45 protein-coding genes and 5 pseudogenes (1 of these 50 running past the window's edge) are annotated in these 42,267 nt (G+C 70.3%); 22 read left to right on the forward strand and 28 right to left on the reverse strand.

Annotated features, from left to right (window positions below; translation table 11 throughout):
• A protein-coding gene (locus tag ACFV9J_RS13085; protein ID WP_385353478.1) for a VOC family protein crosses the window boundary here: on the reverse strand, positions 1-381 show its beginning. The gene continues 411 nt to the left of window position 1, outside the view; only the first 381 of its 792 coding nucleotides appear in the window; it begins with the start codon at positions 379-381; its stop codon lies beyond the left edge, outside the window.
• A 101-nt stretch (positions 382-482) separates the two neighbouring features.
• Entirely contained in the window at positions 483-935 is a 453-nt protein-coding gene (locus ACFV9J_RS13090; RefSeq protein ID WP_385353480.1) for a MarR family winged helix-turn-helix transcriptional regulator, read from the reverse strand.
• 73 nt (positions 936-1,008) lie between these two features.
• Here ACFV9J_RS13090 and ACFV9J_RS13095 point away from each other — a divergent pair, with 73 nt between their 5' ends.
• Positions 1,009-2,124: a Gfo/Idh/MocA family protein gene (locus ACFV9J_RS13095; RefSeq protein ID WP_385353482.1), complete on the forward strand. Its 1,116-nt coding sequence runs from the start codon at positions 1,009-1,011 to the stop codon at positions 2,122-2,124.
• A 162-nt stretch (positions 2,125-2,286) separates the two neighbouring features.
• On the opposite strand, the gene ACFV9J_RS13100 is transcribed toward ACFV9J_RS13095, so the two are convergent.
• Positions 2,287-3,216, reverse strand: a complete 930-nt coding sequence (locus ACFV9J_RS13100) for a LysR family transcriptional regulator (protein ID WP_385353484.1) — start codon at positions 3,214-3,216, stop codon at positions 2,287-2,289.
• A 113-nt stretch (positions 3,217-3,329) separates the two neighbouring features.
• Between ACFV9J_RS13100 and ACFV9J_RS13105 the strand changes: the two genes are divergently transcribed.
• Entirely contained in the window at positions 3,330-3,857 is a 528-nt protein-coding gene (locus ACFV9J_RS13105; RefSeq protein WP_385353581.1) for a sugar O-acetyltransferase, read from the forward strand.
• A gap of 78 nt (positions 3,858-3,935) precedes the next feature.
• Here ACFV9J_RS13105 and ACFV9J_RS13110 read toward each other — a convergent pair whose 3' ends face one another.
• Entirely contained in the window at positions 3,936-4,265 is a 330-nt protein-coding gene (locus tag ACFV9J_RS13110; protein ID WP_385353486.1) for a putative quinol monooxygenase, read from the reverse strand.
• On the reverse strand, positions 4,262-4,702 hold the full coding sequence (locus ACFV9J_RS13115) for an alcohol dehydrogenase catalytic domain-containing protein (protein ID WP_385353488.1): 441 nt from the start codon (positions 4,700-4,702) through the stop codon (positions 4,262-4,264). Before ACFV9J_RS13115 ends, ACFV9J_RS13110 begins: the two co-directional genes overlap by 4 nt.
• A gap of 155 nt (positions 4,703-4,857) precedes the next feature.
• On the opposite strand from ACFV9J_RS13115, the gene ACFV9J_RS13120 reads away from it, so the two are divergent.
• Positions 4,858-5,181 carry a sigma 54-interacting transcriptional regulator gene (locus tag ACFV9J_RS13120; RefSeq protein WP_385353583.1) on the forward strand — a complete coding sequence of 108 codons (324 nt, stop codon included), beginning with the start codon at positions 4,858-4,860 and terminating at the stop codon, positions 5,179-5,181.
• The gene (locus tag ACFV9J_RS13125) at positions 5,178-5,945 is read left to right on the forward strand and encodes a dienelactone hydrolase family protein (RefSeq protein ID WP_385353490.1); all 768 of its coding nucleotides are present in this window, start codon (positions 5,178-5,180) and stop codon (positions 5,943-5,945) included. Before ACFV9J_RS13120 ends, ACFV9J_RS13125 begins: the two co-directional genes overlap by 4 nt.
• Before the next feature lie 242 nt (positions 5,946-6,187).
• On the opposite strand, the gene ACFV9J_RS13130 is transcribed toward ACFV9J_RS13125, so the two are convergent.
• Positions 6,188-6,760, reverse strand: a complete 573-nt coding sequence (locus ACFV9J_RS13130; RefSeq protein ID WP_385353492.1) for a TetR/AcrR family transcriptional regulator C-terminal domain-containing protein — start codon at positions 6,758-6,760, stop codon at positions 6,188-6,190.
• Positions 6,761-6,830: 70 nt separating this feature from the next.
• On the opposite strand from ACFV9J_RS13130, the gene ACFV9J_RS13135 reads away from it, so the two are divergent.
• A complete protein-coding gene (locus tag ACFV9J_RS13135; protein ID WP_385353494.1) occupies positions 6,831-8,078 on the forward strand; it encodes an FAD-dependent monooxygenase in 1,248 nt (415 codons plus the stop codon).
• 176 nt (positions 8,079-8,254) lie between these two features.
• Here ACFV9J_RS13135 and ACFV9J_RS13140 read toward each other — a convergent pair whose 3' ends face one another.
• Complete coding sequence (locus ACFV9J_RS13140) at positions 8,255-8,920, reverse strand: TetR/AcrR family transcriptional regulator (protein WP_385353496.1); 666 nt, start codon at positions 8,918-8,920, stop codon at positions 8,255-8,257.
• A gap of 64 nt (positions 8,921-8,984) precedes the next feature.
• On the opposite strand from ACFV9J_RS13140, the gene ACFV9J_RS13145 reads away from it, so the two are divergent.
• Positions 8,985-10,499, forward strand: a complete 1,515-nt coding sequence (locus tag ACFV9J_RS13145; protein ID WP_385353498.1) for a monooxygenase — start codon at positions 8,985-8,987, stop codon at positions 10,497-10,499.
• Positions 10,500-10,592: 93 nt separating this feature from the next.
• On the opposite strand, the gene ACFV9J_RS13150 is transcribed toward ACFV9J_RS13145, so the two are convergent.
• Positions 10,593-11,390, reverse strand: a complete 798-nt coding sequence (locus ACFV9J_RS13150) for a carboxylesterase family protein (protein ID WP_385353500.1) — start codon at positions 11,388-11,390, stop codon at positions 10,593-10,595.
• Between ACFV9J_RS13150 and ACFV9J_RS13155 the strand changes: the two genes are divergently transcribed.
• A complete protein-coding gene (locus tag ACFV9J_RS13155) occupies positions 11,389-12,213 on the forward strand; it encodes an MBL fold metallo-hydrolase (RefSeq protein WP_385353502.1) in 825 nt (274 codons plus the stop codon). The two genes, ACFV9J_RS13150 and ACFV9J_RS13155, sit on opposite strands and share 2 nt — an antisense overlap.
• Positions 12,214-12,377: 164 nt before the next feature.
• The gene (locus tag ACFV9J_RS13160) at positions 12,378-13,463 is read left to right on the forward strand and encodes a hypothetical protein (RefSeq protein ID WP_385353504.1); all 1,086 of its coding nucleotides are present in this window, start codon (positions 12,378-12,380) and stop codon (positions 13,461-13,463) included.
• Positions 13,464-13,567: 104 nt separating this feature from the next.
• Here ACFV9J_RS13160 and ACFV9J_RS13165 read toward each other — a convergent pair.
• Positions 13,568-14,145, reverse strand: a pseudogene (locus tag ACFV9J_RS13165) (dihydrofolate reductase family protein).
• Between the two features lie 397 nt (positions 14,146-14,542).
• Here ACFV9J_RS13165 and ACFV9J_RS13170 point away from each other — a divergent pair.
• On the forward strand, positions 14,543-15,268 hold the full coding sequence (locus tag ACFV9J_RS13170) for a glycoside hydrolase family 11 protein (RefSeq protein WP_385353506.1): 726 nt from the start codon (positions 14,543-14,545) through the stop codon (positions 15,266-15,268).
• A 155-nt stretch (positions 15,269-15,423) separates the two neighbouring features.
• Here ACFV9J_RS13170 and ACFV9J_RS13175 read toward each other — a convergent pair whose 3' ends face one another.
• Both ACFV9J_RS13175 and ACFV9J_RS13180 read right to left on the reverse strand, forming a co-directional pair.
• The gene (locus ACFV9J_RS13175) at positions 15,424-16,440 is read right to left on the reverse strand and encodes a serine hydrolase (RefSeq protein WP_385353508.1); all 1,017 of its coding nucleotides are present in this window, start codon (positions 16,438-16,440) and stop codon (positions 15,424-15,426) included.
• 490 nt (positions 16,441-16,930) lie between these two features.
• Complete coding sequence (locus tag ACFV9J_RS13180) at positions 16,931-17,593, reverse strand: TetR family transcriptional regulator (RefSeq protein WP_385353510.1); 663 nt, start codon at positions 17,591-17,593, stop codon at positions 16,931-16,933.
• Between the two features lie 122 nt (positions 17,594-17,715).
• Here ACFV9J_RS13180 and ACFV9J_RS13185 point away from each other — a divergent pair, with 122 nt between their 5' ends.
• Positions 17,716-18,708 (forward strand): aldo/keto reductase, encoded by a 993-nt coding sequence (locus ACFV9J_RS13185; protein ID WP_385353512.1) that lies wholly within the window; start codon positions 17,716-17,718, stop codon positions 18,706-18,708.
• A 268-nt stretch (positions 18,709-18,976) separates the two neighbouring features.
• On the opposite strand, the gene ACFV9J_RS13190 is transcribed toward ACFV9J_RS13185, so the two are convergent.
• Complete coding sequence (locus ACFV9J_RS13190; RefSeq protein WP_385353514.1) at positions 18,977-19,651, reverse strand: TetR family transcriptional regulator; 675 nt, start codon at positions 19,649-19,651, stop codon at positions 18,977-18,979.
• A gap of 361 nt (positions 19,652-20,012) precedes the next feature.
• Between ACFV9J_RS13190 and ACFV9J_RS13195 the strand changes: the two genes are divergently transcribed.
• Positions 20,013-20,948, forward strand: a complete 936-nt coding sequence (locus tag ACFV9J_RS13195) for an oxidoreductase (protein WP_385353516.1) — start codon at positions 20,013-20,015, stop codon at positions 20,946-20,948.
• 173 nt (positions 20,949-21,121) lie between these two features.
• Here ACFV9J_RS13195 and ACFV9J_RS13200 read toward each other — a convergent pair whose 3' ends face one another.
• Positions 21,122-21,550: a cupin domain-containing protein gene (locus tag ACFV9J_RS13200; protein ID WP_385353518.1), complete on the reverse strand. Its 429-nt coding sequence runs from the start codon at positions 21,548-21,550 to the stop codon at positions 21,122-21,124.
• Positions 21,551-21,632: 82 nt separating this feature from the next.
• Positions 21,633-22,469, reverse strand: a complete 837-nt coding sequence (locus tag ACFV9J_RS13205) for a helix-turn-helix domain-containing protein (RefSeq protein WP_385353520.1) — start codon at positions 22,467-22,469, stop codon at positions 21,633-21,635.
• 217 nt (positions 22,470-22,686) lie between these two features.
• Here ACFV9J_RS13205 and ACFV9J_RS13210 point away from each other — a divergent pair, with 217 nt between their 5' ends.
• On the forward strand, positions 22,687-23,787 hold the full coding sequence (locus tag ACFV9J_RS13210; protein WP_385353522.1) for a protein kinase family protein: 1,101 nt from the start codon (positions 22,687-22,689) through the stop codon (positions 23,785-23,787).
• Between the two features lie 7 nt (positions 23,788-23,794).
• Here the strand turns inward: ACFV9J_RS13210 and ACFV9J_RS13215 are convergent, their stop codons facing one another.
• From ACFV9J_RS13215 to ACFV9J_RS13245, 7 genes are all read right to left on the reverse strand, one after another.
• Positions 23,795-24,238 carry an SMI1/KNR4 family protein gene (locus ACFV9J_RS13215; RefSeq protein WP_385353524.1) on the reverse strand — a complete coding sequence of 148 codons (444 nt, stop codon included), beginning with the start codon at positions 24,236-24,238 and terminating at the stop codon, positions 23,795-23,797.
• Between the two features lie 136 nt (positions 24,239-24,374).
• The gene (locus tag ACFV9J_RS13220) at positions 24,375-24,668 is read right to left on the reverse strand and encodes a hypothetical protein (RefSeq protein WP_385353526.1); all 294 of its coding nucleotides are present in this window, start codon (positions 24,666-24,668) and stop codon (positions 24,375-24,377) included.
• A 43-nt stretch (positions 24,669-24,711) separates the two neighbouring features.
• Positions 24,712-25,710 (reverse strand): aldo/keto reductase family protein, encoded by a 999-nt coding sequence (locus ACFV9J_RS13225; RefSeq protein ID WP_385353528.1) that lies wholly within the window; start codon positions 25,708-25,710, stop codon positions 24,712-24,714.
• A gap of 29 nt (positions 25,711-25,739) precedes the next feature.
• Positions 25,740-26,018: a hypothetical protein gene (locus tag ACFV9J_RS13230; RefSeq protein ID WP_385353530.1), complete on the reverse strand. Its 279-nt coding sequence runs from the start codon at positions 26,016-26,018 to the stop codon at positions 25,740-25,742.
• Positions 26,019-26,312: 294 nt separating this feature from the next.
• On the reverse strand, positions 26,313-26,984 hold the full coding sequence (locus ACFV9J_RS13235; protein WP_385353532.1) for an MFS transporter: 672 nt from the start codon (positions 26,982-26,984) through the stop codon (positions 26,313-26,315).
• Positions 26,985-27,339: 355 nt separating this feature from the next.
• On the reverse strand, positions 27,340-28,086 hold the full coding sequence (locus tag ACFV9J_RS13240) for an SDR family oxidoreductase (RefSeq protein WP_385353534.1): 747 nt from the start codon (positions 28,084-28,086) through the stop codon (positions 27,340-27,342).
• An 82-nt stretch (positions 28,087-28,168) separates the two neighbouring features.
• A complete protein-coding gene (locus tag ACFV9J_RS13245) occupies positions 28,169-29,107 on the reverse strand; it encodes an SDR family oxidoreductase (protein ID WP_385353537.1) in 939 nt (312 codons plus the stop codon).
• A 396-nt stretch (positions 29,108-29,503) separates the two neighbouring features.
• Here ACFV9J_RS13245 and ACFV9J_RS13250 point away from each other — a divergent pair, with 396 nt between their 5' ends.
• From ACFV9J_RS13250 to ACFV9J_RS13290, 9 genes and pseudogenes are all read left to right on the forward strand, one after another.
• Positions 29,504-30,343 carry a helix-turn-helix transcriptional regulator gene (locus tag ACFV9J_RS13250; RefSeq protein ID WP_385353540.1) on the forward strand — a complete coding sequence of 280 codons (840 nt, stop codon included), beginning with the start codon at positions 29,504-29,506 and terminating at the stop codon, positions 30,341-30,343.
• Positions 30,344-30,649: 306 nt separating this feature from the next.
• On the forward strand, positions 30,650-31,387 hold the full coding sequence (locus tag ACFV9J_RS13255) for a FadR/GntR family transcriptional regulator (RefSeq protein ID WP_385353542.1): 738 nt from the start codon (positions 30,650-30,652) through the stop codon (positions 31,385-31,387).
• Positions 31,388-31,581: 194 nt separating this feature from the next.
• Positions 31,582-32,367: an SDR family NAD(P)-dependent oxidoreductase gene (locus ACFV9J_RS13260; RefSeq protein WP_385353544.1), complete on the forward strand. Its 786-nt coding sequence runs from the start codon at positions 31,582-31,584 to the stop codon at positions 32,365-32,367.
• Positions 32,368-32,444: 77 nt separating this feature from the next.
• Positions 32,445-32,630: pseudogene (locus tag ACFV9J_RS13265) on the forward strand (D-galactonate dehydratase); the annotation flags it as partial.
• Between the two features lie 11 nt (positions 32,631-32,641).
• Positions 32,642-32,713 (forward strand): annotated as a pseudogene (locus tag ACFV9J_RS13270) (hypothetical protein); the annotation flags it as partial.
• A gap of 226 nt (positions 32,714-32,939) precedes the next feature.
• The gene (locus ACFV9J_RS13275) at positions 32,940-33,587 is read left to right on the forward strand and encodes an enolase C-terminal domain-like protein (protein ID WP_385353546.1); all 648 of its coding nucleotides are present in this window, start codon (positions 32,940-32,942) and stop codon (positions 33,585-33,587) included.
• 48 nt (positions 33,588-33,635) lie between these two features.
• Positions 33,636-34,302, forward strand: a pseudogene (locus tag ACFV9J_RS13280) (bifunctional 4-hydroxy-2-oxoglutarate aldolase/2-dehydro-3-deoxy-phosphogluconate aldolase).
• Positions 34,299-35,441, forward strand: a complete 1,143-nt coding sequence (locus tag ACFV9J_RS13285; RefSeq protein ID WP_385353585.1) for a sugar kinase — start codon at positions 34,299-34,301, stop codon at positions 35,439-35,441. The pseudogene ACFV9J_RS13280 and the gene ACFV9J_RS13285 overlap by 4 nt, the downstream one beginning before the upstream one ends.
• Positions 35,335-36,198: an SMP-30/gluconolactonase/LRE family protein gene (locus ACFV9J_RS13290; protein ID WP_385353587.1), complete on the forward strand. Its 864-nt coding sequence runs from the start codon at positions 35,335-35,337 to the stop codon at positions 36,196-36,198. The genes ACFV9J_RS13285 and ACFV9J_RS13290 overlap by 107 nt, the downstream gene beginning before the upstream one ends.
• Before the next feature lie 77 nt (positions 36,199-36,275).
• On the opposite strand, the gene ACFV9J_RS13295 is transcribed toward ACFV9J_RS13290, so the two are convergent.
• The 5 genes and pseudogenes from ACFV9J_RS13295 to ACFV9J_RS13315 form a co-directional block, all read right to left on the reverse strand.
• Positions 36,276-37,547, reverse strand: a complete 1,272-nt coding sequence (locus ACFV9J_RS13295) for a hypothetical protein (protein ID WP_385353548.1) — start codon at positions 37,545-37,547, stop codon at positions 36,276-36,278.
• A gap of 26 nt (positions 37,548-37,573) precedes the next feature.
• The gene (locus ACFV9J_RS13300; RefSeq protein WP_385353550.1) at positions 37,574-37,723 is read right to left on the reverse strand and encodes a hypothetical protein; all 150 of its coding nucleotides are present in this window, start codon (positions 37,721-37,723) and stop codon (positions 37,574-37,576) included.
• Positions 37,720-37,995, reverse strand: coding sequence for a zinc-binding dehydrogenase (locus ACFV9J_RS13305; RefSeq protein WP_385353589.1), 276 nt, complete (start codon positions 37,993-37,995; stop codon positions 37,720-37,722). Before ACFV9J_RS13305 ends, ACFV9J_RS13300 begins: the two co-directional genes overlap by 4 nt.
• Before the next feature lie 195 nt (positions 37,996-38,190).
• Positions 38,191-38,586 (reverse strand): annotated as a pseudogene (locus tag ACFV9J_RS13310) (alcohol dehydrogenase catalytic domain-containing protein); the annotation flags it as partial.
• Between the two features lie 39 nt (positions 38,587-38,625).
• Entirely contained in the window at positions 38,626-39,681 is a 1,056-nt protein-coding gene (locus tag ACFV9J_RS13315) for an MFS transporter (RefSeq protein WP_385353552.1), read from the reverse strand.
• Between the two features lie 279 nt (positions 39,682-39,960).
• Here ACFV9J_RS13315 and ACFV9J_RS13320 point away from each other — a divergent pair, with 279 nt between their 5' ends.
• On the forward strand, positions 39,961-40,191 hold the full coding sequence (locus ACFV9J_RS13320) for a hypothetical protein (protein WP_385353591.1): 231 nt from the start codon (positions 39,961-39,963) through the stop codon (positions 40,189-40,191).
• Positions 40,192-40,457: 266 nt separating this feature from the next.
• Here the strand turns inward: ACFV9J_RS13320 and ACFV9J_RS13325 are convergent, their stop codons facing one another.
• Positions 40,458-41,072 carry a TetR/AcrR family transcriptional regulator gene (locus ACFV9J_RS13325; protein WP_385353554.1) on the reverse strand — a complete coding sequence of 205 codons (615 nt, stop codon included), beginning with the start codon at positions 41,070-41,072 and terminating at the stop codon, positions 40,458-40,460.
• Positions 41,072-41,920, reverse strand: a complete 849-nt coding sequence (locus ACFV9J_RS13330) for an oxidoreductase (RefSeq protein ID WP_385353556.1) — start codon at positions 41,918-41,920, stop codon at positions 41,072-41,074. The genes ACFV9J_RS13325 and ACFV9J_RS13330 overlap by 1 nt, the downstream gene beginning before the upstream one ends.
• Positions 41,921-42,267: the final 347 nt, after the last annotated feature.

Consider the following 42,267-nt stretch of genomic DNA (forward strand, 5'->3'; position numbering starts at 1 on the left):
GCCCTTGGTCCGGCCAGGCTGCCACACGGCGAACTGACCGCCGGACGGGTCGCTGTACTGCGCCATCCGGCCCCAGTCGTCCAGGTCCGTCGGCGCCACCCGCACCGTGCCGCCGGCGCGCTGCACCGCCTGAGTGGTGGCGTCCGCGTCGGTGACGGAGTAGTAGATCATCCAGGCGGAGCGCGCGCCTTCTTCGGTGAGCTTGCCGAGACCGGCGACGATCTTGCCGTCCTTGCGGAACATGCCGCCTTCCGCGTCTTCCCCCATGGCCTCGTACGTCCACCCGAACACGCCGCCGTAGAAGGCCGCCGTCCCGGCGACGTCCGGGGACCCGAGGTCGAGCCAGCAGGGGGAGCCGGGGACGAAGTCATTGGTGATCACGGACGTTCCCTTTCGCAGTTCCTGTGTGTTCCAGCGTGACACTCCGTGGTGACTCCCGCCCGTCGCACCGGCACACCGTGCGGTGGCGGGGGCCGGGACGGCTACAGCCGGTCAAGGACAGCGGTCAGCGTTTCTACCTCCTGCGCGGAGAGCTTGTCGGTGAAGTGGCGGCGTACTGCGGCGTCCAGGCCGGGGTACACGGCCGTAATGGCCTGATGCCCCGCGTCCGTGAGGGTGACGATCACGCCGTTGGCGCGCCGGCGGGTGACGAGGTCGCGCTTGCTCATGCGGGTGAGCTGGTGGGAGACGCGGGTGCGGTCCCAGCCGAGCGACGCGGCGAGTTCGCTCTGGCGCAAGGCGCCTCCCGCCTTGTTGAGGTCGGCGAGGATGGTCAGGTCCGGCTCGGAGAGGCCCGCCGCCTCCGCGGCGTCGGCAATCACGCGGGTTCGGACGACCTCGTGGGCGCGCTTGAAGGCGGACCACAGGCCGATGGGATCCAGTGCTGCCTCGCTCGTGCCCTCCTGCGGATCGGGAGCCCGGCCGCGTGTTGACATGTCAACTCACCCTTTCTAGTGTTGAGATGTCAACGCTAGCAGTCCGCTGGAAAGCTGGAAAAGGTGACGCATCATGAACACACCCAGGTCATTGCTTGCCGACCTGGCCCGCTCCGGCAGGCCCATCGGCGTGGGAGTCATAGGACTCGGGGCGCACGGGAGCTGGGCCGAGCGCTCTCACCTCCCCGCCTTGCGTGCCGTCCCGGGATTCGAGCTGCGGGCCCTGAGCGCGAGTTCGAAGCGATCGGCGGAGCGCTCCGGACACAAGCACGGTGTGCGCCGTGCCTTCGGTACGGCCGCCGAACTGGCGGCCTGCGACGAGGTGGACCTCGTGGTCGTGGCGGTGAAAGTGTCGCACCACCGGCAGCTCGTGCGGACGGCGCTGAACGCCGGCAAGAGCGTGCTGTGCGAGTGGCCGCTGGGCAACGGGCTCGCCGAGGCGGAGGACATGGCGCGGTTGGCGCGTGCTGCCGCCGTGCCGACCGTCGTCGGTCTCCAGGCACGGTCCCACCCGGCGTTCGCCTACACCCGGCATCTCGTGGCCGACGGCTACGTGGGCGAGGTGCTGTCCACGACGGTGGTCGGCTCCGGTGGCGCTTGGGGCGCCACCGTCGGCCCCGCCGACCACCATGTGCTCGACGCCGCGAACGGCGCGACGCTGCTGACCGTTCCCTTCGGTCACGCCCTCGACGGAGTCGCGTCGGTCCTCGGAGAGCCCGAGGAACTGCGGATCCAGGCGGTGTCCCGGCGTACGTCGGCCGTGGACACCGAGACCGGACGGCCCGTGCCGATGACCGCCGCAGACCAGGTGGTGGCCTCGGGGCGGCTGCCGGGCGGAGCGGTCGCGACCTTCCACTACCGCGGAGGAACGTCCCGGGGAACCAATTTCCGCTGGGAGATCAACGGCACCGAGGGCGACCTCGTCCTCACCGCCCCGGTCGGCCACCCGCAGCTCAGCCCGCTCACCCTGGAGGGCGGCCGCGGAACGTCCACCGCCCTCGCACCCCTGACGGTGCCGGAAGCACACGCCCGTGTCCCGCGACTGGACCCCCGGGCCGACGCACCGGCCTACGCGGTCGCCCACGCCTACCAACGGTTCCTGGACGACCTGCGGGAGGGCACCGCACACGTACCCGACTTCGCGCACGGCGTCGTCCGCCACCGCAGCATTGAGCAGTACTTGCTCTGAATGCCGGTCCTCCGGGACGCCCGTTCGGTGGTCGCCGCGATCGCCTTCGGTGCGGGGGAGACCATCGAGGCCGCGCCGATGTCGTCGTACCCGGTGACGGCGACCGCGGAGACCCCGTGGGCTTGGCGATGTCCGCGCCGTGCACCTCTGGGAGATGCACGGTCAGCGCACTGTCCAGTCCGGCGTCCACGCGTCGTGCGGGGTGCGCGGGGCTGTGGTGCGCAGGTGGTCACGCAGCGCGGCCAGCACGGGGTGCCGGTCCCCGGTGCGGAACAGCAGCAGGTGCGGGTAGAGCGGCGTCGGGTCGTGCAACGGGATGCGCCGCAGGTCGTGGTTTCGGGGCCACAGGTACCGGTCTCCCCGCCCGACGAGGGTGGCCAGTGAGGCCGAGTCGGCCAGCGCGTCCATCAGGGCCTCGTCACCGAAGTTGGGGCCGAGCGCGTCGATGCTCAGGCCGAAGGCCTCGGACAGTGCCTGGTAGAACGCGGCCCACTCCGTGCCCTGCCTGATCCCGGGGATCCAGATGCGGTGGCCGGCCAGGTCCACCGGGCTGATCCGGGGCGCCTCGGCCAGCGGGTGGCCGGGGCCGACGAGCAGTTCCAGGGGTTCGTCCAGGAGTCGTTCGGCGCTGATCCCGGTCGGGACCCGATCTGCCGGCAAGGCGCGGAAGGACGCGTCGACCACCCCTTCGAGCACCGCCCGGGCGGCCTGTGCGGCGTTCTCCTTGTCCAGCGTGACCGCGTCCAGATCCGTCTCGGGGCGGGAGCGGTAGAACCGGTAGACGGCCTGTGCCGGGGAGATGCGCCGATTGAGGACATCGACGCGCAACGGGCGGCTTCCGGGGTCGACGGCCCGCTCGGCCTGCTCGACGGCGGACAGGACCTTCTTGGCGTGCGGCAGGAAGACCTGCCCGTCCAGGCTCAGCCGGGAGCCTCGGGAACTTCGCACCACAAGCGTGGCCGCGACATGCCTCTCCAGGGCCGCGATCCGCTTGGAGACCGCCTGCTGGCTGATCCCCAGCTCGTCGGCGGCGGCCTGGAACTGGCCGGCCCCGGCGACGACCACGAACGTCCGCAGCGCTTCCACATCCACGTCATCAGCCTACTTCCACAACTGTGGGTTGTGCCCGATGTGGTGAGGGTTGTTTGATCGAAGGATCCGAGCGGTGGTGGGATCGGTGCATGTCCACCCGCACAGAGCAGATCATGTATGTCCATACGCCCGAGTTCGCCCGTCATGCGGAGCGGATCGTGGAGGTGACCGATGCGACGTCTCGACTGAACGTGCTTCCGTTCAGCGACAGTGAACGTCGTTCGGAACTACTTTCCGTTGTGTTCGGTGGTCCGCTGCCGGAATCGGTGACGATCTACCCGCCGTTCTTCACCGAGTACGGGCTGAACACGACGTTCGGGGAGAACGTCTTCGTCAACCAGGGATGCACCTTCATGGACAAGGGAGGCATCCGCATCGGGAACGGAGTCATGATCGCCCCGAAGGCCAGCCTCATCACCGGAGGCCATCCGCTGCCCCTGGCCGAGCGCCGCGCACACCTCTCCTTCGCCCCGATCGTCGTCGAGGACGACGTCTGGATCGGCACGGCCGCCGTGATCACGCAGGGGGTGACCATCGGTGCGGGCGCGGTAGTGGCTGCCGGTGCGGTGGTCACCCGCGATGTCCCTGCGGGCAGCGTCGTCGCGGGAGTGCCCGCCCGCGTGATCAAGCAGATCGGCTGACCTCGGCCGGGTGCTGGACCGGCCGCGGAGGCGGCAGCAGTACGACCGGCTGCCGCCCCCCTGTCCCGCCCGTCGGCGTCAGCCCGCGTCGACCGCCATCTCGCCGAGCAGCGACCAGTCGTCCTGGGGCACGTTGGCATTGACGATCCTGGGGGTCGTCGCGAGGTGGGGCGGCAGGGTCTGCCGGGCCGCCTTGAAGTGCGCCGAGCCCACGTGGGCCGCACCGGCCTCGTCGTCCCGGAAGGCTTCCACGAGGACGTACTCGGTCGGGTCGTCGAGGCTGCGGGACCAGTCGAACCACAGGCAACCCGGCTCGGCCCGCGTCGCGCGGGTGAACTCCGCCACCACCTGCGGCCATTGCTCGGCATGCTCGGGGAGGACACGGAACTTCGCGGTGATGAAGATCAAGGCCTTGCTTCCTTCGTTGTTCGTGCTCGGGGCTCCGTCACCCGGATGCGGCTGCTGTCCAGGTCGTCCAGGGCGTCCTGGAAACGGTCGAGAGAGTACTTGGCGGTGTGCAGGCGCATGTGACCCCGCGCCGCGAGGACCATCAGCTCGCACAGGTCGTTGTAGGAACCGACGAGGTTGCCGATGAAGTTGTTCTCGCAGTGCACATCGTCACCGGCCCGGCACGCCCGGCACAGCCCGCAGGTGATCAGCGGGCGCACGATGACCTTGTCGCCCTCGGACACGTTGGTGACGGCGCTGCCGACCGCATGGACCCACCCGGCGTTCTCGTGACCGATCGTGTAGGGCAGCTCCACCCCCGACTTCCCGGCCAACTGCCCCTCCAGGATGTGGATGTCGGTACGGCACACCCTGGCGCCGCCGATCCTGACGATCACGTCGTACGGGCCGGTGACCTAGGGAGCCGGGACCTCGGCCAGCTCGGGGTTCTCGCCGTAGCCCACCGCCTGGACCGCTTGCACGAGACATTCTCCTTCGCTGGAGCGGAGAGCCGGAAGAGCTCACCCGCGGGAAACTCCTCCGGCCGCGCGGCCTGGCCGGGACGGTCCCGGCCTGGAACTCGGTCTCCCACACGGTCACGCGCTGCGCACGGGAGCGCACCCCGCTCCTGCTCCACGGCGAGACCGGCACCGGCAAGACCACCCTGGTCCGTGCCGCGCACGCGCTGACGGGGGCGTCCTGGGCGCCCATCGTCGTGGACGCCGCCGCCCCCGGTTGCGATGCCGGTGGCATCCAGATCCTCTGCGAACGCGTCCGCGATGCCCGCGCAAACGGCCGGCCCGGCGAGGTCGAGTTCTGCCGGCGGCAGAACACCGGCCGAACCGGGCTCGACGATCACTACAGTCCGGTCCCATGACGACGATCACGACGCGTACGGTCGAGTATCCGGCCGACGGTTTGACGATGATCGGGCACCTCGCGCTCCCGCCCGGTGCCGACCGCCGGCCCGCGGTGCTGCTCGGACCGGAGGGCATGGGGCTCAGCGACGTCGAGCGCGGCCGGGCCGATGCTCTCGCCGAGCTGGGATACGCGGCGCTCGCCTTCGACCTGCACGGCGGGCGCTACTTGGGCGACCCGGAGGAGATGCTGGCCCGTTGCCTGCCGCTGCTCGCCGATCCCGACCGGATGCGGGGCATCGGCCGTGCGGCGCTGGACGTGTTGCGCACCGAACCGCGGACCGACCCCGACCGGATCGCCGCCGTCGGCTATGGCACCGGGGGCGCCATCGGGCTGGAACTCGGGCGTGACGGCGTCGACCTGCGGGCGCTCGGGACAGTCAACGCACTGACCACGGGCCGACCGGGGGAGGCGGAGCGCATCCGCTGCCCGGTGTGGGCCGGCGTCGGGTCGGAAGACCCGATCATGCCGCCCGCGCAACGGAACGCGTTCACCGCCGAGATGCAGGCGGCGGGAGTCGACTGGCGCCTCACGGTCTACGGCGGCGCCCTGCACGCCTTCCACCACCCGCCCGTCGACCACCCCACGGTCCCCGGCGTCGGCCACAACCCACAGCACGCGCAGCGCGCCTGGCGCGACGTCGTCGACCTGCTCGCCGAATGCATGCCCGTGTCAGAGGGCCTGGGGCACGACCGGGGTAAGTCTGCCGGCGTCGGCCACTGACCGGCCCCTCCCCTCGACGGCCGCCCCGATTCCCGCTACGCGGCGTAGAAGACCCGTGGTGAACTTGCTGGTCGTACACACTTCCTGTCCTGCGGGTCGTGCGTGCCCGGCGCCCGGTACACGCACCACCGCGGCGGCCGGCCGCCCGTACTTCCGCGTCATGCCCGGGAAGTCGTCGGCACCCTGCTCACCGCGAGGGCCTGCGCAGTACGCAGCTGATGTACGGGGCGAGGTGGGCACGCCTACCTCGCGTCCACATGCCGGACCAGTCCGTCCGTGATGAGGGCCAGCCCCGCCTCGAACGCCGAGTCGTGATCGATCTCCGGCACATCGGCCGGGAGGTCCGCCGTGTCACCTGCGCCGGTCTCCGCCTGCTCCTCCAGGACGCAGCCGACGGTGAAGCGGCCGGCCGCGAGCATCGCCATCTGCGCATGGCGCTCGGGCACACCGGACGCGACGAGGAAGTCCATCTTGCGGCGGACCCGGTCGAGGTCGGCGGTGGGTCTGCTGCCGGCGTGGAGGCGTGCACCGTCACGGCGGGCGAGCAGAGTGCGTCTGAAACTGCGCGTGTTCCGCAGGAACCAGCCGTGCCAGTCCTCGTCCGGCTCCGGCAGCGGTTCCGCCGCGTGCGGGGCCATGGCGGCCTGCGCCATGGCCGTCAGGAGATCCCTCTTCGTGCGGAAGTACCAGTACAGCGACGGCTGCTCGACCCCCAGGCGCTTCGCCAGCCGCCGGGTGCTGACGCCGTCCAGTCCTACCTCGTCGAGCAGGTCGAGCGCCTCGGTGATCACCGTCTCCCGGTTCATCTTGGTCACGTTGACAACCTATCGCTGATAGATGACGCTGGAGAAGAATCATTCACCGATAGATTCTGGAGTGAGAGCAATGGCACAGCGGTCAGGGACGACCTCCCTGCGGGTTCTCGTGGCCGGCGGCGGGATCGCCGGACACGCCCTGGCGTACTGGCTGGTCAGAGGGGGGCACCGGGTGACCGTGAGGGAGCGGTACCCGGACCTGCGGGCCACCGGTGCCCAGATCGATCTCCGGGGCCAGGGCATCGAGGCCGTCCGGCGCATGGGACTGCTCGACACCGTCCGCGGCAAGCTCGTCGACGAGGCGGGCGTCGCCTTCCTCGACGCCCGCGGCAGGCCGAGGGCGACCCTCATGGCCAACACCTCCGGCCGGGGCCGGCAGAGCCTGACGTCCGAGTACGAGATCATGCGCGGCGACCTGGTGCGCATCCTCCACGAGGCGACCGGAGACGACGTGGAGTACCTCTACGGCACGAGCGTGGACGGCTTCGACCAGGACGAGCACGAGGTGGTCGCCCACTGCTCCGACGGAACGTCCGAGACCTACGACCTCCTGGTCGCCGCCGACGGCCAGGGCTCACGCCTGCGCCGGGCGATCCTCCCGGACGGCACCGACCCGTACTGGCGGGTCGGCATCCACATGGCCTACTGGTTCGTCCCGCGGATCGCCTCCGACAGCAACATCCGCGACACCTGCATGGTCCCCGGCGGCCGCCAGATCATGCGCCGCAGCCACAACCCGACCGATACGCAGGTGTACTTCGTCCTGCGTGAGGACTCCGCGCAGGCATCGGCGATCCACCGCGAACCCGTCGAGAAGCAGCGGGAATTCTGGGCGAGCAGGTTCCGTGACGCCGGATGGCAGACCGAGCGCTTCATCGACGGCATGAGGACGAGCCCGTTCTTCTACTCCCAGGAGATCGTCCAGGTGCGCACCGACACCTGGTCCAGCGGCCGCGTGGTCCTAGCCGGAGACGCCGCGCACTGCGCATCCCCCTACAGCGGCATGGGAACCTCCGGCGGCCTGGTCGGTGCCCACGTCCTGGCCGGCGAGATCAACCGGCGCCCGGACGATCTCCCGACCGCGCTGGCGCACTACGACACCACGCTGCGCCCCTTCACCGACGAGATCCAGGGCGAGGTCAACCCGCGCCTCCTGAAGCTCGCCATGCCCATGACCCAGCGGGCGATCGACGCCTTCCTCGCCGTCACCGGCATGGCCACCAGGCTGCGCGTGCCCGACCTGGCCACCCGCTTCTCGAAGGAGGACCGGGGCGGTGCCTGGCGGCTCCCGCACTACCCGGAACTCCGGGCCGCCTGACCGCGGCGCATCCCCACGGCGGCACAGGGGCCCGGTTCGTATGCGCCCGGGTGGCGACCCTGGCGGCATGCGCCTTGGCGGCCCCCGAACGCTTGAAGATCACGGCCCGCGGCCACCGGCTCGCGGTGACCAAGGTCGTCGACGACATCGCCGAGGGCTCCCGAGAGGCGCCGGGATCACTGCCGGACGGCGCGCAGTCCGTCCAGGAGAAGCCGCAGTCCGAACTCGAAGTGTGCCGTGAAGTCCGTACTGGTGAGCACCGGCAGGGTTGCCGCGAGGTGGGGATAGGCCCCTGCCGCCACCGCCTCGCGCAGGGTCGCCTCGTCGAGGGGCCCACCGTCCCCCGGCGCGAGGGCGGCCTGTTCCTCCAGCGTGTGGCCGACGGTGAAGTTGGCCACGGAGTACAGCGCCCGTGCAGCATCGCCGTCGCCGAAGCCCGCCTCGCGCAGCACGCCGACGAGGCCGTCAGCGAAGCGCAGGGTGTTCGGACCGGTCGCGTGCGTGCCGGCGAAGACCCGTGCGCCGTCGCGATGGGCGAGCAGAGCCGTGCGCAGTGAGCGGGCGAGGCGCGCCGTTCTCTCGCTCCAGTCGCCGTCCCCCGTCGGCCCGGCGGCGTCGGCGACGCCGCCGACCATGTGCTCGGCGATCGCGGTGAGCAGGTCCTGCTTGGCCGCGAAGTAGCGGTACAGCGCACCGGCCTGGACGTCCATCGCGTGGGCGAGCCGGCGCATGGTCAGCGCGTCGAGGCCGGACTCGTTCAGCAGGTCGAGGGCGGTTTGGACGGTGCGGGCCCGGTCGAGTCGGGCGGGCCGACCTCTGGTCCGGCTTGACGGGAGGCTCATCGACATCACTATAGTGAACACCATTCACGTGAACGCTGTTCATTAAATGAGGAGGCCATCTCCGATGAGCACCGATGTGATCGTCGTGGGCGCGGGCCCGACCGGGCTGATGCTCGCCTGCGAGCTGGCACTGGCGGGCGTACGGACCCGGATCCTGGAGCGCCGCACCGAACCGCAGCGCGATTCGCGGGCACTGAGCCTGCACCCGCGCAGCGTGGAACTGATGGACCAGCGAGGGCTGCTCGACCGGTTCCTCCCGCTCGGCCGGGCCGTGCCGGGCTGGCACTTCGCGGGCCTGCGCACCCAACTGGACTTCAGTGCCCTCGACTCCCGGCACGGCTACACCCTCTTCCTGGCCCAGGCGCGCACCGAGGCGATCCTCGAGCAGCGTGCGCACGAGCTGGGGGTGGAGATCAGCCGGGGCCACGAGGTCCTCGGCGTGCGCCAGGACGGCGACGGGGTCGAGGTGGAGGTACGCGCGCCCGGCGGCGGCACCGAGACCGCGCACAGCCTCTACATGGTCGGGTGCGACGGCGGGCGCAGCATCGTGCGGCAGGCCGCGGGGATCGGCTTCCCCGGCACCGACGAGACCCTGACCGGCGTACTCGGGGACTTCAAGGTCGTCGACCCACAGCCCGGCGCCCTCGATGCCGCACGCGCCGGTGGCGTGATCGTCGCGCCGTTGGAGGGAGGGGTCACTCGGTTCGTCTACCTGGATCCGGAGCGGATACGGGTGCCGGCCCGGGAGCCGGTGTCCCTGCAGGAGTTCCGTACGTCGCTCACCCGGATCACCGGTTCCGACTTCGGTGTCGCCGAGCCCGTCTGGCTGTCGCGCTTCGGCAACGCCACGAGGCTCGCGGAGAGCTACCGCTCGGGGCGCATCCTGCTGGCGGGCGACGCCGCCCACATCCACTTCCCCGCAGCGGGGCAGGGGCTCAACACCGGGCTCCAGGACGCCATGAACCTGGGGTGGAAGCTGGCTGCCGTGGTGGGCGGCTGGGCCCCGCCCGGGCTGTTGGACGGTTACGACGGCGAGCGCCGCCCAGTCGGCCGGTCGGTGACCGAGAACACCGAGGTCCAGACCCTGCTGGCGGAGCTGACGCTGGTCGCGCAGTACCGGCGCCCGGCCGCGGCCCTGCGCAAGCTCCTCGACCAGTTGCTGGGCATGGCGGAGGTCAACCGCCGGCTCGCCGACCAGGTCTCCGCGCTCGGCACCAGCTACCCGCCGCCGGACCCGGGCGCCGATCCGCTGGTGGGGCGGCGCATGCCCGACGTCGGGCTGACCGCTGCCGGTTCGGATGCCACCCGCGTGTACGAATTTCTCTGCGGGGGCCGCTTCGTCCTGCTCTCCCTGGCCGGGGACCCGGCCCTTCGGGAGTCCGTCGACGCGGGCTGGGGCCCGCGGGTCACGGCCGTCGCCGTCGACAAGTACGACGACCACCCGGACCTCGACGGCGTGACCGAGGTTCTCGTCCGCCCCGACGGCCACGTTGCCTGGGCCACCCGGACCACCGACGGCGGCGCACGCCGCGACGAGCGCGCCCGGGCGCTGACCGCATGGGCGGGCACGCCCTCCTGAAGGACCTGCCGGCATGCGAGCGGGCACCATGCCCGGGCACCGGCCGAACTACCGGTCACCCCCCATCAGTGGCAACCCCGACAACCCGCGCAATCACCTGCGCATCCGCGACGACAGCTCGTTGCGGGCGGGCAGCGGCCGGAGCACGAGGCACTCCTCCAACATCCCGGCCGCACGCCGGAAGCCGTCCAGAACCAGGCCGCGTGCGCCGACTGCCACGGGACTGGCGTGCGCGTCGGCCGGGGGCACGCATGACGGGTGGATGCCGTCCGGTCCCGAGGCGAGGGACTGCGCGTTCGGGGAGGCGGCGGCGTTGCGTTGTACCCAGCGCAGGGCTGCCTGCTGGTCGAGGAAGCCGTAGTTGCCGGACTCGCCGCGCGCCTCCAGGGCGGGATGGGCGAGATACCCGAGGGCACTGAGGCGGTAGTTGACCGCCACCACGATCACATCACCCCGGGCGGCCAGTTGCCGGGCGCCGTGCCGCGCACGGCGCCCTTGTCGGGTCCGTACCACCGAGCCGCCCCCGTGGTCCGTGGCCGCGCGGCGGTGCCCGCCGCGGCCACGGTCGCTGCAGTGAGGCCGCGGGACGGCAGCCCCTTCGACGCAGACAGCGAGCGCGCCGAGAGAGCCGCCGTGGCGACGGGACCAACTCGCCCCGGAGATGGTGTTGCAACGAGGTCGTCGCTGGACCGAGCAGCCGGTCGCTCGGGTGCAGTCACCGGCCTCGTCGTTGGGGGCCGCCATCGCACACCCCATCCGGTTCTGTTGATGTGCGTCAGACCCTCTGGCAGGGTGACGCTGCAAACCGGGCAGGGAGTTTGATCTTGAGCAGAACCAACGACCCGGTGCCGGTCGAAACGCGGCCGCAGTCTTCAAACGGGAGGGGCCCATGCTGAAGCAGGTCGCCGAGGGTGTACTGATCCACCAGAGTGAGTTGCTCGAGAACAACACCGTTGTCGTGCATGGCAGGGACGGCGTGCTACTCGTAGACGTCGGGATCACCGGCGCCGAAATGACCTGCCTGGCGAACGACCTTCGTGAACTGGGCCGGCCCGTGGTGGCAGGCTTCTCGACGCATCCTGATTGGGATCACGTGCTCTGGCATGCCGAACTCGGCGAAGCGCCCCGTTACGGCACGGCCCGCTGCGCGGCGTTCATGCAGGACGTGTTGTCGAACGCGGACTGGAAGGCCGGCGTGGTCGAGGGGCTGCCGCCGGAAATCGCCGAGGACACACCATTGGCCTTGTACGGGCTCATCACTGGTCTACCTGCCGAATCCGTGCAACTCCCCTGGGACGGCCCCAAGGTGCGGATCATTGAGCATGTGGCGCATGCCCCGGGCCATGCGGCGCTGTTGATCGAAGAACGCCGAGTTCTCATCGCCGGCGACATGCTCTCCGATGTCTTCGTTCCCATGCTCGACGACACCGACAACCCCATTGAGGACTACCTCGTCGGGCTGGGAGTGCTCGAGGGCGTGGCGGACGACGTCGATGTTCTCATCCCCGGACACGGATCCGTCGCCAGGGACGTGGAGATACGCGCAAGGATCGAACTGGATCGAGCGTACGTGAAGGGCCTACGTGACGCCCGGGTTTCCAGCGACCCGCGGGTCGTATCGCCCAAGCCCGGCTGGGAGTGGGCAAGCGGGATTCACGAAGGGCAGGCCCGACGCCTCGCCCGAGGAAGCGAGCGCGAGGGGACGCCACAATAGAGATCCGCTTCCGCCACAGGACGACCCAGCCAGTGAACCTGTCGCCGTGGCCGTGGCCGTGGCCGTGGCTGCGGCTGCGGCTGCGGCTGTGGCTGAACACCGAGGCCACCGGAGCGGGTTGAGGCGGCCGGGGATTGTCAGTGGTTGGTGACAGGATCACAGGCATGGTTTTCGTACGCACTACTCCGCCGCGGCCCGTGGACGTGACCGCGGTCTTTCCCGAGCTGGCGCCGTTGGCCCGCCCTGCGATTCGGCTGCACCCTCGTCCCGGGTCGCCTTCGGTCCGGGAGAGCTCGGTCGGGGGGCCGTTGCTGTGGCCGGCGGAAGAGCCATGGCCACACTGCGAAGCCTCGCATCTGCACGTGGACAGCGGGTTCCGCGAGTCTCCAGCCGACGTGCGGCTCATGAGACGCATGCAGGCCCGGCAGCACCGCGATCACAACGGCCGTGGCGGGACGACGCCCGAGGAGGCGGTGATCAAGGAGCGGAACGCCGCAAGGCTCGCGGAGCGATTCGCCGCCGGCCCGCCACCCGCGGACTGCCCGGTCCCCATGCTGCCGGTGGCCCAGCTCTATCTGCGCGACATACCCCTGCTGCAGCCGCCCGGACAGGCCGATCTGCTCCAGGTTCTGTGGTGCCCCTACGACCACGAGCCACATCACAAGCCGTCGACCGCACTGTTCTGGCGGTCCGCCGCCGAGGTCGTCGACATCCTCGCGACACCGCCGGAACCGTACGAGGTGAACGTTGACGGCTATCTGCCGGAACCGTGCGTGCTGGCACCGGAAGCGATCACCGAGTACCCCAACAGCCTCGATCTGAGCCCGCAGATGCTGCTGATGGTGGAGGACTGGAGCAGATGGCAGGCAGCCGGCGCCGACGTGGACAGCTCCTACGCGGACTTTCCGCGCGACTTCTATGACCCCCATCTGGCAGACGCGCCCGGATGGAAGGTCGGCGGCTGGCCTCCGTGGGGCCGCACCGATCCCAACCCCCGATACTGCACTGTCTGCGAGGTGCGGATGGTCCCGCTGCTGACCATCGCCTCATTCGAATGGGACGGCGGTGAGGGTTACAGCTGGGCGCCTTGCGAAGAACAGGCCGCCGCTTACGCCGCCAACACCACCGGTCATTGCTGTGGCCAGGACCCCTCACAGCCGACCAAGGTCGAAGTGGGCAGCACCGACAACATGCAGATCTACTTCTGCCCGGCCTCCCCCGAGCATCCGCACACCGACCTGATCCAATGAACCACCGAGCCTGTCACACCTTTCCGCAACCGGTGACAGAAGTGCCGCCGAACCCGGGTGCGTGACAAGCCGTTTGCCTCACAGCGGCGGGACCCTCGTTGGACTCAGACATGGAGGGCAGGGCGGTAGACGAGCTCTTGGGTGTGGCCGTCGAGCGTCCGGCTCTCAACCACCCGAGATCGAAGTCGGCCGCACCCTGGAAGACAGGGGCTACGCCGGTCCGGCCGTTGATCACGGGGAAGAGCGTCACCTGGACGCGGTCGACCAGACCGGCGGCCAGCAGCGCCCGGTTCAGCGACAGGCTGCCATGCGAGCGCAACGGCACCTCGGATTCCTCCTTGAGCCGGGCGACGATCTCTACAGGGTCACCGCTCACGACGGTCGCGTCCGGCCAGTCGAGGGGTTCTTTGAGCGTGGATGACACCACCGTTGCCGGCAGGCTTCTCATCCGGGTGACCCATGGGTCACTCAGCTCGGACTCCTCGATGCCCGAGGCCAGCATCTGGCTGTGCGCCCGATATGTGTTGGCCCCGAAGACCATCAGCTGCTCCGGGTCGTACAAGGCGAGGCGTCGGTCGAGGAACTCGGGACCTTGCTTGCCCCAGTAGCCGCCCCAGTTGCCGATGTGGGCGCCATAGCCGTCGAGGGTGGAAAAGACGTCGAAGGTGTAGGTAGCGGTCACGATGCTCTCCTCGAATGCGGCTGATCAGGTTGAACGGACAGTGGCCGACGACACGGCGGGGGAGAAGAGCGTGGCACGCCGATCCACAGGTGTGGACTCCCAGGGCGCTGGTGAACGGTAGTTCAACTGCCAGCGGACCCACTGTCCGGGAAGCAGCCGAACTGCAGCCAAGGGAGCGGTCGGTCGATGGCACCCGGCAGGCGGGCATATCGGCACAGTAAGCAGGCTGGCTTGATCTTGAAGTGATCGACAGGAGGCCGTCCGCCCGCTCGCGTCTTGTGGCCGAGTTCGGCGGTCGGTTGTCACGACGTGGAGACCGGGCGGACCCCTCGGGTTCGGGCAAGGCCGCGGGCGGCAGAAGCCGCCCGCCCCCCACCAGCCTTCATCGGGAGATCGCATGCATCAGGACGGCACACGGCAGGACCGGATCAAGCAGAACCCCACCCCCCTCAACGGAGTGAGCCGACGAGGCTTCCTCGGTGGCGTCGGCACCCTCGCGCTCGCTACCGCGTCCGGGCTGCTGCTGCCCGGCACCGCCCACGCCGCCACCACCATCACCACCAATCAGACCGGCACCGACGGCATGTACTACTCGTTCTGGACCGACGGCGGCGGCTCCGTCTCCATGACGCTCAACGGTGGAGGCAGCTACAGCACCCAGTGGACCAACTGCGGCAACTTCGTGGCCGGCAAGGGCTGGAGCACCGGCGGACGCAGGACAGTCCGCTACAACGGCTACTTCAACCCGTCGGGCAACGGCTACGGCTGCCTCTACGGCTGGACCTCGAACCCGCTGGTGGAGTACTACATCGTCGACAACTGGGGCAGCTACCGGCCCACCGGTACGTACAAGGGCACCGTCTCCAGTGACGGCGGCACCTACGACATCTACCAGACGACCCGGTACAACGCCCCGTCCGTGGAAGGAACCAAGACCTTCCAGCAGTACTGGAGTGTCCGGCAGTCAAAGGTGACCAGTGGCTCCGGCACCATCACCACAGGCAACCACTTCGACGCCTGGGCGCGCGCGGGCATGAGCATGGGCCAGTTCAAGTACTACATGATCATGGCGACCGAGGGCTACCAGAGCAGTGGAAGCTCGAACATCACGGTCAGCGGTTGACGCCTGTCCGGTGAACAACGGCCCTTGTCGGTCCCGTGAAGCACCCCGGCGATTCTGATTCAGCAAGCCCGATGGTTGGCGCGGAGCGGCGGCTGGCCTCTCCGCGCCGGCCATCGAACGGCGTGGTCAGGAGAAGCGTTGGCCCTGGTCGAGCGTCAGGTGGTGGGCTTCTCCCTGAGCTTTCGGGAGAACGCCGTCGCGGACGCGCGTGTTGCCTGCTCCACGATGCTGATGCCGACCTCCTGAGTGCTGCAGTTGTTGAGGAGTACCGCCATCAGATAGACGCGACCGTCATGCTGTATCCGACCGATGCTGTTGACGTCCCATTTCTTGGTCTGAGTCCGCTTGAGCCAACCGTTCTTCAGTGCGGTCGTGCCCGAGTCGGCTGCTGCGGACACGCCCCACGTCTGGCTTCCCACGACGTGCCGCATCAGGTCCTGGATGTAGGCACGCGACGCCTCGGTCAAGGGCGACTTGTCGCCGAACACGGACTGGAGCAGGCGTATCTGATCTTCCGCCGTGGTCTGGGTGATGCCCCAGACGGTCCCTTCACCGCCCTGTGTCTGGGACAGGCCGAGCCGTTCGTTGGCCGCGTCGAGCCCGGGAGCACTGCCTATCCGGGTCCACAGAGCGCTGGTGGAGTCGTTGTCGCTCTTCTGGATCATGGCAGCGGACTGGGCGCGTTCCTCGGTGGTCAACTTCCGCCCCTGGTCCTGAGCCTGGAGCAGCAGGGTCGCCAGGATGTCCACCTTCACGATGCTGGCGGTGTCGAAGGCGTCGTGTCCGTACGTCGCCATGGCACCGCTCTCGACGTCCAGAATCGCCACCGACATCCGATTGTCGCCGAAGAGCGCGGTCACGGGGGCCAGAGCCGGTTCGAGGTCGAACGGCTTCTGCGTCGAGGTGGGCGACGGCACCGGTTCTGGCGCGTCCGTAGGCGCCTCGCCTGCCTTGGCCCGGGCCGAGACGGCCGGTGAGGACGCAGCCTTCGCCTGGTCGGGCGCCGACGACTCGTCGGAGTCGGTCCCGGTGACGGCATAGGTGGTGGCGCCGCCGATCAGGACCACGACCGCGGTCACGGTCCACGTGATGCGGCGTCGCCTGGCCCTGCGGCGACGCCGTTGCTCCCGGCGGGAGCGGCCACGTCGCCGAGCAGGTGGGTTCTCATGCACGGGTGAGATGATAATCGAATCAAGGTTCGAGGTTGCCCGGTGCCCCGGGCTTCGAAGACCCGGCGTACGGCGTCGTCGGTGAACGCCGCCGCCGTCTCGGTCGCCTGGAGGGCGACGCCGCAGGCGGAGAGCTGGACGACACGGTGGAACGCCCTGGTCGCGGCCGCCGAGCCGCACGGACAACTGCCCGGGGCACACGGCGGTCCAGGAGCCGCCCCGCAGCACACTCCCGGCCTCACGCACCGAGTCCCGCACCCGCCGGTTGAGCACTCGGTCGAGGATGTGCAGGACGCTCCGGAGACTGTCGAGTCGGTGGGGGCGGCCTGCCCTGTACGCAGCCGAGGTGTTCCCGCACGGCACCTCCGCGGCTGGCGAGAACCGGCTCAGAGTCATGGGGCCGCGGTCGCCGCGTCGGACATCGAAGTCGAACGCTGACAGACGGACTTCGCCGCAGACAGCCGCCCACGAGGAGCATCTGCCGGCGAGTCGCTCACCGGTGTCGTGCTGCGCCTGTCCGGCCCACCGGCTCCGGGCGAGGGAACATGCGCTCGACGGCGGTCACCAGTGCGGCGCGGCGGGCCGTGATAGAGGGGTCCAAGGCCTGGTCTGCGGCAGCGGCGGCGATTTCGGGCTGGCCTGCCCAGGTCATCGCGATCTGGTTGATCAGGGCGAGGACGTCGACCGGGTCCCAGGCCGGGTCGAGCAGCCCGATGCGCTGAGCGTCGCGAAGTTTGTCGAGCTTGCCGGCGATCGTGGCCTGGAGAGGGCTGGTGGTGTTGTCTGCGGACTCGGCCAGTTCCAGGCGGCCCCACGTGATCAGGCGGTAGTGGTCCGGACGGGCCGCGAAGTGGTCGAAGAGGATGCCGGCATAACCGGGCAGGTCGGCCGGATCCAGCTGAGTCGCCTCGACGAGCGCGGTCGTCTCGCGTTCGGCGACGTGCGCGTAAAGGGCTTCCTTGCTGCGGAAGTAGGCGTAGACACGTTCCTTGCTCGTCCTGGCCTGCTTGGCGATGCGGTCCACGCGGGCGCCGGCGATCCCGTGCCGGGCGAACTCCTCCTTGGCTGCGGCGACGATCCGCTGGCGCGTGGAGTCGGTGGACTCGCCCGAGGTGGCGGCGTCCGGGGTCTGACCAGGGTTGGTGGAGCGAGGCATGAGTCCAGGATAGGCGACCGAACCGTTCGGTTTGGCTCAGCGCTCCGGACAGACGTAGGGTCACACCGAACAGTTTGGTTTGGTCGGCTCTGGGCTGCCGACATGACACGAGGAGCGATCTCATGCAGCACCGCACCCTGGGACAGCAGGGACTGCGCGTCTCCGCGCTCGGACTGGGCGTGATGGGGATGTCCCTGGCCTACGGCCCCTCGAACGACGAGGACGGCATCTCCACCATTCACCGCGCCCACGAACTCGGAGTCGACTTCTTCGACACCGCCGAGCTGTACGGCCAAGGCACCGGCAGCAACGAGACGCTGCTCGGCAACGCGGTCAACGACTTCCGCGACGAGGTCGTCCTGGCCACCAAGTTCGGCTTCGACATGACCAGCAAGTCGTTGGGGAGCGGCGTCGACAGCCGCCCGGAGAACATCCGCGAGGTTGCCGAGAACAGCCTGCGCTACCTTCAGACCGACCGTATCGATCTCTTCTACCAGCACATCTCCGACCCCGACGTACCGGCCGAGGAGGTCGCCGGCACTGTCGGTGACCTGATCACCGAAGGCAAGGTGCAGTACTTCGGCCTGAGCAACGTCGGCCCGCAGTACATTCGCCGCGCCCACGCCGTCACTCCGGTCACAGCCCTTCAGTACGAGTACTCGATCTTCGAACGCGAGGTGGAGGACGAGATCCTGCCGGTCCAGCGAGAGTTGGGGATCGGCCTGGTGCCGTACTCGCCGCTCGGCCGCGGCTTCCTCTCCGGTGTGGTCAAGCCCGCCGACGAGTATCCCGCGGACGACATGCGCCGCTGGGACGAGCGCTGGCAGGGCGAGAGCTACGCCTACAACCTGAACGCCGCCGAGCAACTCCGAAAGCTCGCCGCCATCAAGGGCATCACCCCCGCCCAGCTCGCCCTGGCATGGCTGCTCGCCCAGGGCGAGGACGTCGTCCCGATCCCGGGCACCCGCAGCGCCACACGTCTGGAGGAGAACGTCGGCGCCACCGACGTAGACCTCACCGAGGCCGACCTGGCCCGTATCCGGGAATGCCTCCCCCAGGGCTCCGCAGGCAGCCGCTACCCGGCCTCGGTGATGGCCGGCTTCCGCACCGACTGACAGCCCGTACCCCAAGTTCGGCGGTCCCGGGCAAGCGGCGGCGAGCAGGCGCGCCTTCCCAGAATGCGGGCGGTAGACAAGCCACTTCTACAGATTGGCCTGCCTGACTTGTCTGTTGCCGGGCCCGTGCGACAGCCCCGACCCCCGCCGAGCGTGAGCGGCTGAAGAGGATGGCCCACGGTCAAAAGACCGAGCACCGGCTGCGTATGCGGGCTCAAGTGGTCCTGCACGCGGCGCGCCGGCTCACGGCTACTGCCTCTGGACGGGCTCAGGCGGAGGCGCGGGCGATGGTGCCTGCGGCGAGCGTGGCCAGCATCTCCTGCAGGGTGGTCACGAAGTCCAGCTTGAACGCGGTGAGCGAGGGGTCGGCTTCGTAGGCGGCGAGCATCGCTGGAGAGGGCCGTGCGTGTGCCCATACGGCGCCGACGGCCATGATCATGGCTGCGGTCAACTGCGCTGCGCTGTCACCCAGCTCAGGAAGGTGCTGGTGGGCCAACGCCGCGATGCCGGCGACGTTCACCACGGCTGCGCGCTTATAGCGAGCGGCCACCTGCGGGGAAACGTTGTGCTCCAGTACGCCCGCCTGCGCGCTCAGCAAGTCACACAGGACCTGGCGCCGGGCGAGGGAGGCCGCGACGGCCGCGGCGAACTGCTCTGCACGTCGGCTCACCGGAGCGCCCTGGTCGACGCCGGCCTGCACTAGAGCAGGCAGGTCGGCCACCCACTGCTGCCAGGCACGGTCGAGCAGCTCCAGCAGAATGGCCTCACGCGATTCGAAGTAGCGCAGCACATTGGACTTCGCCAGCCCGACGCGACGGCTCAGCTCGTTCAGGCTGACCTCGCCGATGGGCATCTCCTCGAGCATGGCGGCGGTGGTGTCGAGGATGGCCTGGCGCCGTATCGCACGCTGCTCCTCACTGCGCGCGCGCTGGAAGTTCGTCATGTCCCCAGGTTACAGACTGCCGGTCTTTTGACATCAGACCGGCGGTCTTCTACGTTTGATTACAGTCGAACAGACCGCCGGTCTGAAAAGAGGGGGCAGGTCTTGGGCTACGCCCAGTTCTGGACGGGCGACACGGCCTGGTGCGGCGGCAGTTCGGAAGAACACCGGCGACACCGACGCCTCGTAGCCAATCACGGCGGCGACCCAGTGCCGCCGGCGCCTTCAGCGGCACAAGTCTGAACGTCATCCAAGTCGTCGTCGAAGCCGCCTTCGCCGAGGACATCCCGGCATGCTCTTCCACCGCGGTGTCGCCACCCTGAGCGCCGCATGACCGAGCACACAGTCAAAGAACCCGAGGAGCGTGACGACAGTGAACCACTGGACCCCCGGCGACATCCCCGACCAGGCCGGCCGCACCGCGCTGATCACCGGCGGGAACAGCGGGATCGGACTCGAGACCGCCCACGCGCTCGCCCGGCACGGGGCCCGCGTCATCCTGGCCGGCCGCAGCCAGGCCAAGCTTGACCAGGCCGCGCAGGCTGTGCGCGCCGCGACCCCCGAGGCCCGGACGGACACCCTCGTGCTCGACCTCTCCGACCTCTCCTCCGTCCGCGACGCGGCCACCCGGGTCGCCGAGACCGAGACGGTCGACCTGCTCATCAACAACGCGGGCGTGATGAACCTGCCCGAGCGGCGAACCACCCACGACGGCCTCGAGATGACGGTCGGCACCAATCACCTGGGCCACTTCGCCTTCAACGCCCAGGTCTGGCCCGCCGTGCGCCGCTCGCCCGCACCGCGCGTGGTCACCGTCAGCGCCATCGCGGCGCGGTGGCCGATGGGCAGGCTGGACGACCTGATGAGTGAAAGGAGCTACCGCGCCATGGGCGCCTACGCCAAGTCCAAGCGCGCCAACATCGTCTACACCCTCGAACTCGCGCGCCGCACTGCAAGGAGCCCCGTCGAGGCACTCGTCGTGCACCCGGGGTCGGCGATGACCAATCTGCAGCAGCACGGCACCGGCCCCCTGAGCCGCATGGTGACCCCGATCGCCGCACGCCTTCTCATGGGTTCGGCGGAGGGCGCCGCCTGGCCCTCCCTGTATGCGGCGACCAGCCCGCACGTCCAGTCGGGCTGGTTCATCGGCCCCGCCGGACGCGACCAGACTTCCGGCACTCCCACACCCGCCAAGCTCCCCAGAGGCGCCGACGACCCCGCGGAGGGCACGCGGCTCTGGGCGGCGAGCGAACAGCTCACGGGTGTCCCCTTCGACATCGAAGCCGGGGCCGCCATCTAAGTGATCCCCAACGGCCTTTTGGCTCCAGGTCCCGCCGGTCTTGTTGAGCCGGGAGGAGGGGCCGGCGCCAGAACCGGCTACGCGTTCCGGGTCGGGAGCCAGGTGAGGCTGTCGCCGAGGCACGCGACACGGGTCGTCACGGTGTTGGCGGCCGGACGTGCCGGCGTTCCGGTCTAGCGTGCTTCGGTCCGGGGCCGGTGGTCGGTGCCGAGGCCGGCGGTGACGGTCAGGATGGACGCAGGTCCCGCCATGTCGACCGCGTGCCATGTCCCGGCCGGGTTGACGGTGGCCTCGCCCGGCCCGAGCACAACCCGGTCGGGCGCACCTTCCACATCGCGGGTGACCGTCACCGACCCGCTGAGGCAGACGACCAGTTCGTCGCCTGCGGGGTGGCGCTCCCAATGGTCGCCGGGGCCGTCGCCGTCGAAGATCGTCACCATCCGGCCCTCGGCGCCGTCCGCCGCCACCGCGGCGCTGTAGGCACGGAGCACCTCCGGGGCCCAGGTGAAGCCCTCGACGGGTTTCGCTCTCGACCCCAGCCCGAGGTGCACGGGGGTGGTGCGCAGGTCGATGGCGTTGGGTTCGTGATTGACGAGTCTCATGCCGACGATCGTCACAGGACGGCAGGTGGGCGGTCTTGAAGGAAAGGGAACAAGTCCGACGCGGTGGGCGGCCGGCCGGCCGCTACCCGGTCCCGAGCAGGACTTCGCCGCGACGCCATGCTGTCGGCGACCGGCCTGTGAACTCACTCCAGTCCCGGACGAGATGGGCCTGGTCGGAGTAGCCGGAGGCGGTCGCCACGTCGGCCCACGGAAGCGGGTCGCGCATGGTGGCCAGTTCGTGCGCGTGCTCGAAGCGCAGAACCCGGGCGAAGGTCTTCGGCGACAGGCCCACCTCGGCGCGAAACCGCTCGGTGAGGTACCGACGGCTCCAGCCCAGTTCTGCGGCGACCTCCCCAACCTGGACGCGGCCCCGCGCCGCCAAGAGGCGGCGCAAGGCCTCGGCCACCTCGGGCCGCACCCGGGACACAGGGTCGCCGCCGACGGCGCGGTTGGCGGCTCGCAGGAGCAACTCGTCCAGCGCCGCGAACCGCGCGGCCCACGTCCTCGCCGTACGAAGCCGGTCGACCAACTCGACGCCGAGTGCTCCGAGAAGCTCGTCGAGGGGGACCAGTTGGTGGGCGAGGTCAGCGGCGGGCAAGCCGTAGACGGCCCGGGCCCCGAGCGGTGTCAGGGACACTCGCACGCCTTCCTGGCGTCCGTCGTGGTGGATCGCGACGGACCGGCGCATCAGACCGCCGGCCACGCAGTCGAATCGGGTGACCGGTGACCCGTCGTCGACGCCCCCCGCCACCTCCAAAGGGCCGGACAGACTGATCACCGCAGTGAGGTCGCGGCCCGGAGGACCGCAGTGCACCCCCGCCGGGAACCCGCGAAGATCGAAACCGACATACGAGCCGACGTATCGCCGCAAGGCGGGAGCCGGACGTGCAGAGATCCTGGTGGCCGTATGGTCTTCCACCCTCGCAGTGTACGAACCGGCGCTCTACTGGTGGGCCCGTCGTTGGAGCGTCGTCAGCGGCGGGTCTCCCACCACAGGAGGAGCAGCGTTACTGCACCACTGCCGAACTTGTATGCCGCACCCCTCAGGAACTCTCCCGGGACGCTCTGCCCTTGCCGGCCGACCCGTTTCCGCAGATGAGCTGCGTTCTCCGCGCACCGCCAGGCTGGAGTCGCCGATGGATGTGACCGAGTCAGGGCATGCCGCGCGAGTGTCCGCTTACGCGGCCGTGGGAGCACGGCTGTCCCTGTTGAGCGACCGTCGGCTTGAGGATGCGGTGTCCGCCGCGCCGAGCCTCGGCCGCGGTATCGGGGGTAGGCCGGCGGAGTTGGAAGTAGAGGGGATGCGGGTCTTCGTCAAGCGGGTCCCGCTGACGGACATCGAGTTGCAGTCGGCGCACGTGCGGTCGACCGCAAATGTTTTCGATCTTCCTCTCTTCTACCAGTACGGTGTGGGGTCGGCGGGGTTTGGTGCCTGGCGTGAGCTGGCCGCGCACATCATGACGACGGGGTGGGCACTGAAGGATGAGTACGCGGGTTTCCCGCTGCTGTATCACTGGCGGGTATTGCCTGACAGTCCTCCTGCCGGCTTCGTTGACGGGTTCGGCGGCGTTGAGGGGGCCGTGGCACATTGGGAGGGATCGTCAGCCGTGCGTCGTCGGCTGGAGGCCATCGGAAGCTCCTCCTTCAGTCTGGTGCTCTTCCTGGAGCATGTGCCACAGACGCTCGCCGAGTGGCTGGTCGACAGCCGTGATGCGACCCCGCAGGAGTCGGGAGGCGAGTCGCCCTATCGGTGGGTCGAGAATGCGCTGTTGCGGGGGACGGAGTTCATGAGTGCGCGCGGACTGGTCCACTTCGACGCGCACTTCGCCAATCTGCTCACTGACGGCCAGCGGGTGTACTTCGCGGACTTCGGGCTCGCGTTGAGCCGCGATTTCGAACTCTCGGCGGAGGAGCGTGATTTCCTCGACGACCACCTCGTGTACGACCGCTCCTACGCACCGAACCATCTGCTTCGCCACCACCTGCCAGACGACGTGCGTGGTGGCACGGAGCACGGAACCTTCCTGCGCGAATGGGTCGACGGCTACCAACCCGCTGACATTCCGCCCGACATCGGCGCGATCATCGACCGTCACGCTCCGCACGCGGTCGTCCTGGACGACTTTCATCACCGACTGCTTACACAGAGCAAGCGCACTCCGTTCCCCGCCGCTGAGGTCAAGCGGGCCCTGGGGGCGCATCAACGCCAGGTGAGTGAGAGCCTTTTGCTCCATTAGGCACCCGCTACAGGTATCCCGGCTCGCCGTTGGTGACGAACCGTGTCAGGGATCGTTCCAGCAGTTCGAGAAACTGCCGCAGGTCATCAGCTACTCGGTCGAGTTCGGGCTCGTCCAGCGACGCCGTTCGCGTCCGCTGGATCATTCCGCCAGACAGGCCGCCACCGTTCGAGCCGATGACCAGGCCGCGGTCCTGCTGGTCCGCGCCGACATCGACCGTGCCGTACTGCCTGAACCGCAGAAGGACATCGGCTGCCGGGTCGACGAAGTAGCCGTTGCCGACGTCCGCCCAGGTGACCTCGCCGATGCTGTCGTAGAAGGTGACCAGGTCAGCAGGGACGAGGCTGACCTGGGCGAGCGTGCGAGCCGCGGCCTGGTCGGCGTGGTCGGCCAGCCGGACCTCGTTGGCTCCCGGGGTGAAGCCGTGCCGGCGTTCGAACTCGTCTGTCATCGCCTTCAGGCTCTCCGAGACCCTGCTGGTCCACGAGGCCAGCCAGGCGGGAGAAAGTGAACGGTCCCTCATGAGGCCGGATCATGCCACGGGCGGGCGGACATTCACGGGGCACCCAGCAGCCCTGCAACGAAGGTCAGCACAACGTCCTGAGCTGCCGGTGGGTGATGAGGCAGTGTTGACGACAGGCCGCCTGTTGATGCGGTTGTTCGGGCCGGTGGGCGCGGGGGATGCCGTCTGCGGCGATGCCCCGGCCGACGGCTCGTTCGTTCTCGTCGGCCGCGGCGGTGTCGATGAGGCGGTAGCAGGTCTCGAGCGCGTCCTCGACCGCGTGCTGGGTCTGGTCGTCAGGGGTCGGGAAGACGCCGAAGCCGAGGAGCGGCATCTGGTCACCGTTGTTGAGGACGACGTGGGGAGTTTGCACGGTCATGGGGTCTCTCTCCTTCCGCTGAGTCGGGTGAGTGGTGTGGTGGTCAGCGGTGCAGGATGCCGGGCTGGGCGCCGGGGGCCAGGGTGGGAGTGGTGACGGGTACGTCGCCGAGGGCCTGGTCGACGGCCGCGATCAGGTCGTCCGACAAGTGGACGCCGGAGGCGGCGGCGTTGGCGTGGACCTGTTCGGGGCGGGAGGCGCCGGTGATCGCGGAAGCGACCTCGGTGCGGCGCAGCACCCAGGCGAGGGCCAGGGTAGGCATGCTCATCCCGGCCTGCTCGGCGATGGGGACGAGGCGCTGGACCGCTTCGAGGGTGGCGTCGCTGTAGACCAGGTCCTGGGAGACCGCCATGTCGGCGGAGGCGAAGCGGCTGCCCTCGGGGACGGGCTGTCCGGGCTTGTACTTGCCGGTCAGGACGCCCTGGGCGAGCGGGGACCAGACGATCTGGGAGATGCCGTTGGCCGCGCACAGGCCGAAGACCTCGGTCTCGGGGGCCTGCCACAGCATGGAGTACTGCGGCTGGGAGGAGACGAACAGGCCGGGTCCGGCGATGTCGATGCCGGCCTGGATCTGCTCGGGGGTCCACTCGCTGAAGCCGATGTGGCGGGCCTTGCCCTGCTCGACGACCTTCTGGAACGCCTCGACGGTGCCCTCGATTGGTACCGAGGGGTCGAAGCGGTGCGCCTGGTAGAGGTCGACGTGGTCGGTCTGCAGGCGGGTGAGGGAGGCGTCGATCTGCCGGGCGATCTGCGCCGGGGACAGTCCCTGGTCGGCTGGGTCGTCGGACATCGGGCCCCAGACCTTGGTGGCCAGGACGTAGGAGTCGCGCGGGTGGGCGGAGAGGATCTCGCCCCACGCGGTCTCGGCTGCGCCCTGGCCGTAGACGTTCGCGGTGTCGAAGAAGTTGATGCCCGCGTCGAAAGCCGCCTCGGTGCAGGCGCGGGTCCGGTCGGCCTCGATGCCGCCGGAGTAGGTCAGCCAGGAGCCCAGGGAGATCTCCGAGACCTGAAGGTCCGAACTGCCGAGCTTGCGGTAACGCATGGTGTGCTCCTTCGGGGAGAGGGGTGTGGTCAGCGTCGGCGGGCCGACGGCGCAGGAGCGGGACCGACGCGGCCGGCATCGGCCGGATGGCCGACGGCGAGGTCCTGGCCCGCTTGTTCGCCCGGCCCGCCCGGTGCCGCCTTGCGGTTCGTGGCGGCCAGCAGGCCGAGCGGTACCAGGGCCAGCAGGGCGAGGACCGTGCCGGCCAGCGGCGGGCCCTGCAGGTTCAGGGCGGAGGTGAGGGCGGCGCCGCCGGCCAAGGAGCCCAGCGCGATGCCGACCTGGAACGCGGACGTGGCCGGCGCCATGGGGCAGGGCCCGGCCGGCTCCGGCGACGCGGACCACCTCACCGACCACGACCGGGTTGGTCGCGAAGCCCGCGGCTCCGAGGAGTACGACCAGGACCACGGCCACGACGCTGCTGGTCGCCCACAGGGTGAGCGCGGCCAGGACCGCGGCGGTGACCGCGGTGGCGGGGACGAGGGTGCCCCGGGGCTTGGCGTCGCCGCGGCGTCCGCCGAGCGCGGTGCCGGCCAGTGCTTCGGCGCCGAAGCCGAGCATGGCCAGCGGTACCGCCGCCGCGGCGAGGCGCGCGCAGTCGGTCATGCAGCGGGGCGACGTAGCTGTAGAGGGGCCATGATGCCGCTCTGTATGAGCGCGATGGCCAGGTAGACCAGCCACAGGAGCGGGCGCCTGAGCGATGACGTCTCGGCGCGCAGGGTGCTGTCTGCCCCGCGGCGGGCGGCGGGCACCCGGCGGACGATCACAGCGGCGGTGGCCACCGCGAGAGCCGCGAGCGCCCAGAACGGGGTCGGCCAGCCGGACAGCTGCTCGGCGGCCGTGCCCAGGGGCACGCCGAAGACGTTGGCGAGGGTGGTGCCGCCGACCATGACGCCCATGGCGCGGGTGCTCGCGGCCGGGCCGGCGGCGGCGGTCGCGAGCACCGCACCCACGGTCCAGAACGTGCAGTTGCCCAGCGCCGCGGCGAACCGGCCCGCCAGGGCCCCTCCCAGGCTGGAACCGAATGCGCCGGCGACGTGGCCGGCGGCGAAGACGAGCAGGGCCGCGATCAGGACGGTGCGGCGCGGCAGGCGCAGGGTGGCCACGGTCATCGCGGGCGGACCGATCATCATGCCGACGGCGAAGACGGTGATCAGCATGTTGGCGCCCGCCACGCTCAGGCCAAGGGCTGCCGAGAGCTGCGGCAGCAGGGCGGTGACGATCATCTCGCTGGTGCCCATGACGAAGGTGATGGCGGCCAGCAGCCACACCACCGGCGGCAGCTTGGCCTTCCCGGCGCGGGCGAGCTTCCCGCCGTGCTGTGGCGGAGCGCCGGCTGGAGCGTCTTGCCAGGTGGGGAAGGAGATGCGGTGAAAGCCACCGGGATCCTTTCGAGCAGGCGGCGCGCGCCGGGGCCGCCGGGAAGCGGCAGGCGAGGGCGGACGTGCCGAGGGGACGTACGGTCGGCGGCGTTCAGACCCCGCTGGCATCTACGGAACCAGCTGCGGCCCACGGCAGACAGCGACGCTCGTGGCCGGCAGCTTCAGAGCGTCGGCAGCCGGGGTCCCGGGATCGGCGCTGGAGGGCGTCCCCCACAAGAGGAGTGATCAGTTCTGTGCCGGAGAAGGATCAGTGGCTGCTGGTGAGGGCGGCCAGGACGCTGTCGTAGGAGCCGTTGGTCTCGGCGTGGCGCAGGGGCTTGACCTTCTCGACGAGGATTTCCTTGGCGTCGGGCTCGCTGTCCAGGAGCGTCAGGGTTTCGTCGAGGTAGTCCTCCAGCGGCATGGCCGTCTCGCTGTCCTGTTGCCCCATCAGCGTGGTCCGCACGGCCGGCGGAACGAGTTCGATGACCTGGACGGAGGTGCCGGCAAGTTGGACGCGCAGGCTTTCGCTGTAGGAGTGGATCGCGGCCTTGGTCGCGTTGTAGGTCGCGGTCAGCGGCAGCGGCACGAAGGCGAGCCCCGAGCTGACGTTGAGGACGGTCGCCTCGTCCTGGGCCCGCAGTTGGGGCAGTAGGGCATGGACCATCCGGACGGGCCCGAGGAGATTGGTGGCGACGGTGTTCTCCGCCACCTGCAGCGAGGCGGGGTCCGTCAGGTTCTCGGGGAGCATGATGCCCGCGTTGTTGATCAGGACGTTCAGCTCGGGAAAGGCGCCGACCGCCGTTGCGCAGGCGTGGGCGATCGACGCCGGGTCGGTCACGTCGAGGACGAGGGACTCGATGCCCTCGTGCTCCGCGGTGATCGAGTCGAGCAGTTCCTTGCGGCGACCCGCGACGATCACACGGTTGCCCGCCCGCTGGAAGCGCAGGGCCAGGCCGAGCCCGATGCCCGACGTCCCGCCCGTGATCAGAATGGTGTTGCCTGAGGTCTTCATGACCGCGCCCTTTCGTGGCCTGTCAGTGGCATGGATGGTCGGAACGGCAGGGATGTCCAGCCGCCACCGCGGGTTCCGGGTGTTACCGCAGGCGGGTGCCCGTCAGTTCTTCGGAGGTCCGCCAGACGCGCTGGGCCTCATCGGCGCTGCGCAGGCGGGAGTAGAGCTTCTGTTCTCCGGGCGGGCCACCCAGGTGGCCGGGGCCGCTGGGGCCGTAGAATCCGCCGGGCTTGGCATCGGGGGAAGTAGCGGCCATGAGAGCGGGAAGTTTCGCGGTCTCCACGGCCCCCACGATGGCGCCGCGGGCAGACATGGCCCGGATCATGCGAACCAGCACGGTGTCCTTGTCCCGGCCGACCTCGGGGCGGGCCGCGAGCAGGTTCGTAGGAGCGACCCCGGGATGGGAGACATTACTGGAGATGGCCCAACCACCCGCCTGGCTGCGCCTGTTGAGTTCCAGAGCGAAGAGCCCGAGGGCGATCTTCGACTGGCTGTAGGCCTTCCTGCCGTTGTAGGAGCGTTCCCAGTTCAGGTCGTCCCAGTTGATGGCGTGTTGGTTGGCCGCGATGCTGACCTGCGAGGTGACGCGTGCTTGTCCGGCCCGCAGGAGCGGCAGCAAGTGGGCGACGAGGGCGAAGTGCCCCAGGTGGTTGGTGCCGAACTGCAACTCGAATCCGTCGACCGTGGCCTGCCTCTCGGGCGGGGTCATGACGCCGGCGTTGTTGATGAGCAGGTGGATGGGCTGGCCCTCCGCCAGAAGCGTCTCGCCGAGCGCGGCGACGGAGGCGAGCGAGGACAGGTCGAGGCTGCGCAGCGACACGTCCGCGTCGGGGGCGTGCTGACGGATCTTGGTCAGCGCCGCCTCACCCTTGCGTGGATTGCGGACGGGCAGGATGACCTGCGCGCCGGCTGCGGCCAGGCGGATCGCCATACCGAGTCCCATCCCGTCGCTCGCTCCGGTGACGACGGCCCGCGTGTCACGCAGGTCGGGAATCGTGATGTCAATGGGTCGACGTGGCATGTGAGATAGCTTCCTGAGGAGTCGGTTGGAGGCAGCGGGACGCCGCCGGTCACGCCGGGGCGCCACCGCTGCTGAGCAGGTGCTGGCCGCTGACCCAGCGGGCGAGCGGGCCGGCGAAGTACTCGGCGGCGCAGGGCGGGCGCAGGGGCGCCGAGAGAGGGGGCGGGGGAGGGCGGGAAGAGTCCGGAAATCAGGTCGGGGGAGGCGCCGGCTCGCAACGGCGTACCGGAAGGCCGGACAAGCCCATGGCGATCATGGAGCACGTTTCTCATCCTGGGCCCGCACCGCACGTCTCACAATGCGTGAAGGGGGGATCAAGAATCCGTGGATATCAAGAAGCACCTCAGGTAGATCTATGTAGAGAACGGGCCAAGTACGTCACGGAAGGCGTGGACAGTGATCGATCGATCCGGTCTGGCACACTTCCTACGGCATCGCCGGGAGGCTCTGCAGCCCGAGGACGTCGGCCTCCCGCGCGGACCGCGCCGCAGGACCAGCGGGCTTCGCCGGGAAGAGGTGGCCGCGCTGTGCCACATGTCGACCGACTACTACGCACGCCTGGAGCGAGAGCGCGGGCCCCAGCCGTCCCAGCAGATGATCGTCTCCATCGCGCAGGGCCTGCATCTCTCCCTCGACGAGCGCGACCACCTGTTCCTGCTGGCCGGACACACCCCGCCCCCGCGGGGCACGGACGGCGAGCACATCAGTCCCGGCCTGCTGCGCATCCTCGACCGCCTCGACGACACTCCCGCGGAGATCGTCACCGAGCTCGGCGAAACGCTGCGGCAGACCCGGCTCGGCATCGCACTCACTGGCGACCAGACCCGCTACAGCGGCCCGGCCCGCAGTATCGGCTACCGCTGGTTCACCGACGCCGCCACGCGACAGCTCTACCACCCTGACGACCATGCGTTCCTGACCCGGATGTTCGCCTCCGGCCTGCGGGAGGCGGCCACGCTGCGGGGCCCCGGTTCACGCGCGGCCCACTACGCCGACTTGCTCCTTGCCCAAAGCGAGGAATTCCGCCAGGTGTGGAAGGACCACACGGTCGGTATCCGGCCCAAGGAGGTGAAACACTTCGTCCACCCCGAGGTCGGCGCACTGGAGTTGACCTGCCAGACGCTGCTCGATCCGAGCCAGGGGCATCTGCTTCTCGTCTACACCGCCACGCCCGGCGGCGAGAGTTACGAAAAGCTCCGGTTGCTCTCCGTGATCGGCGCACAGGCGCTGCGATGAGCCTGGGCGAAGACCCATTCCGCCAACACCGGCACCGCCTGCCCGTCCGAGGCGACGCGGATCTGCATCGGCTCCACGTTGTCCCAGTCCGCGACGATCATGAACCGGTGCCAGGTTGCAGGGAGAGAGCGAGTCAGGCCATTCGTCAACCGCGCCGCGCCGCGCGGCCGGGATGTGACTGTGCTGCTCAGAGAACTGTCAAGATGTATTAGTAATTAATGCGTGGCAATATCATAGGTCCGCGTTCGCGCCCGCGGCGCCTACCCCGCGCGCCTCGCGTGCGCCTGATGTCTAGGAGATGGCGGCATGGCGGCCTACAGCACCCGCGGCGTGCACGGACAGGTGGTCCAGTCGCTCGGAGCGCGCATCGTGGGTGGCGCCGTACCCGAGGGCACCACGCTTGATGTGCGGGCGCTGGGGGAGGAGCTCGACGTCAGTCTGACCGTCATGCGGGAGTCGCTGAAGGTTCTCGCCGGCAAGGGGCTCGTCGATGCACGGCAGAAGCGGGGCACGTTCGTCAGGGCGCGCAAGGACTGGAACCTGCTCGATGCGGATGTCATCCGTTGGCGGGTAGAAGGAGGGGCCGGCGAGGATCTGATGCGAGACCTCGCCGATGTCCGGTCCGTCATCGAGCCTGCCGCTGCCCATCGTGCCGCCCTGCACAGGACCGAGGCCGACCTCGATGCCTTGGAGGCGGCGCTCGGCCTCATGGGGCGGGCCCGAACGGGCTCGTCCGACGCGGCCGAGGCCGACGCGGCCTTCCACCGCGCGCTTCTGGTGGCCACCGGTAACGAGATGCTGGCCCGCATGGACATGCTGCTTGAACCGGGCCTGCGGGAGCGGGACCGCCTCGTCCATGCCCATGCGTCCGTCGATGACCCCGTGCCCAGCCACCGCGCCGTTCTCGATGCTGTGCGCGACGGCGATGCCGCCCGAGCCGAACTCGCCATGCTCGACCTGTTGGCGAAGGCGGTCGAAGACTTGGATCAGGTCGCCGGGCGGCCGGTCGACACCGCGGGCCGCAGATCCTCCCGGACCCGCTGATCGAGCGCCTGTCCGACGCGCCGCCGCCGGTCACGGGGGTGGCGCGTTCCTCGTTTGCGATCGATGCTTCGTCGAGACATCTCGGCGTCCCTCAATAATTCATATTTAATATCCATGAGGAGGCGGTCATGGCCGCCGACCGCAACCGTCCTGTCCCGCCCGCCCCGCCCGCGCCACAGCATTCGGAGCCGCTCATGCCGTCCATGTATCCGCCGCCTTCCGGGGCCGGGCCCCGTTTCGACGGACGCGTCGCCGTGGTCACGGGCGCGGCAGGAGGGATCGGTGCGGCTGTGGCCCGACGGCTCGCCGACGAGGGGGCCCGCGTCCTCGTCGCCGACATCGACACGACGGAAGGGGAGCGCACGGCCCGCGCCATCCGGGACGCCGGTGGAGAGGCGATGTTCCACCCGACCGACGTGAGCGACGAAGAGTCCTGGGCCGCGACGTCGGACGCCGTTCGCGGAGCCTACGGCCCCGTCTCCGCTCTCGTCTCCAATGCCTACGCCGTGCGCGTCGCCCCCGCCCACGACACCACACTCGACCAGTGGAACCAGCAGCTCGGCGTCACGCTGACCGGCGCCTTCCTCGGCTTTCGCGCCTGCCTGGACGACTTGCGCGCCACCCGTGGCAGCGCCGTCCTGATCTCCTCGGTCCATGCCCTCGTCGGGCTGCCCGGTCGCCCCGCCTATGCCTCCGCCAAAGCCGGACTCACCGGACTGGCCCGCCAGTTGACCGTCGAGTACGGGCCCGACGTCCGGGTCAACGCGCTGCTGCCCGGGCCCGTCCTCACGCGCGCCTGGGACGGTATCGGCGAGGAGGACCGGCGGCGCAGCGCCGAGCAGACCGTCGCCGCGCGGCTCGGCCGACCTGAAGAGGTCGCCGGGGCCACGGCCTTTCTGCTGAGCGAGGACGCGTCCTTCGTCACCGGCGCATCGCTGGTCGTCGATGGCGGCTGGAGCGCCTACAAGACCTCATCCTGAACCGTGCCAGTCCCGCGGAGGACGCCCGTGTCGGTATCCCGACCTGCCGACGGTGTCCGACCGCACCAAGGAGAAGCATGAAGATCACCCGCATCGAGACGTTCGCCGTGCCGCCGCGCTGGCTGCTGTGCCGTGTCGAGACGGACGACGGCGTCGTCGGCTGGGGCGAGCCCATGGTCGAGGGCCGTGCGGCCACTGTTCGCACCGCCGGGCAAGAGCTGTCCGAACTGCTCGTCGGTCAGGACCCGTTGCGTATCGAGGACCACTGGCAGACATGTCCAAGGGGTCGTTCTACCGTGGGGGCCCCGTCCTCTCCAGCGCCGTCGCCGGACTCGACCAGGCGCTTTGGGACATCGCCGGCAAGGTGTACGGCGCCCCCGTGTACCAGTTGCTCGGCGGCCCCGTGCGTGACCGGGTCCGGGCCTACACCTGGGTCGGCGGCGACGAGCCCGCACGGATTGCCGAAGCCGTCCGGGAGCAGGTGGAGGCGGGCTTCACCGCCGTCAAGATGAACGCCGGCGGCCGGATGAACCGGCTGGCGACCGTCCGCGACATCGACGAGGTCGTCTCCCGTGCGGCGGCCCCGGGAAGCCCTCGGCAACGACCTGGACTTCGCCGTCGACTTCCACGGCCGCTTCACGGACGCCAACGCCGCCAGACTGCTGCCGCACCTCGCCCCGTACAACCCGCTGTTCGTCGAGGAACCCGTACTCCCCGAGTACACCCACCGGTTGCGGGACCTGACCGCGTCGTCCCCCGTACCGCTGGCCCTCGGCGAGCGCCTCTACTCGCGCACCGACGTCCTGCCCGCCCTCACCGCCCAAGTGGCCGTCCTCCAGCCCGACCTCTCGCACGCCGGCGGCATCTCCGAGGTCCGCCGGATCGCCGCGCTCGCCGAGACCTTCGACGTACTCATGGCACCGCACTGCCCGCTGGGGCCCGTCTCGCTCGCCGCCAGCCTCCAGGTCGCCTTCGGCACCCCGAACTTCCTCATCCAGGAGCAGAGCATAGGCATCCACTACAACGTGGGCGCCGGTCCGCTGGACTACCTGGTCGACACCACGCCGCTGCGGTTCCACGACGGCCACCTGCTGCGCACCACCGTCCCCGGCCTCGGTATCGAGGTGGACGAGAAGGCGGTCCGCGCCGCCGACAACACCGTCGCGGACTGGCACAACCCGGTATGGCGGCGCACCGACGGCTCCTTCGCCGAATGGTGACCCCGCCCGGTGCCCCCCCGCCCGACCCCGACCTTCCTGGACGTGACCATGAACGCCCCGCAGCCCCGCGCCACCGACAGCTTCTCCGCCGTGCTGCGGCGCACCCGGCTGGCCGCCATCGTGCGCGGCCCGGACCCCGACGCCGCGCTGCGCACCGTCCTGGCCTGCTCGACGAGGGCGTGTCCCTCGTCGAGGTCTCGCTCAACACGGCCGACGCCCTCGGTGTCATCCGGCGGGCCGTGGCCGAGGCCGGCCCCACGGCCTTCGTCGGCGCGGGCACCGTGCTGACCGAGGACGACGTCGCCCGCGCCCGGGAGGCCGGCGCGAGCTGGATCGTGACCCCCGGGCTCACCGAGTCCGTGGCCGCCTCGGTCCGCGTCGGACTGCCGGTCCTGGGAGGAGCCCTCACCCCGACCGAGGCCGTCGCCGCCCGGCGCGCCGGAGCCGACGGCGTCAAGCTGTTCCCCGCCTTGATCAGCGGCCCCGCCTACCTCAAGGCACTCCGCGACCCTTCCCGGACCTGCCCTTCGTGCCGGTCGGCGGGGTCGACCTGACCGGTGCCGAGCAGTACCTCGCGCACGGCGCCGTCGCGGTCGGCGTCGGCTCCCCGCTGGTGGGCGACGCCGCGCGCGGCGGCGACCTGGACGCCCTGCGCGAACGGGCCCGCCGCTTCACCGCGCTCTGCGCCGCCGACACGTCACGGGGGCAGGCATGAGCACCGGTCCCCACACCGGGCAGGCCGCCGCCGACGTCCTCACGTTCGGCGAGACCATGCTCGCCGCACAGCTGCCCGAACCGCTCGCCATCGGTGCCGAGGCCCGCACCACCATCGCCGGTGCCGAGTCCAACGTGGCCATCGGCTTGGCCCGGCTGGGCCACCGGGCCGCCTGGGCGTGCTTGGTCGGCGACGACGAACCCGGTCGGCTGATCCTGCGCACACTGCGCGGCGAAGGCGTCGACACCGCCCACGCCGGCGTCCGCCCCGAAGCACCCACCGGCGGCATGCTCCGTGAGCGACGCGTCGCCGACCTGGTCCGCGTCCACTACTGGCGCCGCCACTCCGCCGCCTCCCTCCTCGCCCCGGCCGATCTCGCGCCCGCCCTGCACGCCGGCGCCCGCATCCTGCACCTGACCGGCATCACCTGCGCCCTGGGGCCCGGCCCGCTGGAGGCGGTGCGCGAGGCCGCCGCCCACGCGCACGCCCACGGCTGGACCGTCGTCCTGGACGTCAACCACCGGCAGCGCCTGTGGACGGCTGAGGATGCGGGCAAGGCCTTGCTGCCGCTGCTGGAGCACGTCACCGTCCTGATCGCCTCCGATGACGAACTGTCCGTCGTCACCGGCGCCTTCGCCGAACAGCCGCACGGTGAGGAGACCGCCGTGGACGCGCTGCTGGCGGCCGGGGTACGGGAAGTCGTTGTCAAACGCGGGGGAGCGGGAGCCGCATTCTGTGACCGGGACGGATCCCGGTACGCAGTCCCCGCCCTCAGGGTGCCCGTTCGGGACACCGTGGGAGCGGGCGACGCGTTCTGCGCCGGCTACCTCTCGGGACTGCTCGACGGCCTGCCCCCGGACGGACGCCTGGACCGCGCCAACACCCTCGGCGCGTTCGCCGTCGCCTCGGACGGCGACTGGGAGGGCCTGCCCCGCCGTGACGAACTGGGTCTGCCTCCGCCGCCCCGGGCACCGCGATCCGCTGACCCGCCCACGACCACTGGAGCGCCTCACCATGACCGATCCGGCGCCCTTGGACGCACCGGACCGCCTGGAGCCGGGCGAGGGCATCCGCTGGGCCGACGGCCGGCTCGTCTGCGTCGACATCCTCACCGGCCGCCTGCTCACCCCGGACGATGACGGCACGGCCCCGCTGCGGACCCTTGCCCGCCTGGACGCACCGCTCGGCGCCGTGGCCCCGGTCGCCGGCCGGCCCGGGACCTGGACCGCGGCGGCCGGCACCGGCATCTGCCTGCTCACCCCCGGCACGGACCCCGAGTGGCTGGCCGGCCCCCGAGCGGTCCGCGCCGACCGCGATGCGCATGAACGACGGCTGCGCCGACCCGCACGGCCGCTTCTGGGCCGGGAGCATGGCCTACGACGGGACACCGGACGCCGGCTCCCTGTACCGGACCGGCCCCGACGGCTCGTCGCCCGGGTCTCTGACGGCATCACCATCCCCAACGGTCCCGCCTTCGACCGGAACGGCACCACCGGCACCACCATGTACCTCGCCGACAGCGCGCGCGGGCTCGTACGGCGCTACTCCGTGGACCCGCGCGACGGAGACCTCGGCGAGGGCGAGGAGTTCGCCCGCGTCACCGAGGGCAGCCCCGACGGCATGACCGTGGACGTCGAGGGTGCTCTGTGGACGGCGGTCTGGGGCGCGGGCGAGGTCCGCCGCTACCTGCCCGACGGCACCCCGGCGACCGTACTGCGCCTACCGGTGACCCAGCCCGCAGGCGTCTGCCCCGGCGGCGACGACGGACACACCCTCTACGTCACGACGGCCCGGGTGGGACTCACCGTCCCCGGACCGCTCGACGGGGCCGTCTTCCGTGCCAGGGTGGAGGTGCCCGGCCTGCCGACGGCCGCCTACCGCTCCACGGCGACCTGACCGCCGTACGCCTGACACGCCTGTGCCCGGCACCTCGGCGAACCCGAGGTGCCGGGCACAGGCGTACGGGCAAAGGCTCAGCCGGGCAGCACCGCCACTGCGCCCAGGACGTCCCTTCCGCAGCACACCTCCACGCGCACAGCTCCCGGATCCGCCCGCAACGGGGTGTCCAGCACCAGGGGCGCACCGGCCCCGCACTCACCGACGGGCAGCCGCCGGAGCGCCCGGCCGGCCGTGTGCCGCAGCAGTACGGCCGCCGGGCCGCCGCCGGACGGCACGCACACGCCGGTCACCTTCCCCCCGGCGTAGGTGAGCGGCTCGCTCCACCAGGCGTGCGCGCCGACCGAGGTCACCGCGCCGAGCCGGGGACCGAGGGACACGGTGCCGTCCAACGTGGTGGTGTCGCCGGGCGCCAGTTCCCGGTACGGGCCGAGCGCCTCGCACTCCACGACTCGGTGACGTGGCCGCAGGCCCCCCAGGTGTTCCAGCGGCGCGTCCAGCGGGTGCTCCATCCACACCTCGGCCCGCGAGCCGTCGTCCGGGTACGGAGCGGCGAGGTCGACCGGGAAGCGGTAGGTCCAGGTGCCGGCCGGGCCCACGTGGGCGATCCACCCGGCCGCACCGGGGAAGCCGACCTTGCCGACCACGCCCTGCGCCGGGACGTGCAGGACGTCGCCGTATTGCACGACGCGCGGCCGGCCGGTGCCCGCGACCCGGTCGGTGACTGGCGCGCCCGCCCCGGACGTCCCCAGCCACACCCCGTCACCCGGCCGCCCGGCGGGGTGCCCCGGCAACTGGGTGACGTTCCACAGCGCCCACCGGACGGTCCGCGGCGAGACGTTGTCGGCGCTGAGCCCCAGCGCGAAGTCGCACCGGCCGGACGCGAGAGCGATCCGACGGGTCAGGCGCAGCCTGGTCCGCGGATCGTCGCCGCTGGTGAGGGTGATGTCGGCGCGCGAGCCGTCGTCAGCGACGTCCACCTCGCAGGCGTACGCCCCCGAGTCCAGGACGGGGTCCGGGGGACCCGCCCACTCCTCGGGACCCGACCAGCCCTGAGGGGCAGGCCAGGTCTTGTCGCCGCCCCAGTTGTGCCACGCGGACATCGGGCCGTCGTGGGGGCCGACGGCACGTGGGTGCCGGGCGTTGAGCGCCTCGTCCAGGAGTTCCGGGTTCCGGTGAAGGAACTCGCGGCCGTCCCGGACCGCCGACAGGAGGCGGCCGCCCAACGCGGGGCTGAACACCAGGCTGATCAGGCCGTTGTCCACCTCCACGATCTCGTGCCCGGCGCGCGCCCGCCGGACGGCGCTGACCCGGACCTCGCCGGCTCGGTGTGCGGGTGTACTGCTCACGGAGGTGCTCCTCGAAAGGCGTGCGGTCAGTCCTCGAAGACGAGGCAGACCTTGCCGGCGGCGCGACCGGCCGCCGCCTCGTAGGCGCGCTGGGCCTCGGCGAGCGGGAAGCGGTCGCTGACCAGCCGCTCGGGGTGCAACTCCTGACGGGCGAGCAGTTCGGCCAGCCGGGTCATGCCCTGTACGGAGGTGACCCAGGAACCGGAGATGCGAGCCGGCCGCGTACCCGCAGTGCCTTGAGGGCGAGGGAGCGGGCCGCGGGATGACCGGAGCAGTCCACGGCCGCTTCGACACCGGTGCCACCGGTCAGCTCCAGCACTCGGTCCAGTGGCTCGGCGGAGGAGTCGAGCACCTCGTCGAACAGCCCGAGCGAGCGGGCCCACTCCATCCGTTCGGGGACGACCTCGGCGCCGTACACGGTGCGCACACCGAAGGCGCGGGCGACCATGGCAGCCGCCGCGCCGACCGGGCCGAGCCCGGTGACCAGCAGTCGGTCCGCACCGCTCAGCGCGATCCGGGAGAGTGCCTCGTAGACCGTGCCGATGCCGCAGGCGATGAAGGCACCGTCGACGTAGGTGAGCGGCTCGGGCAGCGGGACGCAGGTGTTCTCCTCGGCGAGGAGGTACGGGGCATGGCCACCGTCGCGCTGCCAGCCGTAGGCGGCGCGGGACTCCGAAGTGCAGCCGATGAAGTAGCCGCGCGCGCACTCGTCGCACTGGCCGCAGCCGGAGATGTGGTAGACGGCGACCCGGTCGCCGGGCTTGAGTCGCTTTCAGCCGGGGCCCACGGCGATGACCTCACCCGCCGGCTCGTGGCCGGCCACGACGTCGTCGTAGCGGGCGCCGCCTTCGCCGATGTGGCCGTTGTAGATGTAGTGGATGTCGCTGCCGCAGATTCCCGAGGCGCGCGTGCGCAGGACGACCTGGCCGTGGCCGGCCCGGGGCCGGGACGTCTCGCACAGGTCGACGGTGCCGTCACCGGGCAGGAAGGCGCCGGTCATCGTGACGGTGTTGGAGTCCGTGCTCATGTCGTTCCTCATTGCTTCGAGTGGTGGAGGCGGGGGAGAGGGCGCGGTCGGTCAGGACGACTGGAGGTCCTTCGGCGCGAGAAAGACCGCCGGCTCGGGGCCACCGGCGCGCCGCGACCCCGGGTCCTCGGGCACGTCCAGGTAGCGCCAGGTGAGCAGGGCGCCCGCCAGGTACATGCAGATGTAGACGATGACGACGCCGATGTGGCCCACGAGGGGGTCGACGACGGAATACGTCAGCGGCCCGACGAAGGTGGAGAGCCCGGCGGCGAGGCTGTAGATGCCCATGGCGTTGCCCTTGTCCTCCTCGGGCACCAGGGACGGCAGCAGCGCGGACAGCGGGATGTACCCGGCGAGCATGATGCCAAAGACGACCGTGGCCAGCAGGGCGACGGCGTAGTTGCCGGGGCACCCAGTAGACGAGCGCCACACCGAGCGCGCAGCCGACGCCGCCGGCCCAGGCGATGGTGGAGCGCCAGCCCAGCCGGTCGCTGATCCGGCGGAAGAACGGGTCGGCGAGGATGCCGATGACACCCATGAACGTGACAGCAACTCCGACCGGAAGGAGAAGCCCGGGGCCGTGGTGTCGACCATCGGCCGCGTACCGCGTGCCTCCCTGACGGCGAAGGAGCCGATCGCCGCGCCCACCGCGACCAGCCCCAGGGACAGCCAGAAGGTGGAGTAGGCGCCGACCAGGGGGATGCTGACGGCGGCGATGGCGGAGCCGATGGTGGGCAGCCCCGCGCTGTAGGCGAACCAGAACCAGCCCGCGGCGGAACCGCGCAGTTCCCTGCGGGCGGTGAGCTGGATCCACAGCAGGAACGCGTAGGCGAACAGCGGATAGGCGATACCGCGCAGGCCGTAGAAGACGTAGACGAGAACCTGGTTCTCGCTCGGGAGGGCCAGCGTGAGGAAGAGAACCTCGAAGACGATCCAGAGCACCGCGCCGATCCGCATGACGCGGCGCGGTCCCCACACGTTGGACAGGGCGCCGGAGAGCCAGGAGCCGAGGGCGACGAAGGCTCCGTAGACGCTGATGACGAGACCTGCTCCGGAGGAGGTGAAGCCGCTGTCGCGGAGGTACGGCTCCAGGTAGTTGGACTCCACGCCGTCACCATCATGAAGATCAGGACCGCGACGTACCCCCACATCAGGGGACGGGGGATGCCTATGCGCTCCACCCAGGGCAGCGCGCTGCGCGACACCGTCGGCGCTCCGGGGGCTGTGCTCATCGAAGTTCCGGCCTCATTCGTCGGTGGCCGTCCGAGGCAGCCTGGAGGGTCGCTTCGCCAGTGAAGTTTCCAGGGGGTGCGTGAACACCCTGTGGCCGGGCACAAGGGTGTCGCACCGAGATTCTGACGTTCGGGGCCGGTAGCGATCTACCAAGTGACAGACGAACTCGGGCTGTTGTGGAGCCTGTGCGCCCACGCGCCTGAGCCGCGATTGAGGATGGGGTTTGAAATGATCATTCTTGGGCTAATTCTGCTGATCATCGGCCTGCTTGTCGGCATGGGTCTGCTGACGACGATCGGTGGCATCCTCATCCTGGTGGGCGCCATCCTGTGGATCCTGGGTGCGACCGGTCGCGCGGTCGGTGGACGCAAGCACTTCTTCTGAGGCCGGGGTGCTTCACCGGCATCCCGCGGGCGAGACGCTGCCCGCACGCAGCGTGCCGCCTGCATGCCGGCACCGGCAAGGACCCTGGCGCCCCCCCCACGCGGGCTTGTCACGGCTGGCGTACCCGGCGTACCCGGCGTACCCGGCGTGCCCGGGCCGGGGCCCTGTCCGGCCCGGACGTCGTGACGCGAGCCGATCCGATTGCCCTGGCAAGCCCCGCCCGGGAGATCACCCTCCCGCGGCTCACCGCCACCATGACGGACGCCTCAGGTGATCAGCCCAGCGCTGATCAGCCAGATGTGCTCGCAGGTCGCCGACGCCTCCTGAAGCTTCTCGCGGGACTCCTGTGAGGCGTGGTAGAAGCTCCGCTCGATCATCCAGCACAGGGCACGTGCCATCGCTGAGGCTTGTTCGGGTGCGGTGCCGGACTGAACGCCGGCCCGCTCCAGGACAGCGGTGATGGCCGCGATGAACAGGTCAGCCGTGTGATTCCACAGCTCGCCGATCTCCGGCACGGTCAACGACAGGTCGATCGCCGTGCGCATGACCAGACCGTGCTCGTCCCACAGCTCGACCGTGCGCTGCATGGCTGCCGCGATGGCCTGGCGCGGCTCGTCCGTCTGCGCGGTGACCCGGGACCGTTCCCACAGATGCTCGACGGTCCGAGCCACGAGTGCCGCGACCACTTCGTGCTTGGAGCCGAAGTAGAAGTACAGGGCACCCCGTGTGATGCCCGCGCCCTGGGCTACGTCGCCGACGGTCATGGCGTCGTAGCCCTTGTCCGCCAGCAAGGCCTCGCAGGTGTCGAGGATGGCCCGTTCCCGGACATCGCCCTTGCGCTCGGTGCCGCGACGACCGAGCGGGGAAGGCCGGCCGGGCATCAGAGCTGAGCACCTTCGGTGAAGTCGGTCGTACGCGAGAGCGCCTCCCACGCGCGGATGTCCTCGTCCACTGCCGTGCGTGCGGCGGTGACCAGTCGCAGCGCGTCCGAGCCCAGAACGAGGTGGGCCGGCGGCTGATCGACCGAGGTGATGTGTACGACCGCTTCCCCGGCCCTGGCCGGATTGCCCAGCTGGTTCCCGCTGGCCTTCTGCCGCGCTTCCCGGATGGGAGCGAACAGCTCGTCGTAGTCGTCGACGGTCCGCGCGGTGCGCGTCATGGACCGTCCGGCCCAGTCGGTGCGGAAGGAGCCGGGCTCGATCGCCGTCACATGGATTCCGAACTGCGCGACCTCCTTGCCCAGCGCCTCCAGGATGCCTTCCAGGGCGAACTTGCTGCCGCAGTAGGCGGACATGCCGGGCACGGCCATGAGCCCGCCCATGGACGTGACGGCCATCAGGTGTCCGCGGCGGCGCGCGCGCATGTGGGGCAGCGCCGCCTGCAGGGTGGCCATCGCCCCGAACACGTTGACCTCGAACTGCCGCCGCACCTCGGACAGTGGGGTCTCCTCAAAGGTTCCCTCCAGGCCGTAGCCGGCGTTGGCGACGACGACGTCCAGTGGGCCGACGCTCCGCTCGACCTCCGCGACCGTGCCGGAGACGGCGTCACCGTCCGTCACGTCCAGGATGCGGCCGTAGGCGCGCCCGGGGCCGAGTTCTTCGAAGGCCCGCACGTCGTTCTCGGATCGGACGCTGCCGACCACGGTGTGCCCGGCGGACAGGGCGGCTTGCGCGAAAGCGCGCCCCAGGCCGGTGCTGACGCCGGTGATGAGCCAGTTCTGCCTCTGCACTGTTCCTCCAGCAGGTCTTGCGAGGAGCCGGACCGCCCCCTGAGCAAAGAATCTACACCCTGTCGATTTTTATCGTGACGGCGTCGATTCTGATGGGGCGCGCGGGACGGGGTCCTCGCGATGAAGGCCGGGGCCGAGGAGCCGGTCGTGCGCTCGACGACGCGGCGGAAGCCACCCGGGCCTGGGTGGGAACTCCAGGCCCCGGGTATGTGGCCCAGGCCATCACAGAACCCTTGCCACCAGGAACCGCCTCGCCCACCGACGGGGAGGCACGGGGGGACATCGAGTGGGCCCATGGAATTTCTGGATCACAGCCAGAGTCGGCGGCGCGGGAGCCGAATCGGCTC

Origin of the sequence: Streptomyces sp. NPDC059906 (genome assembly GCF_042730645.1) — a bacterium.
Classification (GTDB): domain Bacteria; phylum Actinomycetota; class Actinomycetes; order Streptomycetales; family Streptomycetaceae; genus Streptomyces; species Streptomyces rubrogriseus.

What these genes read in the sequence shown, in the direction of transcription:
- ACFV9J_RS13285 (WP_385353585.1), top strand. Translation starts at nt 34,299, where the DNA reads ATGAGCACCGGTCCCCACACCGGGCAGGCCGCCGCCGACGTCCTCACG.
- ACFV9J_RS13135 (WP_385353494.1), top strand. Translation starts at nt 6,831, where the DNA reads ATGGCACAGCGGTCAGGGACGACCTCCCTGCGGGTTCTCGTGGCCGGC.
- ACFV9J_RS13170 (WP_385353506.1), top strand. Translation starts at nt 14,543, where the DNA reads ATGCATCAGGACGGCACACGGCAGGACCGGATCAAGCAGAACCCCACC.
- ACFV9J_RS13150 (WP_385353500.1), bottom strand. Translation starts at nt 11,390, where the DNA reads ATGGGCCCCTCCCGTTTGAAGACTGCGGCCGCGTTTCGACCGGCACCG.
- ACFV9J_RS13325 (WP_385353554.1), bottom strand. Translation starts at nt 41,072, where the DNA reads ATGCCCGGCCGGCCTTCCCCGCTCGGTCGTCGCGGCACCGAGCGCAAG.
- ACFV9J_RS13185 (WP_385353512.1), top strand. Translation starts at nt 17,716, where the DNA reads ATGCAGCACCGCACCCTGGGACAGCAGGGACTGCGCGTCTCCGCGCTC.
- ACFV9J_RS13200 (WP_385353518.1), bottom strand. Translation starts at nt 21,550, where the DNA reads ATGAGACTCGTCAATCACGAACCCAACGCCATCGACCTGCGCACCACC.
- ACFV9J_RS13160 (WP_385353504.1), top strand. Translation starts at nt 12,378, where the DNA reads ATGGTTTTCGTACGCACTACTCCGCCGCGGCCCGTGGACGTGACCGCG.
- ACFV9J_RS13240 (WP_385353534.1), bottom strand. Translation starts at nt 28,086, where the DNA reads ATGAAGACCTCAGGCAACACCATTCTGATCACGGGCGGGACGTCGGGC.
- ACFV9J_RS13105 (WP_385353581.1), top strand. Translation starts at nt 3,330, where the DNA reads ATGTATGTCCATACGCCCGAGTTCGCCCGTCATGCGGAGCGGATCGTG.
- ACFV9J_RS13210 (WP_385353522.1), top strand. Translation starts at nt 22,687, where the DNA reads ATGGATGTGACCGAGTCAGGGCATGCCGCGCGAGTGTCCGCTTACGCG.
- ACFV9J_RS13140 (WP_385353496.1), bottom strand. Translation starts at nt 8,920, where the DNA reads ATGAGCCTCCCGTCAAGCCGGACCAGAGGTCGGCCCGCCCGACTCGAC.
- ACFV9J_RS13090 (WP_385353480.1), bottom strand. Translation starts at nt 935, where the DNA reads ATGTCAACACGCGGCCGGGCTCCCGATCCGCAGGAGGGCACGAGCGAG.
- ACFV9J_RS13215 (WP_385353524.1), bottom strand. Translation starts at nt 24,238, where the DNA reads ATGACAGACGAGTTCGAACGCCGGCACGGCTTCACCCCGGGAGCCAAC.
- ACFV9J_RS13155 (WP_385353502.1), top strand. Translation starts at nt 11,389, where the DNA reads ATGCTGAAGCAGGTCGCCGAGGGTGTACTGATCCACCAGAGTGAGTTG.
- ACFV9J_RS13145 (WP_385353498.1), top strand. Translation starts at nt 8,985, where the DNA reads ATGAGCACCGATGTGATCGTCGTGGGCGCGGGCCCGACCGGGCTGATG.
- ACFV9J_RS13260 (WP_385353544.1), top strand. Translation starts at nt 31,582, where the DNA reads ATGCCGTCCATGTATCCGCCGCCTTCCGGGGCCGGGCCCCGTTTCGAC.
- ACFV9J_RS13180 (WP_385353510.1), bottom strand. Translation starts at nt 17,593, where the DNA reads ATGCCTCGCTCCACCAACCCTGGTCAGACCCCGGACGCCGCCACCTCG.
- ACFV9J_RS13125 (WP_385353490.1), top strand. Translation starts at nt 5,178, where the DNA reads ATGACGACGATCACGACGCGTACGGTCGAGTATCCGGCCGACGGTTTG.
- ACFV9J_RS13255 (WP_385353542.1), top strand. Translation starts at nt 30,650, where the DNA reads ATGGCGGCCTACAGCACCCGCGGCGTGCACGGACAGGTGGTCCAGTCG.
- ACFV9J_RS13305 (WP_385353589.1), bottom strand. Translation starts at nt 37,995, where the DNA reads ATGGTCGCCCGCGCCTTCGGTGTGCGCACCGTGTACGGCGCCGAGGTC.
- ACFV9J_RS13245 (WP_385353537.1), bottom strand. Translation starts at nt 29,107, where the DNA reads ATGCCACGTCGACCCATTGACATCACGATTCCCGACCTGCGTGACACG.
- ACFV9J_RS13230 (WP_385353530.1), bottom strand. Translation starts at nt 26,018, where the DNA reads ATGGCGCCGGCCACGTCCGCGTTCCAGGTCGGCATCGCGCTGGGCTCC.
- ACFV9J_RS13300 (WP_385353550.1), bottom strand. Translation starts at nt 37,723, where the DNA reads ATGACCCGGCTGGCCGAACTGCTCGCCCGTCAGGAGTTGCACCCCGAG.
- ACFV9J_RS13220 (WP_385353526.1), bottom strand. Translation starts at nt 24,668, where the DNA reads ATGACCGTGCAAACTCCCCACGTCGTCCTCAACAACGGTGACCAGATG.
- ACFV9J_RS13190 (WP_385353514.1), bottom strand. Translation starts at nt 19,651, where the DNA reads ATGACGAACTTCCAGCGCGCGCGCAGTGAGGAGCAGCGTGCGATACGG.
- ACFV9J_RS13225 (WP_385353528.1), bottom strand. Translation starts at nt 25,710, where the DNA reads ATGCGTTACCGCAAGCTCGGCAGTTCGGACCTTCAGGTCTCGGAGATC.
- ACFV9J_RS13095 (WP_385353482.1), top strand. Translation starts at nt 1,009, where the DNA reads ATGAACACACCCAGGTCATTGCTTGCCGACCTGGCCCGCTCCGGCAGG.